The organism is Gemmatimonadaceae bacterium (genome assembly GCA_035633115.1).
Classification (GTDB): Bacteria; Gemmatimonadota; Gemmatimonadetes; order Gemmatimonadales; family Gemmatimonadaceae; genus UBA4720.
Window position 1 is genome coordinate 115,344 of the sequence record DASQFN010000045.1, and the last position, 57,671, is coordinate 173,014.

Annotated in this window: 50 protein-coding genes and 1 tRNA gene (2 of these 51 cut by a window edge); 22 read left to right on the plus strand and 29 right to left on the minus strand. The window is 62.4% G+C overall.

Annotated features, from left to right (window positions below):
- Positions 1-1,180: the 5' portion of a hypothetical protein gene (locus VES88_04140; protein HYN80668.1), read on the minus strand. Its footprint begins 2,111 nt before the window's first position; 1,180 of the gene's 3,291 nt are visible here — the first part of the coding sequence; the start codon lies at positions 1,178-1,180; the stop codon falls past the left edge of the window.
- Positions 1,181-1,363: 183 nt separating this feature from the next.
- Between VES88_04140 and VES88_04145 the strand changes: the two genes are divergently transcribed.
- Positions 1,364-1,528, plus strand: coding sequence for a hypothetical protein (locus tag VES88_04145; protein HYN80669.1), 165 nt, complete (start codon positions 1,364-1,366; stop codon positions 1,526-1,528).
- A gap of 72 nt (positions 1,529-1,600) precedes the next feature.
- On the opposite strand, the gene VES88_04150 is transcribed toward VES88_04145, so the two are convergent.
- The 3 genes from VES88_04150 to VES88_04160 form a co-directional block, all read right to left on the minus strand.
- On the minus strand, positions 1,601-2,497 hold the full coding sequence (locus tag VES88_04150) for a hypothetical protein (protein ID HYN80670.1): 897 nt from the start codon (positions 2,495-2,497) through the stop codon (positions 1,601-1,603).
- The gene (locus tag VES88_04155) at positions 2,497-3,033 is read right to left on the minus strand and encodes a hypothetical protein (protein HYN80671.1); all 537 of its coding nucleotides are present in this window, start codon (positions 3,031-3,033) and stop codon (positions 2,497-2,499) included. The genes VES88_04150 and VES88_04155 overlap by 1 nt, the downstream gene beginning before the upstream one ends.
- 73 nt (positions 3,034-3,106) lie before the next feature.
- On the minus strand, positions 3,107-3,721 hold the full coding sequence (locus VES88_04160; protein HYN80672.1) for a sigma-70 family RNA polymerase sigma factor: 615 nt from the start codon (positions 3,719-3,721) through the stop codon (positions 3,107-3,109).
- Between the two features lie 54 nt (positions 3,722-3,775).
- Between VES88_04160 and VES88_04165 the strand changes: the two genes are divergently transcribed.
- The 7 genes from VES88_04165 (at position 3,776) to VES88_04195 (ending at position 11,449) form a co-directional block, all read left to right on the plus strand.
- A complete protein-coding gene (locus VES88_04165) occupies positions 3,776-4,540 on the plus strand; it encodes a ubiquinone/menaquinone biosynthesis methyltransferase (protein HYN80673.1) in 765 nt (254 codons plus the stop codon).
- Positions 4,537-6,015, plus strand: coding sequence for a menaquinone biosynthesis decarboxylase (locus VES88_04170; protein HYN80674.1), 1,479 nt, complete (start codon positions 4,537-4,539; stop codon positions 6,013-6,015). Before VES88_04165 ends, VES88_04170 begins: the two co-directional genes overlap by 4 nt.
- Positions 6,012-6,917, plus strand: coding sequence for a UbiA-like polyprenyltransferase (locus VES88_04175; protein HYN80675.1), 906 nt, complete (start codon positions 6,012-6,014; stop codon positions 6,915-6,917). Before VES88_04170 ends, VES88_04175 begins: the two co-directional genes overlap by 4 nt.
- Complete coding sequence (locus VES88_04180) at positions 6,914-7,561, plus strand: flavin prenyltransferase UbiX (GenBank protein ID HYN80676.1); 648 nt, start codon at positions 6,914-6,916, stop codon at positions 7,559-7,561. The genes VES88_04175 and VES88_04180 overlap by 4 nt, the downstream gene beginning before the upstream one ends.
- Before the next feature lie 179 nt (positions 7,562-7,740).
- Positions 7,741-8,187, plus strand: coding sequence for a hypothetical protein (locus tag VES88_04185; protein ID HYN80677.1), 447 nt, complete (start codon positions 7,741-7,743; stop codon positions 8,185-8,187).
- On the plus strand, positions 8,184-9,677 hold the full coding sequence (locus VES88_04190) for an ATPase domain-containing protein (protein HYN80678.1): 1,494 nt from the start codon (positions 8,184-8,186) through the stop codon (positions 9,675-9,677). Before VES88_04185 ends, VES88_04190 begins: the two co-directional genes overlap by 4 nt.
- 5 nt (positions 9,678-9,682) lie before the next feature.
- A complete protein-coding gene (locus VES88_04195) occupies positions 9,683-11,449 on the plus strand; it encodes a GAF domain-containing sensor histidine kinase (GenBank protein ID HYN80679.1) in 1,767 nt (588 codons plus the stop codon).
- Positions 11,450-11,470: 21 nt separating this feature from the next.
- Here VES88_04195 and VES88_04200 read toward each other — a convergent pair whose 3' ends face one another.
- Positions 11,471-13,630 (minus strand): protein kinase, encoded by a 2,160-nt coding sequence (locus VES88_04200; protein HYN80680.1) that lies wholly within the window; start codon positions 13,628-13,630, stop codon positions 11,471-11,473.
- Between the two features lie 150 nt (positions 13,631-13,780).
- Between VES88_04200 and VES88_04205 the strand changes: the two genes are divergently transcribed.
- Positions 13,781-14,068 (plus strand): ribbon-helix-helix protein, CopG family, encoded by a 288-nt coding sequence (locus VES88_04205; protein ID HYN80681.1) that lies wholly within the window; start codon positions 13,781-13,783, stop codon positions 14,066-14,068.
- Positions 14,065-14,475, plus strand: coding sequence for a type II toxin-antitoxin system VapC family toxin (locus VES88_04210; protein HYN80682.1), 411 nt, complete (start codon positions 14,065-14,067; stop codon positions 14,473-14,475). Before VES88_04205 ends, VES88_04210 begins: the two co-directional genes overlap by 4 nt.
- Before the next feature lie 61 nt (positions 14,476-14,536).
- On the opposite strand, the gene VES88_04215 is transcribed toward VES88_04210, so the two are convergent.
- The 5 genes from VES88_04215 to VES88_04235 form a co-directional block, all read right to left on the minus strand.
- Positions 14,537-15,688: a c-type cytochrome gene (locus tag VES88_04215; GenBank protein HYN80683.1), complete on the minus strand. Its 1,152-nt coding sequence runs from the start codon at positions 15,686-15,688 to the stop codon at positions 14,537-14,539.
- 128 nt (positions 15,689-15,816) lie between these two features.
- Positions 15,817-16,923 (minus strand): UvrB/UvrC motif-containing protein, encoded by a 1,107-nt coding sequence (locus tag VES88_04220; protein HYN80684.1) that lies wholly within the window; start codon positions 16,921-16,923, stop codon positions 15,817-15,819.
- The gene (mutM, locus tag VES88_04225) at positions 16,920-17,747 is read right to left on the minus strand and encodes a bifunctional DNA-formamidopyrimidine glycosylase/DNA-(apurinic or apyrimidinic site) lyase (GenBank protein HYN80685.1); all 828 of its coding nucleotides are present in this window, start codon (positions 17,745-17,747) and stop codon (positions 16,920-16,922) included. Before mutM ends, VES88_04220 begins: the two co-directional genes overlap by 4 nt.
- Positions 17,731-19,020: a phosphoribosylamine--glycine ligase gene (gene purD, locus VES88_04230; GenBank protein ID HYN80686.1), complete on the minus strand. Its 1,290-nt coding sequence runs from the start codon at positions 19,018-19,020 to the stop codon at positions 17,731-17,733. Before purD ends, mutM begins: the two co-directional genes overlap by 17 nt.
- 42 nt (positions 19,021-19,062) lie before the next feature.
- Positions 19,063-20,226 carry a PLP-dependent aspartate aminotransferase family protein gene (locus VES88_04235; GenBank protein HYN80687.1) on the minus strand — a complete coding sequence of 388 codons (1,164 nt, stop codon included), beginning with the start codon at positions 20,224-20,226 and terminating at the stop codon, positions 19,063-19,065.
- 222 nt (positions 20,227-20,448) lie between these two features.
- On the opposite strand from VES88_04235, the gene glmM reads away from it, so the two are divergent.
- Genes glmM through VES88_04255 form a run of 4 tightly spaced genes read left to right on the plus strand, consistent with a single transcriptional unit; the run spans position 20,449 to position 24,720 of the window.
- The gene (gene glmM, locus VES88_04240) at positions 20,449-21,822 is read left to right on the plus strand and encodes a phosphoglucosamine mutase (protein ID HYN80688.1); all 1,374 of its coding nucleotides are present in this window, start codon (positions 20,449-20,451) and stop codon (positions 21,820-21,822) included.
- Positions 21,823-21,851: 29 nt separating this feature from the next.
- A complete protein-coding gene (gene glmS / locus VES88_04245) occupies positions 21,852-23,678 on the plus strand; it encodes a glutamine--fructose-6-phosphate transaminase (isomerizing) (protein ID HYN80689.1) in 1,827 nt (608 codons plus the stop codon).
- Positions 23,679-23,690: 12 nt separating this feature from the next.
- Entirely contained in the window at positions 23,691-24,119 is a 429-nt protein-coding gene (gene dtd / locus VES88_04250; GenBank protein ID HYN80690.1) for a D-aminoacyl-tRNA deacylase, read from the plus strand.
- Positions 24,120-24,126: 7 nt separating this feature from the next.
- Positions 24,127-24,720, plus strand: a complete 594-nt coding sequence (locus VES88_04255; GenBank protein ID HYN80691.1) for a Maf family protein — start codon at positions 24,127-24,129, stop codon at positions 24,718-24,720.
- On the opposite strand, the gene VES88_04260 is transcribed toward VES88_04255, so the two are convergent.
- Genes VES88_04260 through VES88_04270 form a run of 3 tightly spaced genes read right to left on the minus strand, consistent with a single transcriptional unit; the run spans position 24,702 to position 28,094 of the window.
- On the minus strand, positions 24,702-25,736 hold the full coding sequence (locus tag VES88_04260) for a glycosyltransferase family 9 protein (GenBank protein ID HYN80692.1): 1,035 nt from the start codon (positions 25,734-25,736) through the stop codon (positions 24,702-24,704). The genes VES88_04255 and VES88_04260 overlap by 19 nt on opposite strands.
- 46 nt (positions 25,737-25,782) lie before the next feature.
- Positions 25,783-26,553, minus strand: coding sequence for a lipopolysaccharide kinase InaA family protein (locus VES88_04265; protein HYN80693.1), 771 nt, complete (start codon positions 26,551-26,553; stop codon positions 25,783-25,785).
- Positions 26,550-28,094, minus strand: a complete 1,545-nt coding sequence (locus tag VES88_04270; protein ID HYN80694.1) for an anthranilate synthase component I family protein — start codon at positions 28,092-28,094, stop codon at positions 26,550-26,552. Before VES88_04270 ends, VES88_04265 begins: the two co-directional genes overlap by 4 nt.
- A gap of 78 nt (positions 28,095-28,172) precedes the next feature.
- On the opposite strand from VES88_04270, the gene VES88_04275 reads away from it, so the two are divergent.
- Entirely contained in the window at positions 28,173-30,311 is a 2,139-nt protein-coding gene (locus tag VES88_04275) for a hypothetical protein (GenBank protein ID HYN80695.1), read from the plus strand.
- Between the two features lie 321 nt (positions 30,312-30,632).
- Positions 30,633-32,903, plus strand: a complete 2,271-nt coding sequence (locus VES88_04280; protein ID HYN80696.1) for an ATPase, T2SS/T4P/T4SS family — start codon at positions 30,633-30,635, stop codon at positions 32,901-32,903.
- Positions 32,904-32,959: 56 nt separating this feature from the next.
- Here the strand turns inward: VES88_04280 and VES88_04285 are convergent, their stop codons facing one another.
- The 8 genes from VES88_04285 to VES88_04320 all read right to left on the minus strand — a co-directional run bounded on the left by VES88_04285 (position 32,960) and on the right by VES88_04320 (position 41,263).
- Positions 32,960-33,799: an acyltransferase gene (locus VES88_04285; protein HYN80697.1), complete on the minus strand. Its 840-nt coding sequence runs from the start codon at positions 33,797-33,799 to the stop codon at positions 32,960-32,962.
- 132 nt (positions 33,800-33,931) lie between these two features.
- Complete coding sequence (locus VES88_04290) at positions 33,932-34,582, minus strand: hypothetical protein (protein HYN80698.1); 651 nt, start codon at positions 34,580-34,582, stop codon at positions 33,932-33,934.
- Positions 34,579-35,202 (minus strand): ribosome biogenesis GTP-binding protein YihA/YsxC, encoded by a 624-nt coding sequence (yihA, locus tag VES88_04295; protein ID HYN80699.1) that lies wholly within the window; start codon positions 35,200-35,202, stop codon positions 34,579-34,581. Before yihA ends, VES88_04290 begins: the two co-directional genes overlap by 4 nt.
- Positions 35,202-37,646 carry an endopeptidase La gene (lon, locus tag VES88_04300; protein ID HYN80700.1) on the minus strand — a complete coding sequence of 815 codons (2,445 nt, stop codon included), beginning with the start codon at positions 37,644-37,646 and terminating at the stop codon, positions 35,202-35,204. The genes yihA and lon overlap by 1 nt, the downstream gene beginning before the upstream one ends.
- 66 nt (positions 37,647-37,712) lie before the next feature.
- The gene (gene clpX / locus VES88_04305; GenBank protein HYN80701.1) at positions 37,713-38,954 is read right to left on the minus strand and encodes an ATP-dependent Clp protease ATP-binding subunit ClpX; all 1,242 of its coding nucleotides are present in this window, start codon (positions 38,952-38,954) and stop codon (positions 37,713-37,715) included.
- A 170-nt stretch (positions 38,955-39,124) separates the two neighbouring features.
- A complete protein-coding gene (clpP, locus tag VES88_04310) occupies positions 39,125-39,739 on the minus strand; it encodes an ATP-dependent Clp endopeptidase proteolytic subunit ClpP (protein HYN80702.1) in 615 nt (204 codons plus the stop codon).
- Positions 39,740-39,752: 13 nt separating this feature from the next.
- Entirely contained in the window at positions 39,753-41,000 is a 1,248-nt protein-coding gene (gene tig, locus VES88_04315) for a trigger factor (protein HYN80703.1), read from the minus strand.
- 29 nt (positions 41,001-41,029) lie between these two features.
- Positions 41,030-41,263: a hypothetical protein gene (locus VES88_04320; protein ID HYN80704.1), complete on the minus strand. Its 234-nt coding sequence runs from the start codon at positions 41,261-41,263 to the stop codon at positions 41,030-41,032.
- Positions 41,264-41,358: 95 nt separating this feature from the next.
- On the opposite strand from VES88_04320, the gene VES88_04325 reads away from it, so the two are divergent.
- The gene (locus tag VES88_04325; protein ID HYN80705.1) at positions 41,359-42,162 is read left to right on the plus strand and encodes an SOS response-associated peptidase; all 804 of its coding nucleotides are present in this window, start codon (positions 41,359-41,361) and stop codon (positions 42,160-42,162) included.
- Between the two features lie 113 nt (positions 42,163-42,275).
- Here VES88_04325 and VES88_04330 read toward each other — a convergent pair whose 3' ends face one another.
- Complete coding sequence (locus tag VES88_04330) at positions 42,276-42,767, minus strand: ferritin-like domain-containing protein (GenBank protein HYN80706.1); 492 nt, start codon at positions 42,765-42,767, stop codon at positions 42,276-42,278.
- 173 nt (positions 42,768-42,940) lie between these two features.
- Between VES88_04330 and VES88_04335 the strand changes: the two genes are divergently transcribed.
- Positions 42,941-44,470 (plus strand): FAD-dependent oxidoreductase, encoded by a 1,530-nt coding sequence (locus VES88_04335; protein ID HYN80707.1) that lies wholly within the window; start codon positions 42,941-42,943, stop codon positions 44,468-44,470.
- A 527-nt stretch (positions 44,471-44,997) separates the two neighbouring features.
- Here the strand turns inward: VES88_04335 and VES88_04340 are convergent.
- A complete protein-coding gene (locus tag VES88_04340) occupies positions 44,998-45,612 on the minus strand; it encodes an ArsR family transcriptional regulator (protein ID HYN80708.1) in 615 nt (204 codons plus the stop codon).
- Positions 45,613-45,887: 275 nt separating this feature from the next.
- Positions 45,888-46,496 carry a hypothetical protein gene (locus VES88_04345; GenBank protein ID HYN80709.1) on the minus strand — a complete coding sequence of 203 codons (609 nt, stop codon included), beginning with the start codon at positions 46,494-46,496 and terminating at the stop codon, positions 45,888-45,890.
- 131 nt (positions 46,497-46,627) lie between these two features.
- On the opposite strand from VES88_04345, the gene VES88_04350 reads away from it, so the two are divergent.
- Positions 46,628-46,756, plus strand: a complete 129-nt coding sequence (locus VES88_04350; GenBank protein HYN80710.1) for a hypothetical protein — start codon at positions 46,628-46,630, stop codon at positions 46,754-46,756.
- A gap of 12 nt (positions 46,757-46,768) precedes the next feature.
- Here VES88_04350 and VES88_04355 read toward each other — a convergent pair whose 3' ends face one another.
- Together VES88_04355 and VES88_04360 are read right to left on the minus strand one after the other, a co-directional pair.
- The gene (locus VES88_04355; protein HYN80711.1) at positions 46,769-47,698 is read right to left on the minus strand and encodes a hypothetical protein; all 930 of its coding nucleotides are present in this window, start codon (positions 47,696-47,698) and stop codon (positions 46,769-46,771) included.
- 52 nt (positions 47,699-47,750) lie between these two features.
- Positions 47,751-48,365 carry a hypothetical protein gene (locus tag VES88_04360; GenBank protein HYN80712.1) on the minus strand — a complete coding sequence of 205 codons (615 nt, stop codon included), beginning with the start codon at positions 48,363-48,365 and terminating at the stop codon, positions 47,751-47,753.
- Positions 48,366-48,495: 130 nt separating this feature from the next.
- Between VES88_04360 and VES88_04365 the strand changes: the two genes are divergently transcribed.
- Positions 48,496-51,147, plus strand: coding sequence for a BTAD domain-containing putative transcriptional regulator (locus tag VES88_04365; GenBank protein ID HYN80713.1), 2,652 nt, complete (start codon positions 48,496-48,498; stop codon positions 51,145-51,147).
- A gap of 27 nt (positions 51,148-51,174) precedes the next feature.
- Here VES88_04365 and VES88_04370 read toward each other — a convergent pair.
- From VES88_04370 to dnaK, 3 genes are all read right to left on the minus strand, one after another.
- A tRNA-Leu gene (locus VES88_04370) sits at positions 51,175-51,256 on the minus strand.
- A 220-nt stretch (positions 51,257-51,476) separates the two neighbouring features.
- Positions 51,477-53,048 carry a trypsin-like peptidase domain-containing protein gene (locus tag VES88_04375; GenBank protein HYN80714.1) on the minus strand — a complete coding sequence of 524 codons (1,572 nt, stop codon included), beginning with the start codon at positions 53,046-53,048 and terminating at the stop codon, positions 51,477-51,479.
- A 90-nt stretch (positions 53,049-53,138) separates the two neighbouring features.
- Positions 53,139-55,073, minus strand: a complete 1,935-nt coding sequence (dnaK, locus tag VES88_04380) for a molecular chaperone DnaK (GenBank protein HYN80715.1) — start codon at positions 55,071-55,073, stop codon at positions 53,139-53,141.
- A gap of 157 nt (positions 55,074-55,230) precedes the next feature.
- On the opposite strand from dnaK, the gene VES88_04385 reads away from it, so the two are divergent.
- The gene (locus tag VES88_04385) at positions 55,231-56,001 is read left to right on the plus strand and encodes a rhomboid family intramembrane serine protease (GenBank protein ID HYN80716.1); all 771 of its coding nucleotides are present in this window, start codon (positions 55,231-55,233) and stop codon (positions 55,999-56,001) included.
- Positions 56,002-56,003: 2 nt separating this feature from the next.
- Positions 56,004-57,671: the 5' portion of a polyphosphate kinase 1 gene (ppk1, locus tag VES88_04390; protein ID HYN80717.1), read on the plus strand. 513 nt of this gene lie beyond the right edge of the window; 1,668 of the gene's 2,181 nt are visible here — the first part of the coding sequence; its start codon is at positions 56,004-56,006; the stop codon falls past the right edge of the window.

The window sequence follows — 57,671 nt, forward strand, 5'->3', positions numbered from 1 at the left end:
CCCCCGGAGTGCTGAGGGGAGGCGCTCGCATAGGGGCTGACTCGCCCGGCGGGCGGGCCGCGGCGGGTGCAGCCACGGCGGCGGTCGCGCCACCGAAACTCGCTGCCGTGTTTGTGACGCCGCCATCAAGGGAGCGGCTGAAAGTCGCGCAGAGAAAGTACGCTTCATCCGGATTGTCAGTCGATACAGCAAGGCGCGTATAGTACGGCTGGCGGCACGCGAGATTCCGATCGTAGCTCACGACCCGCCAGGTAGCGCCGCCATCGTCCGATCGCCACAGCTCGCCGTTGTCGGTGGGCTTTCCGTGAATGGGCACACCATCACCTGTCTCGATCAACGCGTAGATGCGGTCCGGCTTCGTTGGAGCGAAGGCCAGGCCGATCTTTCCCAGCGTGTGCGTCGGCAATCCGTTGCCCTTCAATCGCGCCCAGGTGCTGCCTCCATCCTTCGAGACGAAGATCCCGCTGCCGGGCCCGCCGCTCTCGCGTCCCCACGTGCGCATCACGAGCTGCCACGTTGCGGCGAACAAGGTCTGGGAATTCGTCGGATGCATGACGACGTCGATACCGCCGGTGTTTTCGTCGACGAATAGAACCCGATTCCACGTCCGGCCTCCGTCGGTCGTGCGGTAGATCCCTCGCTCCTGCTGCGGGCCGTAGCTGTGGCCCTGCGCAGCGACGAAGACGATGTCGGGATTCTTCGGGTCGATTGCAAACCGCCCGATGCGCCCCGAAGCCTCGAGGCCCATTCGAGTCCACGTGCGTCCCGCATCGGTGGACTTGTAGACCCCGTTGCCGAGCGATATGTGGCTTCGAATGAAGGGCTCGCCCGTGCCGGCCCAGACGATGTTCCGGTCGGACGGAGCGACGGCGAGCGCGCCGATGGACGACACGTCCTTGTCGTCGAAGATCGGCGTCCAGTGAAGGCCCGCGTCCGTGGTTTTCCAGATTCCCCCGGACGCCGCGCCGGCGTAGTAGACATTCGGATCGCCCGGCACTCCGGCTGCGGCGGAGGTTCGATTGCCAACCGGGCCGATGTAGCGCCACCTGAGCCGTGCTGCAGTCGTGGGGTCGAACTGGGGCGCCTGGACTGTCGCCGCGGGCTGAGCAGTTGCTCGCGCGGCGTCGAGCGAGCCCAGACAGATTGCGAGGAAAGAGAAAGCGCGCAGGCGAGCGATCATATTGACCAGCTCCAGCTTGGGTTCACTTCGCGATGAAGGGCCCGTTATCATCCCGCGAGCGCCGTTGGTGCGCAAGGGCGTCCCTCGCGTACGACTTCGGATTTCGCAGTGCCCTTGACGGCCTGGAATGCTAAGATTGATGTGTAACCGAAGAGGAATACGACCAACGAGAAGGAGTGCGGCATGAGGAAAAAGGGACACCCCAACATTCCGGATTTTTCAACGAAGCGTGTCGTACCTCTTACGGCCGATACGAAAGTCCCCAAAGTGCAGCCGCCTCCTCCGATGCCGCAGCAGGGCGCGAAGCCGCACGCTACTTCCAAGAAATCGGGGAGGCGCGGCTCGTAACGTCATAGGAGGATCAAATAAAAAAGCCGGCGATCATCCGCCGGCTCTTCTTTTATGTCGGATCCTCGGCGATCAGCCCGTCGCGGCCCGCTTCGAGAAATCCCCGCGCCAGTACGAGCGGAGCACCGCGCCGAACCCAGCCGTCACGGCGATGAACGACGCTCCGGCCGCTAGCGACCTGATGAGCGCGCCCACCAGCGGCATCCACGAGAAAGCCGCGGCGATGATCCAGAGCCCGAGGTAGGCAATAGCGCCCGTTGCGAATGCGCGCAGCATTGCGCCGCGCGGGGTGTCGTCGCGCGACTTGCCCCCGGTGATGGCTGCTCCCGTGAGAAGCAGGACAGCGATGAACCCGAACATCGCGACGCCGACCAGCATCAGCATGTATACTGCGAGACCAAGCGGAATCAGCAGTATGCCGATGAGAGTGACCGCGAGCAGCAGCGCAACGCCGACCGCCCCGGGTAGAATCGCCAGGAAACCAAGCAGTCCACTCCCGACGGATTTGCCGACGCCGTCGCGTATGGTGTTGACGACGATCTCGACTTTGTCTCCGGCAAGACTGATCACGCCAAATCCTACAATCATCACGAGGAAGAGCCAGGCGATTGTGAGGGACAGCGACCGCAGCGGATTGTAGTGCGCCGAATAGCTGCGCCGGGAAGCGCGGCTTCGCACGTCGCTCACGGCATACTGCTTCACCTGTCCGCCGATGCTTCCGCCGGCGTTACGCACCTTTCCCATCACGGCGACTGCCTTGCCCGTTACGCGACCGCCGCGGTGGATGATAACGTCACCTCGAATCGCGGCGGCATTTCCGTTCACGGTACCATATACATCGAGATTCCCGCCGACTGCCACGATGGATCCCACGCTCGTATTCGCGGGCACCACCTGATGGCCGTGGCCGACATCCGCTCGCCCAGTCACCTGGCCGCCGACAAGCAGCAACGTCAATAGAAAGTGCATCAGGCGGCCCTGCGAGTTGCGGCGGCGCGTAGCACAGCGGTCGCTGCGAGTGCGCCGACGGCGAACGTTCCGATAGTGGCGGCGCCGAGAGCGGAGCCCGAGGCGACGTAGCCCAGCGCAGTTTCGCCGAGCACTGATCCGGCGACCTGGTTGCCAAGCAGCGCGAGGTAGCCGAGTGCCGAATCGCCGAACACGCTGGCGACAAACAGGAACAGGTCGATGCGGAACACAGCGATGAGAACGATCAGCGACATTGTCACTGCAGCGGAGCCGACGAGTGCCATTGCGGCGAGGCGAACGGGAAGAGGCCGGCGCATGTAGTGGACAACTTCTTCACGCTGTGGGACGAGCTCCGGCATCCGGATCCGCTGCTCTCGCGGCAGCGGCACTATTTGACCGGGTGCTGCCACACGCTCAAAACGAGTCACCCGTGCCATGACCCTGTCGGCAAAGCCGGGGGAGGGGTCAAAGTACGGGAGACGCTTCAGCGCCTGCTCGACTCGGGCGAACTCTTCGGGTGACAGATCTTCTCTCAAGGCAACCTCATGAAAGGCTTACGGGCTGCGTACGGGCCCGGTTTCAGGGTTTGATGGGAAATTTTCGGGTCGATCATCGCACCTCCTCGAGCGCTGCCCTGAGCTCGTGCCGGGCTCGATGGATGTACGTCTTTACGGTCCCCAGCGGGAGCTTCACGATCTCGGCGATCTCTTCATATGATCTGTCCTCGACATGCCTGAGCATGATGCACGCCCGATACTCCGGCCTCAGGCGGCCGATCGCATGCTCTATCGCCTGTCCCAGCTCCCGCGATTCCAGCTCCGCGAGCGGTGATTCATCGCCGGAAGCGATCGCAATCGAGGTCGCTTTTGCGCTCTCTGCCGTGACAGCATCGGGGGCTCCCTCGATGCTGATCGTGTCAACGCGCCGCCGGCGCAGGTGATCGATCGTGAGATTGTTCGCGATCTTGAACAGCCAGCTCGAGAACTTGAAGTCGGGGCTGTAGCGGTCGATGTTGTTCAGGACCTTGATGAAGGTCTCCTGCGAGAGGTCCTCGGCTGTTTCGCGGTCGCGTACCATGCGAAAGATCAGCGAAAAAACCGGCCTCTCGTATCGGGCTAGCAGCTCCCGATAGGCCGGCTCCTTTCCTTTCTGGGCGAGCGCGACGACTTCGGCGTCGGAGAGCTTCGCGAGCTGTTCCCGCGCTGAGACGGAAGGGAGAAGCATTGCGGTCTCAAAGTTAGCTTGCCCCTGTGCCGGGCGCCCGTCAACTTTCCTCGAATGGCTATAGCGACTGACGACGCCACCGCCATCAGGGCGGCGGCTGGCGGCGCGGAGAAGCGTGCCTACGTGAGGCAGATCTTCTCCGAGATCGCGCCCCGGTACGATTTCCTCAATCACGTCCTGAGCCTCAACATCGATCGCATCTGGCGTCGCAAGGCGATTGCCGAGCTCGCTCTCGAGCGCGATCGGGAAGGGACGTACCTCGACCTCTGCGCGGGAACGATGGACATCAGCGTGATGATCGGCCGTGCAAAAGACTTCCGCGGAAGCGTGCTGAGCGCGGACTTCGCCGAGCCGATGCTGAGGGAGGGGCGTGCGAAGATTGGACGATCGAAGATTTCTCCGGTCGCCGCGGACGCGCTGGACCTGCCACTCCCCGCTGAGTCGATGTCTGGTGCGATTGTCGCGTTCGGAATAAGAAATGTCGCCGGCCTCGATTCTGCGCTCATCGAAGTTCGTCGCGTGCTTGTCCCGGGAGGGCGCTTCGTTATCCTGGAATTCTCCCGACCCGATTCCGCTGTTCTCAACGCGCTCTACCAGCAGTACTTCAAGCGAGTTCTTCCTGCCGTCGGCTCCTTGATCAGCGGTCACCCTACTGCCTACAGGTATCTGCCCGATTCGGTTTCAAATTTCCCGACGCGTGAAGAGCTCGCCCGCCGCATGAGATCCGCAGGATTCTCGAAAGTTTCCTGGCGGCCACTGACCTTCGGCGTGGCCGCGATTCACATTGGCGAACGACCAGCAACGGCGGGGGCTGCTTGAGCTTCGATACGCTGTCCGAGTTCATCGAAGGCATCGAAGGCGCCGGCGAGCTCGCGCGCGTGAGCTTTCCCGTCGCTGCGAAGCTCGAGCTGTGCGAGATCGCAGACCGCATGATGAAGCGGCCCGGTGGTGGCCGTGCGCTTCTGTTCGAGAACGTGACACTCGATGACGGAACGCGATCCCCTTACCCGGTCGCGATCAACCTCTTCGGCTCGATGCGGCGTATGTGCCTCGCCCTCGGCGTCGACCATCTGGACGACATTGGCGCGCGAATCACCGAGCTGGTGGCGCTCAAAGTCCCCGACGGTCTCATGGGAAAGCTGTCACTCCTGCCGCGCCTGCTTGAAATCGCGCAGTTCCCTCCGCGCGTGAAGGGCGGAAAGCCGGCCTGTCAGCAGATCGTCTGGGAGGGCGAGCAGATCGACCTCCGGAAACTGCCGATCATCACCTGCTGGCCGGAGGATGGCGGTCCGTACATCACGCTGCCGATGGTTATCTCGCGCGATCCAAAGCGCGGAATACGGAATGTCGGGATGTATCGCGTGCAGGTCCTCGGGCCGAATACCTTGGCGATGCACTGGCAGCGTCACAAGGTGGGCGCCGCACATTGGCGCGAGATGGCCGCCGCGGGACAGACTATGGCCGTCTGCATTGCGATCGGAGGTGATCCTGCGTCGATCTACTCCGCGTCGGCGCCGCTGCCGCCAACGATCGACGAGTTCATTTTCGCCGGCTTTCTGCGGAAGGATCACGTGACGCTGGCGAAGGCGCTGACGTGCGATCTGGAGGTGCCGGCGGATGCCGAATTCGTCATCGAGGGATACATCGACCCATCGGAGGAGCTCGTCGTCGAAGGACCATTCGGCGATCACACGGGATTTTACTCGGAGGCCGATCTTTACCCGCTGGTTCACGTGACGGCGATCACCATGCGAAGGTCGCCCGTGTATGCGACGACGATCGTCGGGCGTCCCCCCATGGAGGATTACTATCTGGGGCACGCGACGGAGCGGATTTTTCTTCCGCTTCTCAAGCTGACGATCCCCGAGATCGTGGACTATCACATGCCCGCCGAGGGGATTTTTCACAATCTCGTCTTCATATCGATCGACAAGCAGTTCCCGGGTCAGGCCTACAAGGTGATGAACGCGATGTGGGGACAGGGATTGATGTCGCTCGCGAAGGTTCTCGTGATACTCGACAAGGAAGTGAACGTGCAGGACGAAAAGGAGGCGTGGTGGATTGCGCTCAATAACATCGACCCCGAGCGGGACGTTCGCTTCTCGATGGGGCCGATGGACGTGCTCGATCACTCTGCGCGCGCGTTCACGTACGGTTCGAAGATGGGAATCGACGCGACGCGGAAGTGGCCGGAGGAAGGGTTCACCCGGAACTGGCCGAAGCTCATCGAGATGGACGAGGTCACGAGGAAGCGGGTCGACGCCATCTGGGGCAGGCTGGGGCTCGGACGATGACTGCCGCACCGGTGAAGGACGGGCAGACGTTCCGCGGCGCGTCGTCGCTGGTGCGATACGTCAATCTCGTGAAGCTCCCTCATACGGTATTTGCGCTGCCATTTGCGCTGGTGGGCGTGACGCTGGCCAGTTACGTGTCGCCGGTCACTGTCTCGAAAGTGATCTGGGTGGTGATAGCGTTCACGGCTGCGCGATTTGCGGCGATGGCATTTAATCGGATCGTCGATCGCGACGTTGACGCATTGAATCCGCGAACGAAGTCGAGGGAGATTCCGTCGGGCGCGCTGTCAGTGCTGGCCGCGTCGGTGGCGGTTTCTGTTGCCTGCATCATATTTGTGATCTCCGCGTGGCAGCTGAACCCCTTGTGTCTCGCGCTGTCTCCGCTGGCGCTGGGGTGGGTGCTGTTCTACAGCTTCACCAAGCGATTCACCCGCCTCTGTCATATCGTCCTCGGCGTCGGTCTCTCGATCGCGCCGGTCGGCGGATATCTCGCGGTGACCGGGCAGTGGAGCGATCCCTGGTGGATGCTGGTGCTGCTCGCGGCTGCGGTCGCGACGTGGGTGGGCGGGTTCGACATTCTCTACGCGCTTCAGGACATCGCCTTCGATTGCGCGCAGGGACTTCACTCGTTGCCGGCCTCGCTCGGCGAGCGCAACGCGCTGAACGTCGCGCGATTCCTGCACGTCTGCACAGTGCTCGCGCTGGCGGGAGTTGGCATCGCTGTTGGCGCGCACTGGATATATGCCGCGGGTGTGATCGTCGCGACGACTCTCCTTCTATATGAACACTCGCTCGTGAAACCAGGTGATCTTCGGCGGCTCGACGCCGCGTTCTTCACGATGAATGGGGTAATAAGCATCGTGTTCTTTGCGTTTGTGCTTACGGAGCGACTGCGGGCGTGAGCCCACGGGCGAAGGGTCGGGACACGAAGCGTGCGGCTGCCGAGAGTGTGCCGCCGATCGTCTTCGGCATTACAGGCGCGTCGGGCGCTCCGTATGCCATACGCCTTCTGCAGCAGATCGTCGCCGCATCGCGTCCCGTGTCCCTCATCGTATCGTCGCACGGGTTCCGCCTGATGGAGACGGAGACCGACATCAAGTCGATGGAAGATCTCCGAAGTGCTGTCGGCCCCGACGCATGGGACGACTTTGTCACGCCTTATACAAACGCAGATCGCGGGGCGCCTCCGGCGTCAGGCTCAGCTGTCAGCGCCGGGATGGTGGTCTGTCCCTGCTCGATGGGAACGCTATCGGCCATAAGTACCGGTGCTTCACGGTCGCTGATCGAGCGAGCAGCCGATGTCGCGCTGAAGGAGCGCAGAAAGCTGATCCTGGTTCCGAGGGAAACGCCGCTGAGTGCGATTCATCTTCAGAACATGCTCCGGCTTGCGCGCGCGGGCGCGGTGGTGCTGCCCGCTGCGCCCGGCTTTTATCATCGACCGGAACAGATCAGCGATCTGGTGGATTTCGTAGTCGCCCGAGTGATGGATCAGCTGGGCGTCGCCCACACTCTGGGGAAACGCTGGGATGGAACGAAGGCGAAGTAGAGAAACGCAAATTGCGATTGGGTCGGCGACGCATCGTTGATAAGCGCGCGCCCGCCGAATAGATTCCTTCAACTCAGACCCCGCGGGGCACTTATCCGCTCACTTTTTTCCACGCGACTGGCATGAGCGCCATGTCGTTCGGGGGTCGTATGGATTCTGCGCCCCTGACTGGGTAAGCGATGTCACCCGATTTTCCGGCGGCGCTGCAACTCGCTCGACGTCTGATCGACCGTGACAGCGCGGAAGGAGCGGCGAGCCCGGGCTCGGCGCAGCTCGCTGCCGCTGCATTCGACCGTCTGTATCTGGACCTTGCCATCTGGGTCGGCTTTGACGGGTGTCACGCGCTTTTCGTGCGCGCACTCGCCGAGGCGCGGGGCGAGGACCCGCTCCTGCAAACCATCGCGGTCCGCGCCCGTTCATCTCCATACCTCGGCGGAGTGGCGGAGACCATCGAGCAACACGGCGACCGGGAGACCGCCGAAGCGCTCGAGTCGATGCTCGTGATCCTGATCGACCTGATGGGCCGGCTGATCGGAGACGAAATGGCAAGGAATCTCATCGAGCGCGGCTTTGAAGTGTCTGCGGGCGACGGCGAAAAGGCCGCAACCAGGAGAGGGGAAGCGTGAGCACAAACGAGAGAGCAGTGATTCGGAGCCTTGCCACCGGCGTGCCGGGGCTCGACAAGGTGCTTGGCGGAGGGTTGCCGGAATACTCCTTCAATCTCCTGGTGGGCGGGCCGGGCGCAGGTAAGACAACGCTGGCGCACCAGATCATGTTCGCCAATGCGACAGTCGAGCGACCCGCACTGTACTTCACCGTGCTTGGCGAGCCGACGCTCAAGATGCTGCGATACCAGCGGCAGTTCAACTTCTTCGATCCCGATCTGGCGGGATCCGCGATTCAGTTCATCAATCTCACTGCAGAGGTGCTGGAGCGGGACCTGGACGAAGTCCTGAAGCGCATCGTCGGCGAGGTGGAGCGGGCGAAGCCGGGATTGGTTGCTGTTGATTCGTTCCGCTCTATCGGCGGGCCGGGTAGTGGCTCCGATCGGGAGCCGACGTCGGCTCTCGACCAATTCGTTCAACGTCTGGCACTTCACCTCACCAGCTGGGAAGTGACTTCCTTCCTCCTCGGCGAGTACACTGAGAAGGAGCAGCGGAACCCCGTCTTCACTGTGGCCGACGGTATACTGTGGCTCTCGCAGGCGACGGACCGAAATTCGGTCGTGCGAAAACTTCAAGTCATTAAGACGCGCGGCCGCGCGCCGATGCCCGGGCTCCACACTTTCCGCATTACGGATGCCGGCCTCCAGATATTTCCGCGCATCCCGGAGCAGACACGGGCGCGGCAGACGCAGAAGAAGAAGCGTCTTTCCACGGGAGTGCCGGGCCTGGACGAGATGATTGGCGGCGGTGTCATTGCCGGCGATGCGGTGATGCTGACCGGCCCCGCCGGCAGCGGCAAGTCCACAATCGTGACGCAGTTCATCGCGGAAGGCTTAAAAGGCGGTGAGACCGGGGTCATCGCCGTGTTCGAGGAGTACCCGGAAAATTACCTGGCGCGGGCCGACGTCCGGAGCCCCGAATTCGGGAAGATGATCCGAGCCGGGAAGCTGGAGTTGATCTATCTCCGCCCGCTGGACCTCTCCGTCGACGAGGCCCTGGCGGCGATCCTTGAAGCCGCGCAGCGACTCAAGGCGACGCGGGTCGTCATCGACTCGCTGTCAGGGTTCGAAGTTGCTCTCGCGCCGACCTTCCGAGAAGATTTCCGTGAGTCACTCTACCGCTTGGTCGGGACGCTGACCGCAACGGGTGTCACCGTATTTATGACTGCTGAGGTCGTGGAAGGATTTTCCGACGTTCGATTCACGACGGAGAGAGTTTCCTTCATCACCGACGAGATCATCATCCAGCGCTACGTCGAGATCGAGGGCGAGCTGCGCCGGGTGATGGCGGTGATCAAGATGCGTGGAAGCGATCATAGCCACGAAATCCGTACCTACGACGTCACCGCCAACGGAGTGGTCGTTGGTGGCGCGCTTACGGAGTATGACGGAATCATCACCGGTGTACCGACGCTGCGAGCGAAGCCAGCCGTGGCGCGACGATCTCGATAAGTCGAATGGATTCCGGAACGCGGCCGGTTGTCGGGGACGGGCGCGATGGGGCGCTTTCCGTCCAGGAAGCGTTGCGCGGGTACATGCATGAAGCCCCGATGCCGTTTGCTATTACCCGCGGTGCTGCGCACAAACTCGTCTACGCGAATGCCTCGTTTTGCCGCCTGGCGGGTATCGCCGACGGCGATGCGTTCGGAGATAACATCGCCAACGCATTCACAGGAAGGGAAACAGGCGCCCTGAGCGCGTTGCTCGATCATGCATTTCGCGATAGGGTCGCGCTACGGGATGAGCGTGTCGACATGTCCCGCACGGGTGGGCCAGGCTGGAGATGCACTGTCTGGCCCGTGATCGATGACCAGGGCCGGCCCGAAGCGCTTGGCATCGAGCTGCGCGAGGCAGATCAGCTGGACGCCGCTCTCGACCTTCAGCGACAGGTTGCCGAGCAGATGCTCCTTGGCGCATTGCGCGAGCACGGCCTCGCGGAGGATGCGGAGGGGGCGCGCCGCCGGGCCGCCTTTCTCGCAGAGGCCGGCCGCCTGCTCGTCCAGTCGATGGACCAGGCCAGCACCCTCGCCGCCCTCACGAAGCTGGCGCTTCCGACTCTCGGTGCCTGGTGCATCGTGGACATTGTAGCTGGCGGTGAGGCGGCCCAACGCCTGCTCATCGTCCACCCTGACCCGCAAAAACAGAAGCTCGCAGACCAGCTTTCAGCCCGCTGGACACCCGAGCCGGACGATCCCTTCGGTGTACCTGCCATGCTTCGGGACAGACGGACGCTCGTCATCACCGGGGATATTGATGCGGCGCTGGTCGCCGCGGCCCACGGGGAAGCGAACCTGCGCGTTCTGCGTCAGCTGGGGGTCGAATCATTACTCACTCTACCACTCGTAGCCCGGGGACGATTGCTGGGTGCGGTCACTTTTGTCGGCGCTGAACGCGGTCGCGCGCACAGTCCGGCGGACGTGCAGCTGGCGGAAGACCTCGCGGTCCGGGGCGCATTGGCACTCGACAACGCCCAGGTGCATGACCAGGCGTTGATGCTCAAGCTGAGCGCCGAGACCGCGAACAGCGCGAAGACAGCGTTTCTGGGCGCAATGAGCCACGAGTTACGCACGCCCCTGAATGCAATAGGTGGGTACCTCGAGCTCCTCGACATGGGCTTGCGCGGGCCGGTGACCGAAGAACAGCACGCCGATCTCGCGCGCATGAAAACAAACCAGCAATACCTTCTCGTCCTCATTACCGAGATCCTCAACTTTGTGCAAGTCAGCAGCGGCCGCATGTCTTATGCTGTCAGCGACGTCAACGCGCACGACGCCCTGGCGCGAGCCGTCGACCTGATCGAGCCACTCATCGCGCAGAGAGGGATCAGCTGGGAGGGGATCACAGGCGACGCGAGCATTGTCACCCGTGCCGATCCGGAGAAGGTGACTCAGATTCTGGTGAACCTCTTCTCCAACGCGATCAAGTTCACGCCGGCAGGCGGGCGCATTGCCGCCGACTGTGACGTCAAAGGTGACACGGTGCTCCTGTGCATCAGCGACACAGGCGGCGGCATTCCGGCGGATAAACTCGATGCCATCTTCGAGCCATTCGTCCAGTTGAAGGAAGGACTCGCCGACCGTGGGACCGGCGTCGGACTTGGATTGGCAATAAGCCGCGATCTTGCACGCGCGATGAACGGTGATCTGTCCGCCGAGAGCAGCGAAGGGAGTGGTGCGAGGTTCACGCTCACCCTTCCGCGCGCGAGCGAACCGAACAACGGGTGAGGCGACTAACCCGTGAAAGTGTCACGCCGGCGGGGTCGTCTGCTCGATGAGCGCCTGAAATCGCGGATGATCGCGCACGTTCGCGAGGTCGGCATCACTCAGGAACCAGTCACGATGATGAAATCCGAGCTCCACGGCGCGCTCGAGATGATCGATCGCGAGATCGACCCGCCCGCCGACGGCGTGGAAACAGCCAAGGTTGTACAGCATCACGGGGTGGCTCGGGTCCAGCTGTAACGCGCGCTCCGCCCATTCCTGCGCCTTTTGAGTCTCTCCCAAATGCTCCAGGTTGACTGCGCCTAGGTATAGCGCCCGCGAATCGCCTGGATTCAGCGACAGAGCGTACTCCGCCGCCTCGATCATCCGCCGAGCCGCGCCTTCCGAGTTTTCGCGCTGACCGACGGCGAGATAAGCCGTTGACGCAAAGCCCAGGGCCTGGTAGTCATCAGGTCTGAGGACGACGGCCCGCTCATACATTTCGACCGCCAGCTCCGGCTTGCCCTCTGTCTGAAGACTTCGGCCATAATAGTACGGCGCCTCGTAGAGCGTCGGATCCAGCCGGATTGCTTCCTCGAATTCCACTTTCGCGTCCTCGAAGCGCCGCTGGTGTGAGAGCGTCAGCCCCCGTGATGCATGCGCTTCCGCGGAATGCGGATCAAGCTCCAGGGCACGCCTGCTTGCCGCGTCAGCCTGTGCAAGCGCTTCGTCGCCCCCGCCGTGATATCCAGCGCGGAAGGCCGAGCAGTCGGCAAGTCCGGCATATGCCAGGGCATAGCTCGGATCCAGAGCGATTGCGCGACGGTACATGTCCTCCGCCGCATCCAGAGTTTCGGGCCTCCGCTGGTGAAACAGCTGCCTGCCTCTCAAATAGTATTCGTACGCCCGAACGCTCTGCGTCGGAATCTTCCGGATCGCCGCTTCTTCCTTCTCGGTCAGCACCAGCTTGAGTGCATTCACGATGTTGGTGGCGATCTCATCCTGAATCGCAAATACATCCGCGAGCTCGCGGTCGTACCTCTCCGCCCACAGGTGGTAGCGCGTCGCAACGTCGATCAGCTGCGCGGTAATTCGGAGCCTGTTCCCGGCCTTGCGGACGCTCCCTTCGAGGACGGTGCGCACATTCAACTTTCGGCCGATCTCAGCGGCGTCCTCAGTGCGCTTCTTGAACGCGAACGCGGAGCTGCGCGAAACGACATCGAGCGCCCTGACCTTGGTGAGAGCATTGATAATCTCCTCGGCGATTCCGTCCGCGAAGAATTCATTCTCCGGGTCGGCGCTCATGTTCGCGAACGGCAGAACGGCTATGGACGGCCGGCCGCCTTCGCTGGCTGAATTGACTTCGGCCGCTCCGGCCGCTTCCGTCAATGCTCGCGCGAAATCACCGGCTGAGTTGAATCGTCCCATCGTTTCGAGCGACAACGCCTTCATCAGGGCGGCGGAAATACCGGCAGGAACTTCGGGTGCGCGCGATGAAAGATCAGGCGGTTTCTCCGTGAACCGCTTCGCGATCACACCCTGCGAAGAGGTACCCGTGAAGGGAGGAGTGCCGGCCAGCATCTCGTAGACGGTGCACGCCAGGCTGTATTGATCGCTGTTGCCGTCGAGCTGAGTCTCACCGCTCGCCTGCTCCGGGCTCAGATACGCCGGCGTTCCGACTGCGATTCCGGTTCTGGTCAGCGATTCTCCCCCCGCAACGGTAATCGCCTTGGCGATGCCGAAGTCGAGGATGAGCGGCTCACCGTCGCAAAGGATGATGTTCTCGGGCTTGATGTCGCGATGCACAACGCCGTGGCGATGGGCGAAATCGAGAGCTGCCGCAATACGGCTGGCGATTCTCACCGTTTCCGCAATGGGGACCTTCTTCTCTCGATTCAATCGATCGCGCAGAGTCTCGCCCTCGATGAGCGGCATGACGTAGTAGACGACTCCATTGTGCTCGCCCGAATCGTGAACGGGAACGATGTTAGGATGGCTCAAGCCGGCGGCTGTCGCGATCTCGTGCAGGAATCGCGCGGTGCCAAGCGACGCAGCGACTTCCCGGTCGAGCACTTTGACGGCAACGCGGCGGTTGTGTCGGCGGTCGTAGGCACGATACACAGTCGCCATTCCGCCGCGGCCGACCTCGCCTTCGACGTCGTAGGCAGTTCCTATGTTTGGACTCGAGCTGGTGGTCGCGGCCATTCAGCAGAAAATCATCAAGCGATGCATCGTGGCTCAAAATGTCGCCCGGACGCCCGAAAAGGTAAGTGTCGGACGATGCGAAGCGGCCCCTTGCGTTGCCATTCCAGACGAAGCCTGGAAATGTACTGCAAAACGACTACATTGTAATACATGAAGAATTCACACCTGACGCTCCGGATTCCTGCCGCTCTGGCTCGCACGCTCGATCGCCTCGCCCACATCCGGGGCGTGCCCAAGTCTCAGGTTGTACGGGAGGCGGTCGCTAGTTATCTGGTTCCGACCGGCGAAGGGGCGAGTCCCGCAGTGGTCACTGGCGCAGAGCTCGCGAAGCGGTGGGCGTCGATTCCGCGACTCGATCCGGCCGAGGCCAGCGAACTGGCCAGCGACATCGCAGATGCACGCGCCGCCGTCCCGCCTCTCGTCGGTGCCTGGACGTGATCATCGATACTTCCCTGCTGATCGCGGCCGAGCGCGGAGCCGTGCGCCTCCCCGAGTGGCTGAGATCGCTGGGAGAGGAGCCGGCAGCGATAGCCTCTATCACCGCGTCCGAGCTGCTCCACGGATGCCACCGCGCCACCAACGCTGGAGTGCGCTCACGACGGTTCGCGTTCGTGGAGGCTCTGCTCGAAGCGATTCCTGTTGCGCCGTTCCGGCTTCAGGAGGCTCGCCGCCACGCCGAGTTGTGGGCGGAGCTAATCCGTCGGGGTCGAACGATCGGTCCGCACGACCTCCTGATTGCGGCCACCGCTCTTGCGCGCGGCGATGCACTCGCCACGCTGAATCAGCAGGAATTCAGGCACGTTCCGGGGCTGCGCCTGATGAAGCTCGGAGACTTGGCGAGCTAGCGCCATGCGCAGGGAATGGTGTGAGGTTCACGCTCGCCCTTCCGCGGGCGAGCGAACAGGGCTAGAGAGTCTTCAGGTACTTCGCCAAGTCGCTCTTCTGCCCATCCGTGAGCTTGAGGGCCCTCACCTTCACGTAGTGCTCGACCACATCTTCCAGTGTTTCCGCGCTTCCGTCGTGGAAATACGGCGGGTGTTGCCATAAGCCGCGCAGCGGAGTCGTGCGGTATTTCTTCTGCGTTGTGCGGGCGGCATACGTCGAATCCATGCCAGTCTCTGATGGAGAGTGCAGGACGCCGGCGTTGTTGTCGGTCAGGCTGCCGCCAACGTGACAGCTAGCGCAGTTCGCATCGAAGACGAGCTTGCCGCGACTTGCGGCGCCGCGTTCGAAGAACGGCTGTGGACCACGAGGAGTCTGTAGGGCGTGCTGGTACGCTCGCAGGGCTGGGAGCTTCGACGTGACCATGTCCGGCTCCTGGACGATGTTCACGCCGAGTCTTGGATCGGAAAAGTTGCCGTGCCCGTGCATCTGCGTTACCGCGACGTAGTTGTTCCAGTAGGAGATCGGGCCCTCGGCAGTATATGTCTCATTCTTCACCGCGGCGAGGCCGTATGCAGGCGGGAGTACGAGTGGCGTGCTCTTGCCGTCGAAGTTGAACCTTGGGTCATATGTACCTGCCGGCCACTCGCGAAGTACGGCTTTCTGCTCAGGAGTGAAGTTTCGAAGCTTCGCCAGGATCTTGCCGACGTCGAGGGTCCGGTTTGGCCAGCCATCCACACGGTGGCCGATGCCCGGAAGCAGGGCGTTGTCGACGGTCGAATGGCAGAGGGCGCACGTAATGCCGATTCGCGCGATGTGACCTTCGTTGTCGAATGTCGCCTTGAGGCCAACGACTGCATTCTGTCTGAGCAGCTCTCGTGTGCCCGAAGTGCTGAGCGGATTGTGAAGGATGAACTGGAGCAGATTGAGCTTATCCATGTCGACTTTCAGTCCGAGGCTCAGCGCCTCGAGCGGCTGAATTTCCTTGTCGACAACCAGGTGCAAACCGGCAGTGTCCGTCCAGAACTGCTCGTCGCCGAAAGTATCGTAGCGGAAAACTGCCTGGCCCTGACGTTCGGCTTCGTTCGAGATTATTGGCTCAGGATGTTCCCGGCACGCGCTGGTAGCGTAAGCAGCGACGGTTGCGAGAATTGCGACTGAATGCCTGGAGATCATGGCCGGCCCCTTTTCGTGCGGCGCCTCGGGGTTCCGCCTCGCTCGATAGGGCGAAGCTCTGGAGATAGTGCAGTCCAAACTGCAATATCCGGGCGCAAACGTTCAATAGGGGGCCAAGAGGGGGAAGGTCAGGATACTTTCCTCGTCTTCGTCATCTCTTTCGGAAATCGGCGGAACCAGGATGAGAGAAGCAGCAGCTCGTCGATCTCGTGGGTTGGTACAGCCAACGCGGGTTTCTCGCTGCTGGTTCCAAAGATGTCGCTCGCCAGACGCTTGAGCTTCGTTCTCTGCCAGGATGAACGCGGCTTCGGAAGCTCTGCCCTCACCACTCCGCGTTTGACAAGGTAAACTCGATCCTCGCCTTCATGACCCTTCACCGTGTAGACGAAGGAGAGCTGCTCCACCGCGAACCGTAAGCGACCGAACTGCTCTCGCAGCACTTCCAGCCGTTGCAGCTTATCGCGGAGTGACGCGGCCCTCTCGAACTGCAGCTGCTCGCTCGCGTCATCCATCTGCCTCCGGAGCGATTCCATTGGACCATCGCTCGCGCCGTCGAGAAAAGCGCGGGCGAGTGCGACGCGCTCGTCGTACTGGCCCGCCGAGCAGCCGGCGACGCAGGGTCCGAGGCATTTGCCGATCTCGTACCTGATGCAGCCCGGTGTGCGCGCCCCGAGCTGAAACAGCTCCTGCTGATCGCTGAAATGCATCTTCATGTCCGACCGGCAGTCACGGAGCATGAGAACGTCGCTCAGCTCACGCAGAGCTTCTTCCATCCTCCGTGCTCCAACGAATGGGCCGTAATACACCGACGCGTCTTCGCCTGAAGGGCCTCGAACGACCATCAGCTTTGGCGCCGTACCTCGCGTGATCTTGATGAACGCGTAATGCGTCTTATCACGCTTCATCGCGTAGTTGAGCCGCGGACGGAATCGCTTGATCAGCTTCAGCTCCTGGAGCAGCGCCGCAAACTCGCTCGGCGTGTACTCCCAGTCTATCGCAACCGCCTCGCGCAGAATGCGGGCGCCCTTCTCTTCGGGATAGTCGCAGCGGAAGTAGCTGAGCAGCCGGGTTCGGACGCGCTTGGACTTCCCGACATACACCACTTCGCCGGTGGACGAGAGCATTCGATAGATGCCCGGCCGGTCTGCCGCTCCCGCGCGGACGATCGCCCGCATGTCGGCGAGCTGAGCGTCGCTTGTCGGCCCCTGCTCAGTAGCACTCCGGAGCCTTGTCACGACTGGCAACGAGCGCAGAACGTCGTGCTTCGGCCGTCGACGGCGTGAGTCCCAATGAGTTTCGCGCCACACCGGTGACAGGGCTTTCCCTCGCGACCGTAGGCCTGGAGCCGCTCCGCGAATCCCCCGCGCTCACCTTTCGCGTCGCGGTAGTCGCGGAAGCTAGTGCCACGCGCAGCGATGGCTTCTTTGAGAACCGAAACAATGCCGTCGTGGAGAGCGCTGGCTTCGCGCACGGTGAGAGATCGCGCCGCGCGTGACGGGTCAACGCGCGCTCGCCACAGCGCCTCGTTGGCGTAGATGTTTCCTATCCCCGCGATTTTGCGCTGATCCATCAAAACCTTTTTTATCGCCTGCACGGAGCCCCGAAGAACGCCCGATAATTGTGCCGGACCGAACGATCGGTCAAGAGGCTCTATTCCGAGGGCCTCCGTGTATCCGGTAAATCTTGCCTCGTCCATCAGCGAGACAGTGCCGAGGCGGCGAACGTCGCAGTAGTGAAGGGCTCGGCCGCGAGGAAGAGCAAATCGCAGGGTGGAATAGGCGAGCAACTCCTTCTCGATCGATCCGTCTTCGACGATGAGCGCTCCGGTGAAGCGGGGCTGCACCAGGAGCCGGTCGCCCGTCGAAAGATCGATCACGACGAGTTTTGCGCGCCGCCAACTCTTTTCGATTCGGGCGCCTTTGACGCGTCTTGCCAGCTGTCGAGGTGTCACCTCCCGGAGAACGTCCGGACGGGTGACCTTGACGCTTTCGATTATCGATCCCGATATCTCCCGATTCAGGTCGCGAGCGATCGTCTCGGTCTCAGGCAGCTCCGGCATTTCGCTCCAGCTCGCGCCATGCGATGTCGCGGCGCATCTGCTTTCCCTCGAGCGTCACGCGCTCCGCATACTCACGTGAGCAAGCGGCCGCCTCGGTGAGCGATGACGCCACTCCCGTGATGGCCAGCACTCGTCCTCCCGCTGCCAGAGTCTGGCCTGATTCACCGTCACGCTTCGTTCCTGCGTGAAAAACGTGTATGCCTTGCGGAGGTGCGGGAAGGCGAATCTCATCGCCGAGGCAGGGAGAATCGGGGTACCCTGCAGCGGCAATCACCGTGGTCACAGCATGCGAGGGATGCCATTCAATTGCATCCGCATCACCGAGCGAGTCGCCGCTCGCTATGCGGTGCAGTATTCCGAGAAGCGAGCTCTTCATAAGCGGAAGAATGGTCTCTGTCTCCGGATCACCAAAACGACAGTTGAACTCCACGACGCGCGGACCGTCGTGCGTCAACATGAGGCCGGCGTAAAGCAGCCCCCTGAAGGGACTGCCGGCATCGCGCAGCGCGGCCAGCGTTGGCAGGAGAATGCGATCCGTAACTTCTCCAATGAGATTCGGTGTCGCGGCAGAGACGGGTGCGTACGCTCCCATCCCTCCGGTGTTCGGACCGAGATCTCCGTCGAGGAGGCGCTTGTGGTCTTGTGCCGGGAGCATTGTCACGACGTTTGCGCCGTCTGTCAGAGCGAACATCGAGAGCTCCTCTCCGGACATGAACTCTTCCACGAGGACCTCGGCTCCCGCGTCGCCGAAGATGCGGTCGCCGAGGATCATCTCGATTGCGCGCTCTGCCTCTTCGATGCTCTTGGCGACAACGACGCCTTTGCCCGCGGCCAGTCCGGACGCCTTGATCACGATCGGAGCGCCATAACGCCGGACGGCCTCCTTCGCTCTGTCGATGCCGGAATGGAGCGTGGCCCGCCCAGTCGGAATGCCCGCGCCTGTCATGAGCGCTTTCGAGAATGCTTTCGACGTTTCGATTCGCGCAGCTGCTCGAGTCGGGCCGAAGATCTCCCGGCCGTTCTGCGTGAAGAGGTCGACGATCCCCGCCTCAAGGGGGGCTTCCGGTCCGACGACTGTCAGATCGATGTCGGCACGCTCTGCAAACGCCGCGAGGCCGTTGGTATCCGTTGCCTTCAGCGGAATGCAATCGCAAATCTCCGCGATGCCGGCGTTACCGGGGGCGCAGATCAGCTCGAGCGAGGAGTCGTCCGCGAGGAGCTTCCATGCGAGGGCGTGCTCGCGCCCGCCGCCGCCCACAAGGAGAACTTTCAACCGATTCCCGCCGCCCCTTATCCGCTCATTCGTCTAATCCGTTTATGCGAAGGCGCGCTCGACATCGGCGAGCAGATCCTCGACGTCCTCCACCCCGCAGGAGAGACGCACCAGCCCTTCTGTAATCCCGAGGTGTGCCCTTCGATCCGGCTCAACTGAAGCGTGAGTCATCGACGCGGGATGACTTATCAGGCTCTCGACACCGCCGAGCGATTCGGCCAGCGAGAATACGCGAACCTTCGAGAGCACCTCTGCCGCGCGGTCCTTCGTTCCCATCTCGACCGAGATCATCCCGCCGAAGCCCTTCATCTGTCGCTTAGCCAGGTCATGCTGAGGATGTGACTCGAGCCCCGGATAGATGACGCGCTCATTGCCGAGCTTCTCCGCGAGATAAGCGGCGATGCGCCGGCCATTGGCGTCGTGCTGCACCATCCGGAGGTGCAGGGTTTTCGTTCCACGGAGGGCGAGCCATGAGTCGAAGGGGCCGGGCACCGCCCCCGATGCGTTCTGGATGAACTGAATTCGCTCTGCGAGATCGTCGTCGCGCATGATGGCGATGCCCCCGACCATGTCGCTGTGCCCATTCAGATACTTCGTTGTTGAATGGTATACGATGTCCGCCCCGTACTCGAACGGCCTCTGGAAGAAGGGCGTAGCGAAGGTGTTGTCTACGATGAAGAGCGCGTCCGCGCGCTTCGCGATCTCGCCGGCAGCGGTGAGATCGGTAATGCGCATCAGCGGATTCGTCGGGGTCTCGACGAGAATCGCGCGCGTGTTCGGAGCGCAGGCGTCTGCGATATTCTGCGGGTCACGGGTGTCGACAAACGAGAAACAAAGGCCATAGCCGCGCAGAATCTTGTCGAACAGCCGGAACGTCCCGCCGTAGACGTTCTCGCCGCAGATGATGTGGTCGCCGGACTTGAACAGCTTCATGATCGAGTCGAGGCAGCCCATTCCGCTGGAGAATGCGAATCCGTGAACGCCACCCTCGAGGGCGGCGACGTTTCGCTCCAGCGCTTCGCGAGTGGGATTTTTCCCGCGAGCGTACTCGTATCCCTTGTTCTTGCCGAGCGCTTCCTGGACGTACGTTGAAGTAGTGTAGATCGGCGTCATGATGGCGCCGGAGAGAAGATCCGGCCGCTGGCCGGCGTGAATTGCGCGGGTTGCAAACCCGGCGTTCATGTCTTCGTCGAAGATGCGGGCCATGCTGTCGGTGGTGTGGGTGAGACTCAAAGATAGCCGGAGCGGAGATCGTTCGTCGCGCTAGATTACGCCCGAATGCGGGCGCGGGTGGTGTCGATTTGAAAACGCTTTTGCCAGTTTTGCCACTTTCTACAGACCTAAAGGCGCCGGCCACCTGATGGCAAAACTGGCAATGGCGTTTTCAAGTCGACACCACCCGCGCCCTTAGCCGGAGGGGAGTGATGCATGCCGAATGAGGGATTGATGATCAGCGTGTCCGGCGTGCGCGGCCGCGTCGGAGAAGGGCTCACCCCGGAAGTGGTGGCGCGGTACGCGGCCGGGTTCGGCGCCTGGGCGCGCTCACGTGTCGTCGGCGATGCGACGGTGGTTGTCGGCCGGGACAGCCGTGTCTCAGGCCCGATGTTTCATCGCGTCGTGCTGAGTGCCCTTCAGTCGGTCGGTTGCAACGTGATGGACATCGGGATGACGCCGACCCCAACCGTCCAGCTTGCCGTAGAGCACCACCATGCTGCGGGCGGACTCGCCATAACCGCCAGTCATAATCCAATCGAGTGGAACGCTCTCAAGTTCATCAGCTCGTCGGGACTCTTCCTCGACGGCGAGGAAAGCGCCGCAATGCGCGCGGTCGTCGACGGTGAGATCCCCCGCGCGACTTTCGACAAGCTGGGTGTTATCGCGGAAGATGTAGAAGCGATTGCGAGACATCACGCCTCGATACTCGCGATTCCTTTCCTCGACGTGGATGGAATTCGCAGAAGGCAATTTCACGTCGCCCTCGATTGCGTGCGCGGAGCGGGCGGGGCGTTCATGCCGAAGCTTCTGACGCTGCTTGGATGTCGCGTATCCGCGATTAATCTCGAGACGGACGGGCGGTTTCCCCGGCCACCCGAGCCCGTCGCCGAGAATCTGGGGGAGCTCGAAGCTCTCGTGGTTTCCTCCAGGGCGGACATCGGATTTGCCGTCGATCCCGACGTCGACCGTCTCGCGCTGGTGTCCGAGGAAGGGAAGGCTATTGGCGAGGACTACACGCTGGCGCTCGCGGCCAGAGTCGTGTTGCGCCACCGCGAGGGCAATGTCGTGACCAACCTTTCGACGAGTCGAATCGTCGACGACATCGCGCAGGAACAGAATCGCAAGGTTATTCGATCACCAGTTGGTGAAGTCAACGTCGCAACACGGATGCGCTCTGAGAAGGCTCCAATCGGAGGGGAAGGCAACGGCGGCGTCATCCTCTCGGAGCTGCATCTCGGTCGCGACGCGCCACTTGGCGCGGCGCTCATCCTTCAGCTCCTGCACGAGGAAAGCAAGTCGCTGTCGGCAATCGTCGCCGGCTACCCCCGCTACTCGATCGTCAAGGACAAGCTCGACCGGCCGGCAGCTCCGCTCGACGCCGTTTATAAGGCGCTGCGGAAGGTTTTCGCCGACGCTGACGCCGACCTGCAGGACGGATTGAGACTCGCATGGAGCGATCGATGGGTCCACGTTCGACCCTCCGGAACGGAACCAATCGTGCGTGTCATAGCGGAAGCGCCAACTGAAGACGCGGCGCGGGAATTGATCAGACAGTCCCGGGCGCCTCTGGACGCCCTTTCCGGGTAAATTGCAGCAGGCAAATAAGGGGTTCTGTTATGTGTGGAATTGTCGGCTATATCGGGGATCGCGAGGCGACTCCTCTTCTTCTTGAAGGTCTGAAACGGCTCGAGTACCGCGGCTACGATTCCGCCGGCGTGGCGGTGATGAACGGGCAGGGGGTCGATACCCGGAAAGCGGCGGGGAAGATATCCCGACTCGAAGCGGCTCTCGCCGCCCAGCCTATAGTTGGCGACACCGGAATCGCTCATACGCGATGGGCGACGCACGGCGCGCCCAATCAGTGCAACGCCCATCCGCAGATGGACTGCAAGGGGCACGTCGCGGTGGTCCACAATGGAATCATCGAGAACTCGACCACCCTGCGCGCCCATCTCACCGAGATCGGTCACAAATTCACCTCCGAGACGGACACCGAAGTAATCGCTCACCTCATCGAGGAGGCGTTCGACGGCAACCTCGAGGACGCGGTCATCGAAGCCCTGTGGCAGATCGAGGGCACCTATGGGATCGCTGTCGTGTCCAGCGAGGACAAGAACAAGATCGTCGCCGCTCGGAAAGGCAGTCCGCTTCTGATCGGCCTTGGCGACAAGGAGTATTTCGTCGCCAGCGACGCGTCGGCAATTCTCGCGCATACCCGCGAAGTCGTGTATCTCGACGACGGCGAGCTGGCGGTCCTCACACGCGACGGCTACCGGGTGATCGACCTGCGCGCGGTGAAGCAGGACAAGAAGGTCAGCAAGATCGACTGGGACCTGAGCCAGATCGAGCGCGGCGGCTTCGACCACTTCATGCTGAAGGAGATCTTCGAGCAGCCGGAGACCATCGAGAACTGCATGCGCGGCCGCCTGCTTCCCGAGGAAGGAACGTCGAAGCTCGGCGGTCTCAACATGAGCGACGAAGAGCTTCTGAAGATCGACAACATCGTCATCACCGCGTGTGGAACTAGCTGGCACTCGGCCCTGATCGCCGAGCACATGCTCGAGGAGCTGACTCGTATTCCCGTCGAGGTCGAGTACGCCTCCGAGTTCCGCTATCGCAATCCGATTGTAAACGACCGCACCCTGTGCATCGTCATCTCCCAGTCGGGGGAGACGGCCGACACTCTGGCGGCGATGCGCGAGGCGAAGAAGCGCGGGGCGCGAACTTACGGCGTAGTGAACGTCGTGGGATCGACGATCGCCCGTGAGACCGACGGCGGCATCTACGTGCACGCTGGTCCGGAGATCGGCGTTGCATCGACGAAGGCGTTCACGAGCCAGGTCGTGGCCCTCGCGCTGTTCACATTGAAGGTCGCGCGCCTCAAGGATCTCTCCCTGGTTCGCGGGAAGGAGATCATCGAGGCGCTTCACGCGCTGCCGGCGCAGGTAAAGCAGATTCTCGATCGGGCAGAGGAGATCGAAGGGCTCGCCGAAGAGTTCAAGCGGGCGCAGAATTTCCTTTACCTCGGGCGCGGATACAATTTCCCGACCGCTCTCGAGGGGGCCCTCAAGCTCAAGGAGATCAGCTACATCCACGCGGAGGGGTATCCCGCGGCGGAGATGAAGCACGGTCCCATCGCGCTCATCGACGAGATGATGCCGGCGGTATTCATTGCGCCGCACGACTCGGTGTTCGACAAGATTGTCTCGAACGTGCAGGAGGTCAAAGCCCGGAAAGGGCGTGTCATCGCCATCACCAGTCGCGAGGAGCCGTCGCTCGCTGGTCTGCTCGACTACGAATTCCGCGTACCTGAAACGATCGACATGCTGGCGCCGATTCTCGCGTGTGTTCCGTTGCAGCTTCTGGCCTACTACATCGCTGTCAAGCGGGGGTCGAACGTCGACCAGCCGCGCAACCTCGCGAAATCAGTAACCGTAGAGTAGCGCCTGCGCGTTCTGCTTCAGCGGGTATCGCGGGCGGAGGTGCGTATCGAAGGCCGGCCGACCGGGCAGATCGGTCGCGGCTTCCTCCTCCTCGTCGGCTTCACCGCGACTGATACAACAGCGCAGATTGAGTGGATGGCCGAAAAGGTCGCGGGCCTCCGCCTCTTCGGCGACGATGAAGGCAAGATGAATCTGTCGCTCGCCGACGTGGGCGGGGCGCTGCTCGTGGTGTCGCAGTTCACGCTCTATGGAAACGCGGAGAAGGGAAGACGCCCAAGCTTTATCGACGCGGCGCGGCCGGAAATAGCAATTCCACTGTATGAGGCTTTCGTCGCGGGGCTCCGCTCGAAAGGCTTCCGCGTCGAGACGGGCGAATTCGGTGCGATGATGGATGTCGATCTCGTGAACGACGGGCCCGTGACGCTCCTGCTCGAGCGATAGACGCGTAGTGACCAGCCTGGCCAGGGTGAACGTCGTCCTTGCGTCGAGCTCACCTCGCAGACACGAGCTTCTCCGCCTGATCGGTGTCGAGCACGACGTAATCCCGGCCGATGTTGACGAGAGCCACACACCGGGAGAGAAGCCGGATGCTCACGCGGAGAGGCTGGCGAGGACCAAGGCTGAAGCCGTTGCCGCGGACCGTCCGCAGTCACTCATCATCGGCGCGGACACGATCGTCGTCGTCGATGAGCACGTCCTTGGCAAGCCCCGCGACGTGGCAGATGCCGCCCGGATGCTGCGGATGCTGAGCAACCGAACTCATGTCGTCATGACTGCGGTTGCCGTTTCTCTCGCTGGACGCACCGTGTCGCTCGTAGAAAAGGTTACCGTGACGTTCCGCGATCTATCCGACGATCAGATCGCACGATACATCGCAACCGGCGAGCCGATGGACAAGGCCGGGGCGTACGGGATTCAAGGATATGGTGCAACAATCGTAAGACGAATCGACGGTGACTATTTCGCCGTGATGGGCCTCTCTCTCGTGCGCCTCGTCGACCTGATGGCGGAACTTGGCGTCCGCTACGACTTCGCCCGATAGCGCCCCGCCCAGATCTCCAGGCGCTCCGCGACGTCGGCCACTTCGATTCTCTGCATTCTTCCTGGACGCGTTTCCATCGAGACAGGGCGTGCCTCGCCGGGCTTGTGGTACGCGTCGATCACGAGATCCTGGAATTTGCGGTACGGCCCGGTACGTCTCGGATCGCTGTAGCCGATGAGGCTCACGACCGGACGGTCGAGCGCGACCGACATGTGAAGGGGGCCGGTATCCGGGGCGAGGACAATCGCTGCCGCATCGAGGATCGAAACGAGTCGTCTGAGCCCGCTTCCCAGCTCGATGAGCGGGGACTCGCCAGCGGCGGACCTGATTCGTTCAGCAGCCGCTTTCTCGCGCGACGATTCTCCACCGACAAGGACGGCACGCAGTCCGTATGCACCCTGGAGGAGGTCGCACACCGCCGCCCATCGCTCTGGAATCCAGTCCTTATCGGGTTTGCTGGTACCAACGACAATCGCGGCATAGGGGCGGCCCACTCGTGTCACCCAGTCGCCCTGCCATTCCCGCTCATCGTCCCACGGACCGAGCCGCCACTCGACTGGCTCAGGTGCGATACCGAGCTCGTCGAGAAACTCGAAATACTGGTCCTGCACGTGCTGAACCGGATTCACACCAATCCGCCGGTTCGTGAAGAGCCAGTTGAAGTCGCGAGCGCGAGCGCGGTCGAAGCCGAGCCGCACGGGTGCCCCGGAGAGCGCAGTGATCAGCCCCGCCTTGAAGTAGACCTGAAGATCCAGCAGCAGATCGAACCGGCGTTTCCGAAGCTCGCGCCGGACGTCGGCAAACGCCCGCCAGCCTCGGCCACGCTCGAAAGTGATGATGTCGTCCACTGCCGCGTGCCCGCGAACGAGCGAGGCCGGGCCAGGCTGAAGCACCCACGTTACGCGCGCCGCAGGGCGATGCCGCTTGATGGCATTGATGACGGGCAGGACGTGCACCGCGTCGCCCACGGCGCTCATCATCACTATGCAGACGCTGTCCATCGGATGGGCGGTCATCGATGGGTGGTCCCGCGCGCATGAGGTGCCACTAATGGAACGTGAATCATCCGGCGAGATCGATTGTCCGAGCGCGCAACGCCTGGATCTCGATGTCGTCAATCACAAGGCCGCGCTGATCGCGCCACTTCCGAATCGACCGCTCGAGCCGGTCGATGTTCGCCTGAAGCACTATCGGATCGCCCGGGATGTGAAATCGGATACGATCGACGTCGAGGATATGCGCACGCGATGCATTCATTTCGCCGGCGGTCATATCCGTAATGACAATGTTCTTGAGATTGAGGTCGGGATGGTGTGCGCCGGCCCGCGACAACGCAGCGACGAGAGCGGCCGCATCCTCGAGGATCGTATCCCGTCGTTCCCCGCGATCATCAGCGGCCAGCAGCGAAGCTAGATCGACGCCGCCAGGGAGCTCGCGTGTCACGACATCCGTCCGCCTGAGGATAACTCCCGCGCGGTAGACGACATAGGCGATAATCTCCGGAGTCGACACTCCGGCTGTTCGGAGTTGAAGCGACGTGATCAACTCGCGAAGGCCGCGCGTAGGTGGGAGAAACAGATCGGAGTTGAAGCGGGCGAGAGCACCACCTCGCATCGAGCGCCTGACGACAGCGCTTCCACAATCCTCGGGCAGCTCGACGGCATAAACGGGAGCGCGCCCCTCGAACTTTCGCGCCCCCTCCTGTCGCGAGGCGAATCCGTAGACCGACTCTTTCTCCAGAATTCTCTCGAGTGCTCCCTTGCAGCTCTCGAGCACGACTCCGCGCGCACCCGGCGCGGAAATGCGCGCGTAACCCGGCAATCGAATCCTCAACCCCCGCGGCCCGTGCTAACCTGGCCGATTGCCGCGAGCAGTGCCCCAGCCTTGCTCTCCGTTTCATCCCATTCGGTGGCGGCGACGGAATCTGCTACGATGCCCGCTCCGGCCTGCACTGACGCCACGCCGTCGGCGATCACGCACGTCCGGATAGTGATGGCGAGGTCCATTCGCCGCCCGCCGGCGGCGATGTATCCGATTGCACCCGCGTAGGGGCCGCGTGACTCCTCCTCCATCTCGTCGATGATCTCCATCGCGCGGACCTTCGGCGCGCCAGTCATCGTGCCGGCGGGAAAAGTGGCGCGAAATACGTCCATTGCCGAGAGATCGCCGTTTATCTCTCCCTCCACCTGGCTGACTATGTGAAGCACGTGCGAATACTTCTCGACAGACATGAGATCGGTAACGGCAACCGTTCCGTAACGAGCCACTCTGCCGATGTCGTTACGGCCGAGGTCTACGAGCATGATGTGCTCCGCGCGCTCCTTGGGGTCGGCAAGGAGCTCATGTCGCAGCAGCTCGTCCTGCTCATCGGTTTTCCCACGGGGCCGTGTGCCCGCAATCGGACGCAGTGTTACGCGGTTGTCAGCGAGCCGCAGAAGAAGCTCGGGCGAGCTGCCCACGAGCTCCAGGCCGTCGAGCACCAGGTGAAACATGTAAGGCGAAGGATTCATCGACCGCAGCGCGCGGTAGAGCGTGCCCGCGGAGAAATTCGCGGGCAGGTCGATGCGTCGAGAGAGAAGCGCCTGAAAACAGTCGCCTGCCCGGATGTGCTCGCGTATGCGCTCTACCCGCTCCATGAACGATGCGCGATCCATGTTCGAGCGCCCACGCGCGGGCGGTGAGTCTCCGTCAAGCACGAGCGGACCAAGCCGCGACGGCTCACTGAGGCCGGCCTCGATCTCTTCTATCTCGCGTGTTGCGACGTCGTACCCACTGCGAAGGGAATCGTCGTCGGCGCCGGCCGGGACCTCGACACCCACCACGATCCTCGCCTGCGCCCGGAGACTGTCGACGATGACGAGTGTCCTCGTGAAGACGAACAGCGCATCGGGAATGTCGGAGTGGGCGAGCTTCCGGTGTGGAAGCCGCTCGATCAGGCGAACGATGTCATAGCCAAAGTAGCCGACGGCCCCCGTCCAGAAAGCGCCGAGCTCGGGCACGTCCACTGGTGGAGACGTCGAAATGAGTGCGTCAAGATCGGCGAGCGGGTCGGCGGGACTTCGCGCGTTGTGCCAGCCATTGGAAGTATCCCAGTCCTCCACGACGCCGTCCTTGAATCGCCATGCGGCGCGCGGCTGAGTCCCGAGGAAAGTGTATCGTGCCCACGTCTCGCCGCCGGCGGGAGCAGACTCGAGAAGAAAGCCGAACGGCTCGCGCCGCAGCTTCGCGAACGCGGACACGGGGGTGTCCGCGTCGAACACGGTGTCACGCCAGACAGGAACGATCCTGGTTTTCGCGGAGGCGGTGCCCTCCTGCCCGATTTCCGGTTGCGAGCGCGAAAGCGCCGCGAACCGGTCGAATGTTGAGTGGCTCATTGGCTTCCAAGCTACCCACTCGTACGGAACAAGGCCGCATCAATTTGATCCGACCCTGCGCCTAAATACCTTTCCCGGATGATCCGACGATCAAAGTCGATAGTGCTCGCCGCGTGCGCCGTCTCCCCGCTGATTTTCGCTGCCGCTGCCGCAAACGCGCAAGCGTGGAACGACGCCCGCACGCTCGCGCTCGTCGAGCAGGCAACGCAACGGCGGGCGCGCCAGATCGCGGACACCGCTCTCGCGAGCTATCGCGCGTCTGCGCACGGCTATCTGACGTTTCTGGCGCAGCTCGGAGAGGGATTCACCGAGCCGCCAAAGATCGTAAAAGCCGATGAGCTCGCGCTGGAAGTGTATTGGCAGGCGCCCAACCTCAGCAAGCAGTGGATAGTCGGGCGACGGGACACGCTGCTTCTTCCCACCGATATCAGCTATCACCGCGATCACCTCGGCATAGTGCAGAACAATTTCCCGAGCATCATCCGGCTCGGCGACGGCGACGAGGTGCGCGACGTTCCGCATCCGCTCTCGGCGGCTGGACTCACGGAGTACGATTTCGCCGTCCGCGACTCGCTTCGGATTCAACTCGGACCGCGCGCACTCGACGTGTACGAGGTTCGTGTGCGGCCGAAGAACGAGGGCGCGCCTCGGGCCGTCGGCGCTGTCTATATCGACAGGGAAAGCGGAGAAGTGGTGCGGATGGCGTTGAGCTTCACGCGCTCCGCACTGATCGACAAGGATCTCGAGGACGTGAGCGTAGTCCTCGAGAACGGACTGATCGACGGATTCTGGCTCCCGCGCCGGCAGGAGATCGAGATCCGGCGCACCGGCACATGGCTGGAGTATCCCGCCCGTGGAATAATCCGCGGACGCTGGGAGATCTGCTGTTACCAGGTGAACGTCCCATTGCCGCAGGGACTTTTCGCCGGCCCGGAGATTCAGCTGGCACCGAGAGGACGAGCTCAGCAGACTCCATTCATCGGACAGATTCTGGATTCGCTCCCGCCAGACGTTCGTGCGGTGACCGACGCCGACGTCGCAAAGGTGCAGGAGGAGGCGCGCGCGCTGGTTCGCGCCCAGGCGCTCGCTCGAAGCCGCACTCTCTCGCTGTCGGCGAGAAACGCATCCGACATTCTGCGGGTGAATCGCGTTGAAGGTCTCGCCATCGGAACCGGTCTGACGCGGCGCCTTGGGTCGGGATTCTTGGTGACCGGACGCGCCCGTTACGGGCTCGACGACCGAGTGCTCAAAGGCCTTGGAGAAATCGGATTCCGCCGGGCGAGCGGAGCCGGCGCGAGCATCTCAGCGTATCGCGAGTACCGCGACGCCAGCGATCAAATGGAGACGTCGCTCGTGAAGAACAGCATTGCCGCGCAGGAGTTCGGCAGTGATTACACCGATCCCTTCGGAGTGCGTGGTTTTGCGCTGCAGGTGCAAACCGGAGCGATCAATGGTTGGAGCATGACTTTGAGAGGCGCCGTTGAGCGCACTGCGCCGCTCTCGGTTCACGCGAAACCGGCTTCCGGCCGCTACGAGCCGACTATTCTTGCGTGGGACCTGCGCGAGCGGCGGCTCGGCCTCGGCTTCCAGCGTCCCACCTGGCTGACGATAGGAGGAATCGAAGCGCATCTTGGGTTGAAGGCCGACGCGATTGGCTACAGAGCAGCTGATTCCGCCGACTATCGCAACATGTTTCGCGTTTCCGCGCGAGCAAACCTTGAGCGCCCTTTCGGAAGTAATCGCTTCCTCGCCCATTCAATGATTGCCGCTGCTTTCGGCAATGACGCGCTTCCGCCGCAGCACCTTGTCTTTCTCGGCGGGCCGACCACGGGCCCCGGCTATGATTTTCACCAGTTTGTCGGAAGGCGCGGAGCGTCGCAGCGTGTCGAGATTCGATTCCCTGCGCCGTTTCCATCCTTCAAGCTCGGGCGCTACGGCCGCACTCCGGCAAGCATCACACTCGCGCCGTTTTTGAGCACTATCTGGATTGACGGTCGCGCCTCTGTGCGCGAGGCGCCTGCGCTCTCGGTTGTCGATCCTAATCCAGCGAACCCTCCGATCGCACTGCCGTCGCTGCGGAACGGCTGGTTTCCTTCAATTGGAATCGGCGCGCTCACGGTGTTCGATGTTCTGCGATTCGACGTCGCACGCGGGCTTCGTGACGGGCGATGGACTTTCTCCATCGACGCTGGACGGGAGTTCTGGAGCATCCTCTAAGACCCGATACCCGTTACCCGTACGCGTTGGCCGATGCCCGTTAGCGGATACCCATTTGACGTTGTCTGCTGTCCGCTGCCCGCGTTCAGTCAGATAGCGGAAAACGGAAACGGGGCTCTGGCAACGCGGGGCAGTCAACGGGCGACGGCTAACGGGCGACGGCTAACGGGTGACGGCTAACGGGTGACAGCCAACAGGTACGGGCAACGGGCAACGGAGAAAAAACAGTCTCTGCAGAAGAGTGGTGACAGTCGCGAGGTAGTGGTGTCCTGAAATCACGCGACTGGCGCAGGATTGTTCGAATGAGCCCGCCAATTGAACATGACGGCAACCGCTAGTCTCCCGCGCGACGTTTGGCTTCTCCCGATCCTGCAGGAGTTTCTTGCCGCGGATGCTCTCGCTGCAATCGAGGGCGCGGTAACCGACAGCTGCTGGGAAGCCGCCGTCACAACAGGCGCGATCAGCGACGAGCGCCTGTTGTCGATCGTTTCCAGGCGCACCCGCACTCCAGTCGCGGATGATCTTTTCGCCAATCCCTCCGCGATCGAGATCGTCCCCGAAAGCCTTGCCCGCCGTTACGGGATTCTGCCGCTCGACGCATCCACCTCGCGGCTCGAGATCGCGACTGCCAACCCGTATGACGCCGATTGCGAGCGGACGCTTGGATTCTGGTCCGGGCGCGCCATCGGAATGTCGCTCGCGCCTCCACTCGCAATTGCCGAAGGAATCAATGAAGCGTACTCGAAGTCTCGCCGCCTGCACGGCTGGGCGCTGCCGCGCGAGCCGCAGTCGGCGGACTCCCCGTCCGAGGGCAACGGCGCTACAATCAACACCGAGCGTGTGCAGTCAGCCGAGCCCGTTGTCCGACTTGTTGATCGCATAGTCGCGGGAGGCATCGCCCAGCGGGCGAGCGACATTCATCTGGAGCCGGCGGAGCAGTTGGTCGCGGTACGGTACCGGGTCGATGGATTGCTTCGGGACGTCATGGAGCTTCCGAAATCGGTAGGGCTGCCCCTCGTCTCGCGCGTGAAAATCATGGCACGCATGGACATCGCTGACCGTCTGCGCCCCCAGGGCGGCCACGCCACCGTCACCGTGGACGGGGCGCGCGTCGACCTCCGCGTGTCAACGCTTCCAGCTTCGCACGGCGAGAAGGTCGTAATCAGAATACTCGACACGCGGTCGGCGGTTCGATCGCTCGAAGGCCTGGGACTCGACGAAGTGGACGGCCCCCGAATGCGCCGCCTGCTGGAAGTCCGTGAGGGACTCGTCCTGGTTACCGGGCCAACCGGCTCGGGAAAGACTACGACGCTCTATGCGGCCTTGCTCGAGATTCAGCGGCGGGGCGTCAACGTCATCACCGTTGAAGATCCTGTGGAGTACCGGATTCCCGGCATCGTGCAGGTTCAGATAAACGAGAAGGCGGGTCTCACGTTCGCTTCCGCTCTTCGCTCGATACTGAGACAGGACCCGGATGTCGTTCTCATCGGTGAGATTCGCGACCGGGAGACTGCTGCCATAGCAATCCAGGCCGCGCTCACCGGTCACCTCGTCTTCGCGACGCTACACACGAACGACGCGTGCAGCTCCATCACACGTCTCACTGATCTCGGAGTAGAAAGCGCCAAGCTGGCCGGCGCGCTCAGGGGCATTGTTGCACAGCGGCTCATCCGTCGGCTTTGCAGCGATTGCAGGGTGGTCGCGAATGCCGGCGCACCACCCCGCCTGCGTGCTTCAGTCCCCGCCCATTCCATGGTCTACGTGCCGGTGGGATGTGCCAGGTGCTCGCTGTCCGGGTACCACGGACGGCTCGCAGTGACCGAGATCGTTATCGCGGACACTGAGCTGGAGCGCGCAATCGCCCAGAACGCATCACTCGAGACACTCATCGCGGCGTGCCGACGCGAAGGTTCGCGGTCGTTATGGGATTGCGGAGTGACTCGGCTCCTGGCTGGTGAAACCAGCGGCGATGAGCTGACCCGGGTGCTCGAGCAGGAGATCGTGCCGCAGGCCCCAGCCGAGTCGAACGGAACCGACATGTGGGCGCTCTTCGACACTCCCGGGGCCGGGATGTCGCTGTATGATTCAGCCCATGATTACCCACCACTCGCTGGACGAACCGATTCAGTGACCGCAGTCATGCCTGGTGTGGTGGACATCTACGTCATTCGTCCCCTGGCAGAGGGGTGGCGGGTGCTCGCGGTGCAGCGAGCGCCGGACACACGGTGTCCGGGTGCGTGGGAGACGGTGCACGGGCGCATCGAAGGCGACGAGCGTCCCGAAGCTGCCGCGAGGCGCGAAGTGAAAGAGGAAACGGGCCTGGAAGTCGAGCGCCTGTACAACGTTACCGTGCAACCTTTCTACCTTCACACGCTGCAGACCATTCAGCTTGCCGTCGTGTTTGCTGCCTTTGTCGCTGAGCCGGGTGAAGTAATGCTGGGCGCCGAGCACCAGAAGCATGAGTGGCTCTCATTCGAGGACGCACAGTCACGCTTCATCTGGCCCCGTGAGCGGCAGGCGCTCGGCGACGTGAGGCAGCTGCTTGGCGGTGGGGATGCAGGGCCGGTTGAAGACGTGCTGCGGGTGTATTGATCAGTCCATCTGGAGCCGGTAGCCGCTCTTTCTGACGGTCAGGATGTGAGGGGGCTTTAGCTCGATCGACGCTCTCTGATCGAAGTCAGCTTCGTCGCACTCTCGGGCGCGTTTGGCTTGACGCGCACGCTCTTCGCCGGAATGCCGACGTACACGTGGTAGGGCCTGACGTCCTTCGTTGCCACCGCCACGGCACCGACCATCGCTTCCTCTCCTACGTGAACTCCCGCAAGCACGGTCGCGTGATAAGTGACGCGTACGCCGTCGTCGAGGCGCGTGACCGCGTCCGTCACGTCCTTCTGGTCGACGATGCTGTGCGTATGACTGTAGATGTTGGCGTAATCGCTCACCGAGACGCGATTCCCCATCACGATCCCGCCCCGGTCGTCGAGCAGCACGTGACGGTGAATCACCACGTTGTCGCCCACCTCCATATTGTATCCAAATGAGAACTCCACGTGCTGGAACGCCTTGAAGTTCTCTCCGCAGCGCTTGAAGATGTGCTGCGCCAGCACGCGCCTGAGGTCCACTCCCAGCTGGATGTTCTGTCCCCCGAGGATCGTGCGATCGAATGAGTACCAGAGCCACAGGAGCGGCTTTACCCGCTGGAACTTCTCGTCGTCGCATTCGGCGTAGTACTCGGGCTCGAGCGTCACGTTGCGCGGATCGAGCCCGGTGAGCGCGAGTCGCGTGGGCAGTGGGAGCTTTGGATCCTCGATCGCAGTCTCCCAGTTAGCGGCGAATGCGGGGTAGGCGATCTCGCACAACGTCCGCCGGCAGAGAAGGGCGCGATCGGCCGCAGGATCGGCGAAGCGCTCGCTCAGCTGCTCGATCCACTCCCGCTCGAGAGAACTGCCGGGGCGCTCACCAAGTTTTCGAAGAGGAAGAATTGCCATGAAAGAGATAGGTGTGATTGCCCCAAAGTTATCACGACAGGGAGCAGGGAGCAGGGAGCAGGGAGCGGGCAACGGCCGGCGGGTGACGGCCAACAGGTACGGGTACGGGTAGCGGCTAACGGGGTATTTCGTCTAGCGTCCAACACTCCCGGACGCCCGCGCCCGGACAAGTGCCCGCTCCCGCTCGATCCTCTGGAGTATCTGCTCCCACGTAGCATCACGCTCACCCTGGAAAGTCACCACGAGTGGGTGATCGACATCGACTTCGCCGGGATAGAGATACACTGCACTCTGCGTCTCACGCTGCCGGAGCCGCTGCTCGCCGAAGCCGGTGCTCAGCGGGATCACGTCCAGCGGGCGGAAATCCTGTCCCGCGCTCATGATCACGAGGTCCATCGGACTGAACCGTGCGTCCGGCTGCAGCCCGTAGAACGACACGTACCACGCGGCTGGGCGCGTTCCGCCCGACCGCCGAGTGACCCGCTCGATTGCCGCCCGGTTGCTCTCCTCGAGATCGTGCAGCGCACGATAGGAATCCGGGGTGAGCAGCCGTATCACGTTCTCATCGAGGGGGATTGCGCGAACGATCAGCCCCGCTGGCTGGAGCCTGATTGCAATGTCGTCCTGACGAAGAGACCCGAAACCGACTGGGACGTTGACGTTCCCGGTGGTGTCGCCCGCGGGCGACAATGTCGGCGGCTTTTCCCCTTCCGGTGTGGGTGGCGCACACGCCTGCACCAGAACCCAGCCGATACAGGCAAGCGCAACGAAGCGAGCAGTCACGTGGCAACGCCTGTGACTGCCGACACTATCGCCGCGGCGAGGTCATCCCGCCCCTCGCCGGTGACGGAGCTGAACGGAATGGTCTGCGCCGGGTCGAGCAAAAGCGACCGCGCGATCGAGTCCGCGCGTTCGGCGGCGGCCTTGCGGGAGAGCTTGTCAGCTTTGGTCAGGACCACAATCGTCGGCATTCCCTGCTCCGCGAGAAGGTCGAGCAGCGCGGCGTCATCTTCGCTCGGCTCACGCCGCATGTCCAGAAGCTGTACTACACCGGCGAGCTGCGGAGTCCTCGCGATGTAGCCCTCGAGGAGGGGTCGCCACTCCGCCTGCTGCGTCTTCGACACGCGCGCATAGCCGTAACCGGGAAGGTCCGCGAGTACAAACTGATCGTTAACGCGAAAGAAGTTGATCTCGCGCGTCCGTCCGGGAGTCTTGCTGACGCGCGCGAGCTTCTTCCGTCCGACGAGCCGATTCAGCAGCGATGACTTCCCGACGTTGGACCGCCCGGCAAAAGCAATCTCCGGGAGCGTACTTTCAGGCCGCCATCCCCCCGCCGCGGCCATCCCCCCGATAAACTCGAGCTTCCGGATGACGAGTGGATTGTCTCCGGAGCGCTCGGTCATCAGTGTGCCGTGAGTCCGGGCCGCAGAGAGTCCGGCGCTCCCTTCTCGTGATGGGCAGCCGCGCGCCGGGCGGCCCGCCCCGCACCGATCTTGAGCACGTCATCGCGCAAAGCGATCGTCAGCACCTCGTCCATCGTCTTCACCGGGTGAAAGCGCACAGATGCGCGCACCTCTTCCGGGAGATCGTCTACATCCCGAGCATTGCCGTGAGGTATGATGACGTCGCTGATCTTGTTCCGGTGGGCCGCGACCGATTTTTCCTTGAGCCCACCGATCGGGAGCACGCGACCTCGCAGCGTGATCTCGCCGGTCATCGCAACGTCTCCGCGAACGGGAACGCCCGTGAGAGCACTTATCACTCCAGTGGCAATGGCGATTCCCGCCGACGGTCCGTCTTTCGGCGTCGCGCCGGCCGGCATGTGGATGTGGATGTCCCGGTTGCGATAGAAATCCCCGTCCAATCCCAACGCGTGTGCGCGCGTTCGCGCATAGCTCAACGCCGCACTCGCCGATTCCTTCATCACGTCGCCCAGTGTTCCCGTGAGCTGAACCTTTCCCCGACCCTTGACGACGCTCACCTCCACTTCGAGCACCTCGCCACCCGCACTCGTGTAGGCCAGTCCCGAAGCTACGCCGACCTTGTCCTCCAGCGATGCGTCGTCGGGATCGTAGGGAGGGGAACCGAGCAGCTCGCGCAGATCTGCGACCGTGACCAGCTGTTTGACCTCACCGGGCGCGCGCTCTGCCTGACGGCGCGCAAGCTTGCGGGCCACTCGGGCAATGCGACGCTCGAGCTCGCGCACGCCAGCCTCACGCGTGTAGCCGCGCATGATCCCGGGCAGCACTTCCGGATCCCACGTTATGTCGTCGGCGTTGAGTCCGTTCGCCTTGATCTGTCGCGGAATCAGGAACTGCCGCGCGATCGCCATCTTCTCGTGGTCCAGATAGCCAGGCAGGCGGATAATCTCCATTCTGTCTCGAAGCGGCTCGGGAATTCCGGCAAGCGTATTTGCCGTCGTGATGAACAGTACCTGCGACAGGTCGTAATCGACCTCCAGATAATTATCGTTGAACGTGGTGTTCTGCTCGGGATCGAGCACCTCCAGCAGTGCCGCCGCGGGATCGCCGCGATAGTCCTGCCCGAGCTTGTCCACCTCATCGAGCAGAATCACCGGATTCACGACCTCAGCGCGACGCATTGCCTGGATGATCCGGCCCGGCATCGACCCGATGTACGTACGCCGGTGACCTCTGATCTCCGCCTCGTCACGGACGCCGCCGAGCGCCATGCGAATGAACCGCCGGCCGAGTGCGCGCGCGATAGAGCGTCCGAGTGATGTCTTGCCGACACCAGGCGGGCCGACGAAACACAGTATCTGCCCTTCGATATGGCCAACCAGCGAAAGCACCGCTATGAAGTCCAGAATGCGCTCCTTGACTTCTTCGAGACCGTAATGATCCTCGTCGAGGATGCGGCGCGCATGTGCAACGTCGAGCACGTCGTCGCTTCGCTCCACCCACGGAATCCCGATGATCCAGTCAATGAAGTTCCGCGAAACCGTAAACTCGGGAGACATCGGGGACATCCGCCGGAGCTTTCTCAGCTCGCGGAGAGCGCGCGTCTTTACGAGCTCCGGCAGCGACTTCTTGTTTACCTGCGCCTCGAGATCCGTGTAGTCGTCGCCGTCCTCCTCGCCGAGCTCCTTGTGAATCGCGCGCAGCTGCTCCTGTAGATAGAACTCGCGCTGATTCTGAAAGAGTGCGCCGCGAACATCGTCGTCGATCTTGCGCTCGAGCTTGAGCAGCTCGCCTTCGCTGGTGAGCGTGTCGGCGAGCGACTCGAGCAGATCCTTGAGGGTGCGAGACTCCAGCAGCCGCTGCCGGAGATCGAATTTGACAGCGATGTGAGCGGCCACTCCCCACGCCTGCCGTTCCTCCGACTCCGTGCTCTGAATGAGTCCCACGACTTCCGGCGGGATCCGGCGATGCAGAGCGACGTACTCCTCGAATCGTGAAAGCACACGATTCGCCAGCGCCCGAGTCTCCGAGGCCCCGGCGCCCTCGGCCCACACTATTGGCGCCACGTTGGCGCGAATGTATGGCCCGGTTGCCGTGTAGCGCGTGACCTTCGCGCGGGCAAACCCCTCGACGAGCACGCGCGTGCTGCCGTTCGGAAGTCGCACAACCTGGAGAACGCGACCAATGACGCCGGCGCGGTGAAGATCCGCCGCGCCTGGCTCCTGAGTCTCACCCTCCTTCTGTGCGACGAGAAGAATCAGCTTGTCGGCCTCGACCGCCGCGTCGATTGCAGCCAGGGACGCCGGCCGACCAACGAGCAGGGGAATTACGACGTAGGGGAAGACGACCACGTCGCGAAGCGGCAGGACCGGAATGCGATCGGCCGCCTGCACCGCCTCGCCCTCGCGCAGGTATTCTTGTGTCACGATGATCTGATGTCTGTTAAGGGCCCGGGCGCTCTTGTGCTACGGGCCGTTGGAGCGGTCAGCGACTTACGCTTCCTTCTTGCGTCTGACCGGCGAGATCTCGAGCAGCGGCTGCGTGCCGTTGGTGATGCACGACTCGGTCACCTTGACCTCGACCACGTCCTCTCTGCTCGGCAGGTCGAACATCACGTCCATCAGGACTTCCTCGAGGATCGCTCTCAGACCGCGCGCGCCAGTCCCCCGCTTCAGCGCTTTTGTCGCGATCGCGGTGAGTGCGCCTTCGTCGAAAGTGATCTTCACTTCCTCGAGGCCGAACAGCTTCGCGTACTGTTTCGTCAGAGCGTTCTTCGGCTCCTTCAGGATTCGCACCAGCGACTTCTCATCGAGCGCATCGAGCGCTACGGTGACAGGCAGGCGACCGACGAGCTCCGGAATCATCCCGTAGCGCAGCAGATCGTCAGGCTCGACCTCGCCGAACGGGTTCGTCTTGTCGTGCGCCTTGAGTCCCGCCTGATTGTTGAACCCTATCTGCCTTCGTCCCGTACGCGCTTCAATAATCTTCTCGAGACCGTCGAATGCACCGCCGCAGATGAAGAGAATGTCCTTGGTGTTGAGCTGGATGTACTCCTGCTGCGGATGCTTGCGACCGCCCTGCGGCGGAACCGAAGCGACCGTTCCCTCGATGATCTTCAGCAGCGCCTGCTGTACGCCCTCGCCCGAGACGTCGCGCGTAATGCTTGGATTCTCCGACTTGCGGGCGATCTTGTCGATCTCGTCGATGTAGACTATCCCGCGCTCGCATTCGGCGATGTTGAAATCGCCCGCCTGAAGGAGCCGGACGAGAATGTTCTCGACATCTTCACCGACGTAACCCGCCTCTGTGAGAGTCGTGGCATCGGCGATGGTAAACGGGACATCCAGAATGCGCGCCAGCGTCCGGGCCAGCAAAGTCTTGCCGACACCAGTCGGGCCGATCAGCAGAATATTGGACTTGTCGAGCTCGACATCGTCGTCCTTGAGTGAGCTCGAGTTGATTCGCTTGTAGTGGTTGTAGACCGAAACCGAGAGTGCCTTCTTCGCCTGCTCCTGTCCGATCACGTACTGATCGAGAACGTCCTTTATCTCCTGCGGAGACGGGACCTGTGTTATCGCCTCCGATACCTCGCGCTCCTCGTCCTCGGCGAGGATCTCGTTGCACAGCGCAATGCACTCATTGCAGATGTACACCGATGGTCCGGAAATGAACTTGCGGACCGAATCCTTCGATTTACCGCAGAAGGAACAACGGAGATGCTTGTCTTGGGACATTGACAGGAGGCAACGCCCGGATCACCCGCCGCTCCGCTCCGGCGGTCTGCCGGTAAGGCGCTTCGAAGGATTCAGGCTGATTTACAGGCCGCCCAGCGGGCGGCCGACAAAACACCGGCTAATGAACAACTAACAGCGGTTCTGTATATGGTCAAGCACAATCCGAAGCGCTACCGCTTAAGCGCCTCCTCCATCGTTCCACGATAGTTCAAGACGTTGTCAATAAGCCCATAGTCACGGGCCTCCTCGGCCGACATGAACCGGTCCCGATCCATGTCCCGCTCGATCTGCTCGATCGGTCTACCCGTATGTTTAGAGAACAGCTCGTTCATCTTAGATCTAAGGTAAAGGATCTCCCTCGCCTGGATCTCGATGTCCGATGCCGAGCCTTGCGTGCCGCCGCTGGGCTGGTGGATCATGATCCGGGAGTGGGGGAGCGCCGACCGCTTTCCGGGCCTCCCGGCGGCCAGAAGGAACGATCCCATGCTCGCTGCCAGGCCCATGCAGTTGGTGTTTACAGGCGACTTCAGGAACTGCATCGTGTCGTAAATCGCCATCCCGGCGGAAACGCTCCCGCCCGGAGAGTTGATGTAGATATGGATGTCGCGCTCGGGATTATCCGCTTCCAGGAACAGGAGCTGCGCAATCACGACATTCGCCACATCATCATTTATCGGCGTGCCGAGGAAGATGATGCGGTCCATGAGGAGGCGGGAAAAGACGTCGTAGGTCCGCTCCCCGCGGCTCGACCGCTCGATTACGTAAGGCGTGTACAGTGTCGGCATGGCTGACTGCTCCTCAGCTTTCAGTTTGGATTTCGTTTCGTTCCGTGAGCCACTTGAAGACCTTGTCCTCTGTCAGGCTGCGCTCGATGTCCTTGAGGCGGCCGCTCTTTTCCATCTGGGCGTAAAGCTGTCCGGGATTTACCCCGCGCTTCTCCGCCTGTTCGGCTAGCCTGTCATCGATATCCTTTTCGGTCGCGGCCAGCTGCTCACGCTCGGCGATCGTCTCGATGACAAGATCGCGCCTGATCTGGCGCTCTGCCATGTTCCGAAACTCGGTCGCGAAGCGGTCCCGCTCTTCCTCGGGTACCTGATAAGCTTCCGCATAATTCTGGACCATCTTTTGGATCCAGCTTTTCGGGATCTCGAACGGATTGGCGCCGATGATCTCGTCGACGAGCTTCTGCCTGACGTCTGCGTCGGCTTCACGAGTCGCGTGCTCCGTGAGATCGGTGCGGATTGCAGTGCGGAGGGCATCGAGTGACTCGAAGTCGCCAACTTCCCGCGCGAAAGCATCGTCGAGCGGAGGCGGCTCCTTTCGTTTTACGTCGTTGAGAGTGATGCGCACCGTCTTGGTCTGTCCGCGCTGGGCTTCATCCGGAAAATCGTCCGGCCAGCGGACCGGGCGCTGGACGGTTTGTCCGGGCGCCGCCTCCATGATCAGCTCCTCGATGCCCGGAATCGCCTGTCCGGCGCCGAGGACCAGTGGATACGCCTTTTCTTCTCCGGGTGCGTCGGGCTTGTCACTCGTCGAGAGCTGGACGTTCACCATGTCGCCCGGCATCGGCTTGTCTTCAACGGGAGTCCACGCCGCCCGCTGGTCGCGGATGTGCTCGAGCTGCTCGGCGACCGAGTCCTCGGTGATGGAGACTTTTTTCCGTGTTACGCGAAAGCCCGACGTTCGCGCGAGCTCGATGGTCGGGCGGAGCTCGAAGTGAAGCTCGAAGGTGAGCGGCTTGCCTTCCTCGAAGGTGAGGTCGTGAACGTGGGGCTGCGATGCCACTTTGAGATCCTGTTTCTCGATGATCTCCTTGTAGGCGTCGCGAACCAGCGATTCGACGGCTTCCTGGCGAATCGCGTCGGCGAATTTCTTCCTGACCATCGCCGCCGGTGCTTTTCCGGGGCGGAAGCCGGGAAGGCGCACCGACGATGCGTAACGCCGTGCGGCCTTGTCTTCCGCGTCACGCACCGTCTCGACCGGGACGGAAACCTGCACGTGGCGGTCGACTCCGCTTGTTTCTTTCGGCGTGATCTCGATGTTCATTCGCGCAATATAACAGGAAGTGCAAATGCTCAGACTCGATCGTCGAGTCCTTTCACTCCTTCCATGTTGGCGCAATTCGCACAGCAGTAGAAAGTGCCGTTTGCCTCCATGCCGTGGCCGATTATCCGGCAGTCGCAGTGGGCGCAATGCGGCGCCATCGCATGAATGGCGCACTCGAACGAGTCGAACGTGTGCGATTCGCCGCCACGAGTAACGGAAAACGACTTGTCGTAGTCGTTCCCGCAGACTTCACACTTAGCCATCACGTGCCTCGCGAGGAGATTGGTATGGCCATGTGATGCGCGTTCCGGGCCATCGCTTCCGGCGGGGGCGGCTGACACGAATTATCTTGAAGCCGATGTGCGGACGATCGACTCTTCACGACGCCCCGACGAACGTTCTCGAGCGGTTCAGCCTTCCCCCTGTGCTGCCCGGCTTCGAGGCGCACTACAACATCGCGCCCACGCAGCAGCAGTGGACGATTCTCCGGGAGAAGGACGGTTCTCCGGCCGCTCGTCAGATGCGATGGGGGCTGATCCCTTCGTGGGCATCCGATCCGTCGATTGGTCACCGAATGATCAATGCGCGGGCCGAGTCTCTCACCGAGAAAGCAGCATTCAGCGCGCCGCTCGAGAGTCAGCGCTGTCTCATTCTCGCCGATGGGTATTACGAGTGGCGCACAGAAGGGAAATCGAAGATCCCGATGTATTTTCGGCTTGCCGACGGCAGAGCATTCGGCCTTGCGGGTTTGTGGGACCGATGGGAGAAGGGTGATGCTCCGCTCGAGACGTGCACCGTAATTACTACGTCAGCCGGCCCGCGCACGCGGCCCTTTCATCACCGCATGCCTGTTCTGCTCGTGGATGATGCTCAGACGGCGTGGCTCGACGGCACCGCCACACCGCGCGAGCTGTTACGAATGCTCAGATCCTACGATGCAGCTGATCTCGAGATGTACGATGTGAGCCGGCAGGTGAACAACACCGCGAACGATTCCCCCGACTGCATCTCGCCTGTGGAAGCGACCCCGGAAGGTGCGACTGAAAAGGAAGCGATCACGAAGCACACGAAGCACACGAAGAACAGCAGGAACACTGACGATACGGAGCAGTTTCTTTTGGGGGAACTGCTCGCGCCAGTACGGCCCCGATCGCCAGGCTGACTTAAACCCTCAAGAAACAAGTGCGCCAAAAGAAGTGAGGGCGCCTCGCGGCGCCCTCCGTGATCTTCGTGTGCTTCGTGGTCGCTTCCTCTTCAGTGAAGATCCGCCCGGGTTCAGACCTCTGCCTCGATGTTGACCGAGGTCTCCGCGATCTGCGTCAGAAGCTTGTCCGTATTCCCTTCTTCGTCGAGTGTCGCCTGCAGAAGGTCGGCCTGAGCTTCGTATCCGAGCTGCCTGGCGTACGTCCTCACGCATCCGTAACCCGCCATCTCGTAATGCTCCACGTGCTGAGCCGCGGCGATGAGGCCAGCGTCGAGCACGTCGGGCTCCGGTTTTTCCTTGATGAGCTCCTGACTTTCTTTGATCAGCCCTTCCATGCCAACGCACTTCTTTCCTTTCGGGCTGACACCCAGGTCATCACACACCTGCTCGACGCGGTGAAGGTGCACCTCGGTCTCCTTCAGGTGCCGGCTGAACGCCTGCCTCAGCTCATCATTCGATGATGCCTTGATCATCTTCGGAAGCGCCTTGATGATCTGATTCTCGGCGCTGTAGAGGTCCTTGAGCTGCTCTACATAAAGGTCTTTCAGGGTTTCCATTTCCATAGTGCTCTCCCGGATTTGCGGCGGTTGCCTCGTGAATCGTGTAGACAGCAAAGGCAATTGGAGTGCCATCAGCGATTGGACCGTGGGAACGCACGAACGATAGAAATGTGACCCCAGTGCTGCGCGAAAAATGTATGATTCGTACGGAACTGAGGACCAACTGAGGAGACGATTTGGAAAGCACCGGGTTGACAGGGCCGGATCTCGGCAACGGAATACCCGAAGCGGATCTCGCTCCGGGTTCGATTATCCTGGGCCACGCAGCCGGAGAGGCCGTGCTCGTCGCGCGGCAGGGTGACGAGATATTTGCCGTCGCTGCCGGATGTACTCATTACGGCGGGCCGCTCGCCGAAGGCCTTCTCGTGGGCACTACTGTGCGCTGCCCGTGGCACCATGCGTGCTTCGACCTGCGGACCGGCGCCGCCGTTCGCGCTCCGGCGCTCAACGATCTCGCCTGCTGGACGGTTGCGCGACGAGACGGAAAGATCGTGGTCGGCGAGAAGCGTGAGTCCTCACGGCCGGCGCCTGTGTCGGGACAGGGAGTTCGATCGCGTCCTGCCTCGGTTGCAATAGTCGGCGCAGGCTCCGCCGGAAACGCCGCGGCGGAGATGCTGCGTCGCGAGCGCTACGACGGGCCGGTAACGGTCTTCGATTCCGATCCGCTGGCGCCGTACGACAGGCCAAATCTTTCGAAGGACTACCTCGCGGGAAACGCACTGGAAGAGTGGATTCCCCTGCACCCGGCGTCGTTCTACGAGGAGCTCCAGATCGAGCTCGTGCTCGACAAGCCGGTGCATGCGCTCGATGCGGCCGCGCGCCGGCTCACGTTCGCTGACGGCAGCACCCGGGAATTCGGGTCGGTGCTGCTTGCGACAGGTGCATCGCCTATCCGTCTCGACATCCCGGTTGCCGGCGGTCCCGAGATCCGATATCTGCGCACTCTCGAGGATAGCCGCTCGATTATCGCCGCAGCGGGTCAGTCGAAACGCGCTGTAGTGCTGGGTGCGAGCTTCATCGGCCTCGAGGTTGCCGCGTCGCTCCGCACGCGGGGCCTGGACGTTCACGTAGTCGCGCCCGAGAATCGGCCGCTCGAGAAGGTACTTGGCCCCGAGCTGGGCGATTTCATCCGGAGCGTGCACGAGCAGCACGGGGTGAAATTCCATCTTGGACAGACGGCGACCTCGATCGAGCGCGGGACAATGACGCTCTCGTCGGGCGAAAAGCTGGAGACTGATCTAATTGTCGCGGGGGTCGGCGTCCGACCAAATCTGCACCTCGCTGAACAGGCGGGGCTCGACGTGGATCGAGGTGTGCTTGTGAACGAGTATCTCCAGACGAGCGCCGAAGGTGTATTCGCGGCGGGAGACATAGTGCGGTGGCGGGACCCGCACTCGGGGCAACGCATTCGTGTCGAGCATTGGGTTGTTGCCGAGCGTCAGGGGCAAAACGCGGCGCGGAACATTCTCGGTCAGAGAGTGCGCTTTGATGACGTTCCATTTTTCTGGAGCAACCACTACGACGTCGCGATAGGCTACACCGGGCACGCCGAAAAGTGGGATGCAATCGAGGTTGAAGGCAGCATCTCCGGTCAGGATTGCGCCGTCAGATTCCGACGCGCCGGAAAGACGATTGCGATCGCAACGATGGGCCGGGACCGTGAGAATCTGGAAGCCGAGCGTGCCATGGAGCTCGCTCTGGCGTGAGGCGGAGGTCAGAGAGGCCTGCACTTCGAGGAATCGACAGCCTCGCTCCACCACGCTCGCAGCTGGTCGGCATCCCCCTGCTCCCAGTTTTCCGGGACAGGAATCAATCTTCGCTTTTCGCCTCGTTCGCTCTCGAAGCACAGCCAGCCGCCTTCATATCCAGGCGCGACAACCGAGCGCGCTCTCTGGGGATGCCTGCGCCGATCGGGGACAGCCCTGCGGTCGCCTCCGGAATAGCTGGCATTCTTCACCTCCCGCCTGGTTTCGTGTCTCCTTTCCGCGGAGCTCGGGCTCACAAACCAGACTCCCATTTCTGACCGCTCTCATCACTGAATTCCCGGTAGCTCATTCTCACGTCCCGATTCGAACGGTTGTTTACACCGATTAAGTTGGCAAGTTGAGAGCCGCGACGGGGCGTTTTTCGGCGGAATTTGCACACCGTTACTGAAGTGCAAAGGGGTCGAATTTCGGCGGATTTTGCACGCCTTTGCCGAAGTGCCAAGGGGTCGATCGCTACCCTGGTTATGCTATGCTTTAACTTCGAAGCAGCAGCTCGGATCTGATCCCGCGACACAGCAGCTTCTCACTCCCATCGCGAGATATTCCGCGAGCAGGCTTTCGAGAATCTTGCATGCGGCTGCATGCTCCGAGGTCAGTGCGGCCAGCGGGCATGCCCTGCTGCGAATCACCATATGCCCGTTCAGGCGCCGAACCTCAGCGAGCCCGCCGAAGCCTCGAAGAAGCTGTGCGGCGGCTTCCACGCGCGCACGTTTTGTTCCGTCAGGATGAGGATAGCGTCGCCCGAGCGTTCTTCCTGTTTCCCGCATCCACGATCCGAGCTGTCGCGCTGAGCACTGTCCTTCGGCAACGCGGAGGAATTGAGAGAGAACCGGCAGGTAGATCGTCGAGAACTGGATCTCACCGTCGAGCGTGATGGAGTACAGTGCGGACGGCTTGCTCGCCGTGGGACGGCTACCCGTGCGAGCCGCGAGCTTCCAATCCTGGAGCTTGCGCAGCTGGTTCCGAATCGCGTTCGGAGTCAATCGAAGCGCCGCGGCAAGCTCTTCCACTGTCTTAGGCCCATCTCTGAGCTGCGCGAGCACCTTGCCGGCGGGGCTGCTGAATCGGACTAGTGTTGCCATTTATCGCTGATTTTGGTGAGCCAGACACTCGTGCTTCAGGGATTGTCCTGTCTAAACGTTCAAGAACCGCACCCTGTTGACGTCGTGCTGCGGGCGCTCGGCAAACATGCGAACGTGCGGCTCGAGATAATGCGAAAGGGGGGACTCGAACCCCCTTTCGCATCGATCTCCTGTGACACAACACTCTCCTACTCGACCCGCTCCGAGAAGCTCGGACGGAGCGGGTCGTGGCCTCTTCTTCTGACAGGGCTTCCGAGGGATCTCCGCGGCCCGAGCTACTGGCAGGGGTTTGGTGACGGGCCCGCATTAACGAGGACGTCGTGTGCAAGGATTCTCGCCACCCCGCCTTTGGACGTCGCCGTAATAGTATTTCGATAAGTCCCGAAGCGACTGACCTTCACGCGCACCCACGCAGTGCCGTTCTCGTCGAGAGTGCCTGTGAACGCCGCCTGTCCCGGCACAACCCCCCCGCCAGAAGGAACCCGATCTATGGGACCCTCCACCGTCATGGAGTACGTCGCTCCCGCCCGCGGCGGCGAGGTGGTAATGCGCTTGCACTCCAGCGATTGTCCCGCGATTCCGGTGTTGTGATCGAAACCACCGGCTGCACTCAGCGTAAACGGAGTAACGTCCAGGCACGCGAAAGTCAGCGAGCGGGTTTCGCCACTCCTGATCTCGACCGTCACGGGACCGGCCGGACAATCGACGTTGCGGTTGTCTTCATCTCCGTCCTCGGAACTGTTGACCGTGATCGTCGGGACCCCAGTGGGCACCTGCCGCTCGAATTCCCCGTTGGCGTCTGTCTGGATGTAATCAACAAACTTGTTTGTATCCGGGAAACCACTGGGGCTCACGATCTCGACCCACACGTTGGGTGCTCGCACACCGTCGACGGTGACTACGCCTCGGATTCTTCCGAGGAGCGGATCTGGATTGGTAAAATATGTCGCACCCCGTAACGCCTACAGTCACGACGGCAAACAGCCTGGTCAGGATGCGGCGCGATCGGTGAATCATGACTGCCTCCTGGTTTGCACCTTGGTTGGGTCTGCGCGACGATCCCTGCCGGCTCCAGCAGGGCGACGATCGCGCAGCACGCGAGCGCTGTGTGTACAACGTCCGTCTCATCGAGCACGCCGATTGATTCCGAAGCGTCCTATTTGCGCGGCCCGAAGGCCGGCCCGTGGTCGTACGTTGGTCCTCCGAGAAGCAACCCGAGCTCGGTGCCGTCGGGGCTCACCGTGAAAATGTCGGGATCGTCGGCGCTAACCCGGAAGCCAAAAAAGGCGACCTTCGACCCGTCAGGTGACCAGGCCGGTGACCAGTCTTCGCCGTCGTGATTGGTGAGCCGAACCAGGTTCGCCCCATCCGCGTTGATCGCGTAGATCTCGGTTGAGACGCCGTCGCCCTGCAGCCTCGAAACCATGCGCACGAACGCGATCCGGCTTCCGTCCGGCGACCAGCGCGGATCAGAATCCATGCGCGCGCCGGCATAGAGCACTGCTGCGCCTGAACCATCCGCGTTCATCGTCCAGATGTCGCCCCCGTCGCCCGTGACGCGGCGAAAGACGATACGCGAGCCGTCCGGCGACCAGTCGGCTTCGTGGTAGCCGTCTTTTCCGTCGGTCAGCCGCACCACGCCTGAGCCATCCGCATTCATTGTATAAATCTCCTTCGTGCCCTCGCGGTTGCTCCAGAACAGAATCCTGTCGCCGCGGGGCGACCACCTCGGGCGCACGGAGAGGCGCCCTGCGAGCACCGTCTCGTTTCCCGTGGCGAGATCGAGCACGGCGATGCCGTCCGCGGGCGTCTGATACGCGACCTTCCGACCGTCCGGCGACACGTGTGGCGAGAAGCCCTCCGCTCGAAGGCTCACGAAGTTTGTTCCGTCTGGATTCATCGCCATCAGTACGTTCCTGTTTCCCTCTGCGCGAACAAACACAATCTTGCCGGCCAGCGAGGTGGGAATGGTTGAAACCGGCGGAGGCGCGGGGGGCGTTGGTCCGACCGTCGAGCCCGCGCCTCCACTGCAATTGCAGGCGCCCATTACTGCCAATATGATGGGCAGTTTGGTAAGTGTCTTCATGAGAATGCGCTCCTCTATCTGATTGTTTTGGTTGTCCGTGTCATTCGCGATGCTATTGCTGGGGATAAACGACGTCACCAATGCTGACGGTACCGATTATTTCCACTCGATTGCCGTCGCCGAGGTGGCTGTTGTACCGCCACACCGCGACGTTCTTCGCGTGCACGTGAAGGGTGAAACCGGCTTTCGTGGGCACCACTGGCTGCGCGACCGCGATCCAATCGGTGTTATGCCAGATCCCCGCCTCACCATCGACGTCCTGCGCGTTGAGACGCATGTGGGTTATGCGGCCATTCTTTCCATTCTCGAGCTGCACCTGCAGCACGACATCATCCGTCAATGCGTACTCGGTGTAGGTTGCGCTGGCCCACAGTGGCGTCACTACGAGACAGCCGCTCTTGCCGAATACGACGGCCCATGCGTTAGGCGTAAACCCGGTCGATGGACAAGAGCTCGTGAGCGCGGGCGCATCTGCGTCCGCCAGCGCCAGATCGCCCTGCATTACGGAGGCTCCTGCAGTCGCGGGGGTCCCTCCCTTTGCCTGACGAAGCCTGCCGATGTCGAGCGGGCCGGGCGCAAGTGGATCGGTACAGCCTGGAATGGACAGCACGAGGAGAACAGTGGCGGCAATTGCGGCTATGGATCGGTTGCGGTGGTAGTCTTTCATGGTGCCTCCTGGCGACTGTGGGTCGGGTCATTCCGATCCCGTCGAGGGCGAATCTGGCGGTATCCGATTATCCGCTTCTTATTTCGCAGTTAAGCCGGGCTCGCACCGGCCAACCCGCCTCGACTCTGACATGATTGATCTGCGCGTTCTGGGCACTCTCGACCTCCGCGACAGCGAGAATGGCCGCCCGATCCTGGCCATCCTGGCGCAGCCCAAAAGGATGGCACTGCTGATCTACCTCGCTCTGGCCACGCCACGCGGGTCACATCGCCGCGAGACCCTGCTGCTTATGTTCTGGCCCGATTCGACTGAGGACCGTGCGCGCAACTCGCTCAATCAGGCCGTCTTCAACCTTCGCCGCGTGCTCGGCGAGGCTGCCGTGGTCGGCACCGGCGAGGAACTCCGCCTCTCGGACGAAGTCGTGCGATGCGATGCCGTGGAATTCGACCGGGTTCTGACGGCGAGCGACGCAGAGGGTGCGCTGCGGCTTTATGGCGGCGATCTCGTGCCCGGCTTTCACGTGGACGATTGCATCGAGTTCGAGCGCTGGCTCGACGACAAGCGACAGCAGTTGCGGGCGAAAGCCGTGGCCGCCGCGATCGGGCTCGCACAGAAAGAGGAGCGAAGCGAACACAGTGTCGCAGCGGTGGAGTTACTGCGTCGAGCCGCCCTGTGGGCTCCGTATGACGAGCCGGCCGTTACACGTCTTGTAGCGCTTCTCGCCCGGCTCGGGGACCGGCCCGGCGCGCTACGGGAGTACGACCGTTTTCGGAGCCTGCTGCAAGCGGACCTCGCGATCACGCCGTCTGCGGAACTCGACGCGCTCGTCGCGGAGATTCGGCGAGGAGAGGTTGCGGCGGCGTACCCGGTTGGAGCGCCCGGCCGCCGCGAGGCGGCGGGAGCGGACGCTTCCCGCCTGCCGGACATCCCATCGCGTCCGGAAGGCAGCGCTGCCCGTATACCGGCGTGGAGATCTGGAATGCGCCTGCGCGCGGCGGCAGCCGCGGTATTGCTGGCGATCGGGGCAGGTGCAGTCGTTCTGGCGCGCCAGTACGGAAAAGCGCGCGGACCCGCCGCAACCCCGCTCGACACGCGGCGCGTGCTCGTCGCGGCATTCGAGAACCGCACAGGCGATCGCGCCCTGGATCCCCTCGGCTACATGGCGGCCGACTGGATCACGCAGGGATTGGCTCGCACCGGGCTCGCGCGCGTGGTTCCGTTTTCGACAGTCGTCCAGGAGACGCCGCACCTCACCGCAGAGGGCTCCGCACCCGAGGTTGCGATCCCGACAGCGAACCGTCAGCTGGCGCGCCGCATCGGGGCGGGGATCCTGATTACCGGTGCGTATTATCGTGGTGGCGATTCGCTGGCGTTTCAGGGACAGATCGTTGACGTCGCCACCGGCGAAGTGCTGCGCGCCATCGAAGGCATTCGAGGCTCGACCGCGCAACCGGCAGCGGCGGTGGAGCAGCTTCAGAGGCGGACCCTCGGGACGCTCGCAACCTTGTTCGACCAGCGCCTGACCTCATGGCCTGATGTGGCGAGTCAGCCGTCGAGCCTGGAGGCGTACCAGCTCTTCTCGGATGGAATGGATCTTTTCCTGAAGGCAAATCGCGACTTTGGAACATCCGAGAGTCGGCGTCTCTACGGAGAGGCTGCGGCCAGCTTCGTGGCTGCGGCGCAAACGGACTCGGCTTTCGCCACTCCGCTGCTGTGGGCCGTTTACGCCTACATGAACGCTCGCGACTCCGCAGCTGCTGATTCTCTAATCCGGTCGCTAGAGCGCCAGCCGCTCTCGACGTGGAACCGCGCCGTGCTGAACCACCAGTTGGCGTTGCTGTCGCGCAACGCGGAAGCTCAATACGGCGCGGCGCGCGAGCTGGCCGAACTATCGCCTGATTCCGAGTGGCTGCTCAAGCTCGGCGTCGCCGCGTTCGACAGCAACCGCCCGGGGATTGCGCTTGACGTCTTCATGCGCATCAACCCCGATCGCGGCTGGATCAAAGAGTTTCCGTCATACTGGCGGCTCCGCTCGGAGTTACAGCACATAACGGGGAATTACAGCGCGGGACTGAAGGACACGCGTCGAGGCCAGCTCGCGAACCCCGGAGACACGTGGCTCCGCACACTCGAGCTCTGGGCGCTGGCCGCGCTCGGCAGAGACAACGAGATCCTGGAGCTCCTGGCGCCACGGTTGGCCGCGGGCGACGCGTTCGCCGCATGGCAGCTCACTACCGCGGTGGAGGAGCTGCGGGGACACGGTCATCGGAGGGCCTCGCGGCGCATCGTCCAATGGAGCCTGCCACTGGTGGAGTTGCTGCGGGATCCCGATGGACGCCCCAGTGCGCGCCGAGAGCGTGCCTATCTGCTGAATGAGGCGGGGCGAACTTCCGAGGCGCGGGTCCTTTATCGTGCGCTCGCCGCGGAAAGACCGGAGGAAGGTGAGTACCGCGTGCGCTCGGCGCTTCTGGCTGCACGTGAAGGTGACCAGCGCGAAGCAGTGGAGACATTGAACTGGCTGGGAACGTTGCGCGGCGCTGACCTGGGGCGTGTCGTCCCGCGGAGCGAACTCCGCTATTGGGGGTCGGCCGAGGGGTGGCACGCCGTGATGCAAGCGCGGCTCTTGGCGCAGACCGGGAATCCCGAGCGCGCCGTTGAGACGTTGCGCGTCGGTGTTTCCCGCGGTCTGAAGCACACGTACCTCCACCTGCATGACGATCCCGAGTTTGACCCGCTGCGACGGCATGCCGGCTTTCAGCAATTGTTGCGGTCGAAGGATTGAATACGTGCGCCGGTGCCACGCGCAAAATGCGAAAGGGGGGACTCGAACCCCCACGGGTTGCCCCACTGGATCCTAAGTCCAGCGCGTCTACCAGTTCCGCCACTTCCGCTTCACCACATTATAGAACACTGCCTTGACCTGCACCAACGCGGTGCGCGCTCGAATGGCGCAACGTCGTTCTCGGCGCCTCTGCGCCAGCACGCTGATCGTCCCGATCAAGAGTTCACAAGTCCAGGAGGTGACGCGCCGGTACCTCGCGCAGAAAACGAAACCGCCCTCAATGCACCGGGCATTGAGGGCGGCTCGAGGAATCAGCGGAGCTCAGCTACTCACCCGCCGATCCTGATATTCACCACTCGATTGCTGCCTTCCTGCCCGAGTGTCGTCACGTTGAAGCTCACGTAATCGCCCGGCTTCACCCTCTGAAGCACCTGCGTTAGATCCAACGGCGTCCGTATCGGACGACGCGGCCCAGGATATAGCAGCTCGTAGATAACGTCCCGTGTTCCGAGCTTCTGGTACGCCGGCCCGAGCGGGACGACGTCGGTCACCATCACACCCCGCTGATTGGGCGCCAGCTTTGCCTGCGCCGCGAGCTCCGCGGGCACCGGCTGGACCGACACGCCGAGCGTCGGGTTCACGGAGCCTCGGTTGGAGGTAGGAGAAACGGGCGCGGCCGCCGCGCTGCGAGCGGGCGTCTCGAGCTCGCCCAGCTTCACGCGAAACGACTTCTTCTGGCCGTAGCGCATGACGTCGATGTCGATATTCTCACCCGGCGCGTGATTTCTCACGATGCGTTGAAGAGTGCTCACGCGGTCAACGGGCTGTCCGTCGGCGGTGATGATGATGTCGCCAGCCTGCACGCCTGCGCGGGCCGCGGCACTCGTCGCCGACCCACCGAATCCTTCCACCTTCGCGCCGCGGATATCCTTCATCCCCGCGACCGCGGCGTCTTCAGGCGAGACCTCGTTGATCTGAATGCCAAGCACCGCAACACGCACGCGACCGTGAGCGATGATGTCCTCCATCACCTTCTTGGCAAGCGAGATCGGAATAGCGAATCCATAACCGGCGTTGACACCGGTGGGACTGGCGATGGCGCTCGTGATGCCGATCACCTCGCCGCGCGAGTTGACCAGCGGGCCTCCCGAATTGCCCGGGTTGATCGCAGCGTCAGTCTGAATCAGGTCGCTGATGGAATAGTTGGGACCGGTCCGGCTGCGATTGAGCAGGCCCGGAAGGCTCCGTCCCTTTGCGCTGATGATTCCCGCAGTGACCGTGAAGTCGAAGCCGAGTGGATTGCCGATCGCGAGCACCCACTCACCGACTCGAGTGTTGTCGTCGTTGCCGAGGGGCAGAGTCGGGAAGTCGCCGTTTCCCGTGATCTTGATCACTGCGACATCGGTAGTCGGATCATTGCCGACGACCTTCGCCTTGTAAGTGCGGTGATCGAGCAGCTGCACGGTCACCTGATCAGCGACGGTCGTCCGGTCGCTGGTCGTGACGACGTGATTGTTCGTCAGAATGTATCCGTCCTTCGACACTATGAAGCCCGAGCCGGAGCCGCCCTCGACCTGTGGCCCCTGCTGCCCGAACTGATCGAAGAAATCTTCCATTCCGGGCGGAATGGTGAGCCCGTTGGGAAGGGAACGCCTCCGCTGGCTCGTCTGCGCGGGGCGGCTTTCGGCCGAGATGGAGACGACAGCGGGCTTCACATGATCGGCGATTGTAACGAACGCGTTGCTCGCCTCCATGATCGGGGCCGTTGCCGATACCGATGGCTTGCTCTGGGCGAGGCCGAGCCGTGAAAGATCGAGGCCCCCCGACGCGATAATGAGCCCGCCAAGAAATGCGACCACGACGGCCAGGCCCCAGCGAGCACGAGATGAAAGTGAAGACATATATCTGGCTACCTTATCCAAAAGGGTTGAGTACTAATGTAAGACACCGGACGCCCTTGTCAGGTTGCGTCCGGCGTCCGTACAGCTTTCTTACTTCTTGTCGTCGACGATCTCGTAGTCGGCTTCGACCACGTCGTCGGCTTTTGCTCCGGCGCCATCCCCCTCGGGAGTGCCCGTCGGAGCGCCTTGCGGCTCTCCCTGGGAGCTTTGCGCCTGCTGCTGGTAGAACGACTGTCCGGCCTCGCTGAACACGCGGCTCAGCTCCTCCTGTGCCGACCGGATCTCGTCCATGTCGTCGCCGCGAAGCGCCTTGCGCGACCGCTCGATTGCCGAGTCGATGCGCGACTTGATGTCGGGTGAGACCTTGTCGCCCCATTCCTTGACGTTTTTCTCGACCTCGTAGGTCATCGAGTCCAGGCGATTACGGGCGTCGATCGCTTCGCGCGCCGTCTTGTCCGCCGCCGCGTTCTTTTCGGCGTCCTTGACCATGCGATCGATTTCCGCGTCGGACAAACCGCTCGATGCCTCGATGCGGATCTTCTGCTCCTTGCCCGTCGCCTTGTCCTTCGCCGTCACGTGCAGAATGCCGTTGGCGTCGATGTCGAACGTGACTTCAACCTGCGGCATGCCGCGCGGTGCCGGCGGAATTCCCGTGAGCTGGAATTTGCCGATCGTCTTGTTGTAGGTCGCGAGCTCGCGCTCTCCCTGGAGGACGTGAATCTCGACTGTCGTCTGATTGTCGTCCGCTGTGGAGAAAGTCTCGCTCTTCTTCGTCGGGATGGTGGTGTTGCGCGGGATGAGCACGGTCGTGACTCCACCGAGCGTCTCGATGCCGAGCGAGAGCGGCGTCACGTCGAGAAGGAGAACATCCTTCTGCTCGCCGGTGAGAACCGCACCCTGGATCGCTGCGCCGATTGCCACGACTTCGTCGGGATTCACTCCCTTGTTGGGCTCCTTCCCGAAGAACTTCTTCACGATCTCCTGAATTTTCGGAATGCGTGTCGATCCACCGACGAGAATCACTTCGTCGATCTCGTTCGGCTTGATGCCCGCGTCCTTGAGCGCCTGCTCCATCGGCGGAATCGTCCGCTGAATGAGATCGTCGACGAGCTGCTCGAACTTCGCCCGGGTGAGCGAATAGTTGAGGTGCTTAGGGCCGCTCTGGTCGGCGGTGATAAAGGGAAGATTGATGTCGGTGGACTGTGTGGTGCTGAGCTCCATCTTCGCCTTCTCGGCCGCTTCCTTCAGACGCTGCAGCGCCATCGGATCCTTCGAGAGGTCGATTGCCTGGTCGCGCTTGAATTCGGTGACGAGCCAGTCTATCACACGCTGGTCGAAATCATCGCCGCCAAGGTGCGTGTCGCCGTTGGTCGATTTCACCTCGAACTGCCGCGATCCCTCGACGTCGTACAGCTCGAGGACCGAGATGTCGTACGTGCCGCCGCCAAGGTCGAACACGGCGACCTTTTCATCCTTCTTCTTGTCGAGACCGTAGGCGAGTGCCGCGGCCGTCGGCTCGTTGATGATTCGGAGGACGTCGAGACCCGCGATCTTGCCGGCGTCCTTCGTCGCCTGGCGCTGCGAGTCGTTGAAGTAGGCGGGAACAGTGACCACGGCCTTTTCGACCTTGTAGCCGAGATAGTCTTCGGCAGTCTGCTTCATCTTCTGGAGGATCATCGCCGAGATCTCGGGCGGCGAGTAGCGCTTGCCCTGAACCTCGACCATCGAGACGTCGTTCGAGCCGGGAACTACTTTATAAGGAACGCGCCCCGCCTCTTCCTTGACCTCACTCATCTTGCGGCCCATGAACCGCTTGATCGAGAAGACCGTGTTCTGAGGGTTGGTGACGGCCTGCCGTTTAGCGATCTGGCCGACCAGGCGCTCGCCGTCCTTCGTGAAGCCGACTACGGAGGGGGTCGTACGACCGCCCTCGGCGTTGGGAATGACGACCGGATCGCCGCCTTCCATGACGGCGACGACCGAATTCGTCGTACCCAGGTCGATTCCAATTACCTTGTCTGCCATGTATTCCTCTTAGTGGGTGATGCTTTTTGGTGGTCCCCCGTAAGAGGCAATCCCGGGGCCGTTAATCTCTGCCAAAACGGCGCGATTTCCGGACCAGACGACCGAAGTCTGGCCGGTTTCTCGCTGATATCGAGCCGATGTCAGATTCGCACGCCAAATGATACCACTCAGCGACGAGCATCCGACACTTCGTACGCCTGTCATGACGTACGCAATACTCGCGACGCTCGTCGGGACGTGGGTATTCGTCCAGGGCGCCGGCTTCAACCAGCAGCAGCTCGCCATCAGCATCTGTAACCTTGGCATGGTGCCTGGGGAGATCACGCACCAGGCGAGGCTTGGGACCGGCGTTCCGCTCGGCGACGGCCTGGCCTGTGTCATCGATGATCAGCAGGTAAACATCCTAACTCCAGTCATCTCCATGTTTCTGCATGGAGGTTGGGGGCATCTGCTGGGCAACTGCCTTTTTTTCTGGGTGTTCGGCAATAATGTCGAAGACAGCATGGGCCGCGTCCGCTTCGTCGTCTTCTATCTGCTCTGTGGGCTCGCGGCCGCGGCGACCCACATACTTGTTCAGCCGGGCTCGCCGGTGCCAACCGTTGGTGCGTCCGGGGCGATTTCCGGGGTGCTCGGCGCCTATCTTGTGCTATATCCCAAGGTACGGGTGCGAATGCTCTTTTATTTCCTTGTCTTCTTCCGCGTGATTCCGGTTCCGGCCTGGGCCGTACTGCTTTGGTGGTTCGCGTGGCAGGTGATCAGCGGCCTGCCAGAGCTCATGAGCGTGCGCCCTGAAGTCTCGGGTGGCGTAGCGGTCTGGGCGCACATCGGCGGCTTCGTCGCCGGACTGATACTCGTGAAGCTGTTCGAGAATCCAGCGCTCGTAGCGCGTCGTGATATTCCTGCGGACCTCCAGCCACGGTACAGATAGTCATGACCTACGATCAATCGCTTTTCATAAATCGTGAGCTGAGCTGGCTCGAGTTCAACGCGCGTGTGCTGCACGAGGCGTTCGATGACCGGAACCAGCTTCTCGAGCGACTCAAGTTCCTGGCGATTTACAGCACCAACCTCGACGAATTCTACATGGTTCGAGTCGCCGGCCTGCGGCGCCAGGTTGCGACGGGAGCGCGGCTCACTCCGCCCGACGGGATGACTCCGCAGGAGCAGCTCGACGCGATCCAGGAGCGCGTGAGCCGGCTTGTCCGGGATGCGCGTCACTGTCTGCATGATCTTCTGCTGCCGGCGCTGGAAGAGCAGGGTATCAAGCTCGTCGGCATGACTGACCTCACATCCGCCGAGTGGCAGGCGGTGGACGAGTTCTTCGAGACGCAGGTCTTTCCGGTTCTGACGCCTCTCGCCGTCGAGCCGGGCCAGTCGTTTTCGTACATCTCGAATCTTTCGCTGGCTCTTGCCGTCGAGCTGTACGATCCGGAGCGCGGCGTCGAGCATATCGCGCGCGTCAGGGTTCCAAAGACGCTTCCACGCTGGGTACCCGCCGGTCGCGACCTCACGTTCATTCCGCTCGAGCAGGTAATCGGCGCGAATCTAAGCGCGCTCTTTCCCGGCATGGAGGTCAGGAGCTACTACTCGTTTCGCGTGACGCGCTACTCCGACCTCGAGCTCCCGAATTTCGAGGAGGACGACGACCTCCTCGCGCTCATCGAGGAACAGGTATTCCAGCGCCGATTCGCCGAAGTGGTCAGGATCGAGGTGCAGGAGGGAATTCCGGCGTCGTTACGGAAGCTGCTCCTCGAAGAGCTGCAGGAGGACCGGCCGCCTGAGATGCCCCCGCTGACGGATGACGACGTCGTCGAGACTGGTCCTTTGCTCGACCTGGGAGACCTGCACGCGCTGGCCGTGCTGGAGATTCCCGAGCTTCGTGATCCACCGCTGGTGCAGCACACTCCCGTCGAGCTGCGCGATCCGTCGCGCTCGATTTTCGATGTGATCTCCGAGCGGGACGTTCTCGTTCACCATCCGTTCGACGCGTTCTCGACGACTGTCGACCGCTTCGTGACGAGCGCCGCCGCCGACCCCGACGTGCTCGCGATCAAGATGACTTTGTACCGGACCTCCGGCGACACGGTGATCGTGCGCGCGCTGACGGACGCCGCGAATCGCGGCAAGCAGGTAACGGTGCTCATCGAGCTGCAGGCGCGGTTCGAGGAAGCCAACAACATCGCGTGGGCGCGGACGCTGGAGAGCGCGGGGGTGCACGTCTCCTACGGGCTCGCCGGCCTCAAGACCCACAGCAAGACTACGCTCATCGTGCGCCGCGAGGCCGGCGGGATCAGGCGGTACGGCCACATCGGCTCCGGAAACTACAATTCGAAAACCGCGCGCACGTACACGGACATCGGCTTGTTCACTTCGAGTCCGTCAGTGGGAGCCGACCTCACCGACCTGTTCAACGCGCTCACGGGTTTTTCGCGGCAGAGCCTGTTTCGAAAGCTCATCGTGGCGCCCGCCAACATGCGACGCCGGTTCATTGAGCTCATTGCCAGGGAAGCGGCGGCGGCTATGGAAGGACGCTCCGCCAGGATTATCGCGAAAATGAACTCCCTGGTCGACGCGGAGCTCATCGACGCGCTTTACTCT

What these genes read in the sequence shown, in the direction of transcription:
- VES88_04145 (HYN80669.1), top strand. Translation starts at nt 1,364, where the DNA reads ATGAGGAAAAAGGGACACCCCAACATTCCGGATTTTTCAACGAAGCGT.
- VES88_04150 (HYN80670.1), bottom strand. Translation starts at nt 2,497, where the DNA reads ATGCACTTTCTATTGACGTTGCTGCTTGTCGGCGGCCAGGTGACTGGG.
- VES88_04160 (HYN80672.1), bottom strand. Translation starts at nt 3,721, where the DNA reads ATGCTTCTCCCTTCCGTCTCAGCGCGGGAACAGCTCGCGAAGCTCTCC.
- VES88_04165 (HYN80673.1), top strand. Translation starts at nt 3,776, where the DNA reads ATGGCTATAGCGACTGACGACGCCACCGCCATCAGGGCGGCGGCTGGC.
- VES88_04175 (HYN80675.1), top strand. Translation starts at nt 6,012, where the DNA reads ATGACTGCCGCACCGGTGAAGGACGGGCAGACGTTCCGCGGCGCGTCG.
- VES88_04185 (HYN80677.1), top strand. Translation starts at nt 7,741, where the DNA reads ATGTCACCCGATTTTCCGGCGGCGCTGCAACTCGCTCGACGTCTGATC.
- VES88_04195 (HYN80679.1), top strand. Translation starts at nt 9,683, where the DNA reads ATGGATTCCGGAACGCGGCCGGTTGTCGGGGACGGGCGCGATGGGGCG.
- VES88_04200 (HYN80680.1), bottom strand. Translation starts at nt 13,630, where the DNA reads ATGGCCGCGACCACCAGCTCGAGTCCAAACATAGGAACTGCCTACGAC.
- VES88_04205 (HYN80681.1), top strand. Translation starts at nt 13,781, where the DNA reads ATGAAGAATTCACACCTGACGCTCCGGATTCCTGCCGCTCTGGCTCGC.
- VES88_04215 (HYN80683.1), bottom strand. Translation starts at nt 15,688, where the DNA reads ATGATCTCCAGGCATTCAGTCGCAATTCTCGCAACCGTCGCTGCTTAC.
- mutM (HYN80685.1), bottom strand. Translation starts at nt 17,747, where the DNA reads ATGCCGGAGCTGCCTGAGACCGAGACGATCGCTCGCGACCTGAATCGG.
- VES88_04235 (HYN80687.1), bottom strand. Translation starts at nt 20,226, where the DNA reads ATGGCCCGCATCTTCGACGAAGACATGAACGCCGGGTTTGCAACCCGC.
- glmM (HYN80688.1), top strand. Translation starts at nt 20,449, where the DNA reads ATGCCGAATGAGGGATTGATGATCAGCGTGTCCGGCGTGCGCGGCCGC.
- glmS (HYN80689.1), top strand. Translation starts at nt 21,852, where the DNA reads ATGTGTGGAATTGTCGGCTATATCGGGGATCGCGAGGCGACTCCTCTT.
- VES88_04260 (HYN80692.1), bottom strand. Translation starts at nt 25,736, where the DNA reads ATGACCGCCCATCCGATGGACAGCGTCTGCATAGTGATGATGAGCGCC.
- VES88_04270 (HYN80694.1), bottom strand. Translation starts at nt 28,094, where the DNA reads ATGAGCCACTCAACATTCGACCGGTTCGCGGCGCTTTCGCGCTCGCAA.
- VES88_04275 (HYN80695.1), top strand. Translation starts at nt 28,173, where the DNA reads ATGATCCGACGATCAAAGTCGATAGTGCTCGCCGCGTGCGCCGTCTCC.
- VES88_04280 (HYN80696.1), top strand. Translation starts at nt 30,633, where the DNA reads ATGACGGCAACCGCTAGTCTCCCGCGCGACGTTTGGCTTCTCCCGATC.
- VES88_04285 (HYN80697.1), bottom strand. Translation starts at nt 33,799, where the DNA reads ATGGCAATTCTTCCTCTTCGAAAACTTGGTGAGCGCCCCGGCAGTTCT.
- yihA (HYN80699.1), bottom strand. Translation starts at nt 35,202, where the DNA reads ATGACCGAGCGCTCCGGAGACAATCCACTCGTCATCCGGAAGCTCGAG.
- clpX (HYN80701.1), bottom strand. Translation starts at nt 38,954, where the DNA reads ATGTCCCAAGACAAGCATCTCCGTTGTTCCTTCTGCGGTAAATCGAAG.
- clpP (HYN80702.1), bottom strand. Translation starts at nt 39,739, where the DNA reads ATGCCGACACTGTACACGCCTTACGTAATCGAGCGGTCGAGCCGCGGG.
- tig (HYN80703.1), bottom strand. Translation starts at nt 41,000, where the DNA reads ATGAACATCGAGATCACGCCGAAAGAAACAAGCGGAGTCGACCGCCAC.
- VES88_04320 (HYN80704.1), bottom strand. Translation starts at nt 41,263, where the DNA reads ATGGCTAAGTGTGAAGTCTGCGGGAACGACTACGACAAGTCGTTTTCC.
- VES88_04325 (HYN80705.1), top strand. Translation starts at nt 41,359, where the DNA reads ATGTGCGGACGATCGACTCTTCACGACGCCCCGACGAACGTTCTCGAG.
- VES88_04330 (HYN80706.1), bottom strand. Translation starts at nt 42,767, where the DNA reads ATGGAAATGGAAACCCTGAAAGACCTTTATGTAGAGCAGCTCAAGGAC.
- VES88_04340 (HYN80708.1), bottom strand. Translation starts at nt 45,612, where the DNA reads ATGGCAACACTAGTCCGATTCAGCAGCCCCGCCGGCAAGGTGCTCGCG.
- VES88_04350 (HYN80710.1), top strand. Translation starts at nt 46,628, where the DNA reads ATGACTGCCTCCTGGTTTGCACCTTGGTTGGGTCTGCGCGACGATCCC.
- VES88_04355 (HYN80711.1), bottom strand. Translation starts at nt 47,698, where the DNA reads ATGAAGACACTTACCAAACTGCCCATCATATTGGCAGTAATGGGCGCC.
- VES88_04360 (HYN80712.1), bottom strand. Translation starts at nt 48,365, where the DNA reads ATGAAAGACTACCACCGCAACCGATCCATAGCCGCAATTGCCGCCACT.
- VES88_04365 (HYN80713.1), top strand. Translation starts at nt 48,496, where the DNA reads ATGATTGATCTGCGCGTTCTGGGCACTCTCGACCTCCGCGACAGCGAG.
- VES88_04375 (HYN80714.1), bottom strand. Translation starts at nt 53,048, where the DNA reads ATGTCTTCACTTTCATCTCGTGCTCGCTGGGGCCTGGCCGTCGTGGTC.
- dnaK (HYN80715.1), bottom strand. Translation starts at nt 55,073, where the DNA reads ATGGCAGACAAGGTAATTGGAATCGACCTGGGTACGACGAATTCGGTC.
- VES88_04385 (HYN80716.1), top strand. Translation starts at nt 55,231, where the DNA reads ATGATACCACTCAGCGACGAGCATCCGACACTTCGTACGCCTGTCATG.